Source organism: Micromonospora sp. CPCC 206061 (genome assembly GCF_036906915.1).
Lineage (GTDB): Bacteria > Actinomycetota > Actinomycetes > Mycobacteriales > Micromonosporaceae > Phytohabitans.
The window spans coordinates 1-57,671 of sequence record NZ_JBAKHX010000040.1 but is presented as its reverse complement, the minus strand read 5'-3'; the positions used below and the strand labels follow the sequence as shown (position 1 = coordinate 57,671).

The 57,671-nt window shown below is 69.7% G+C and carries 49 protein-coding genes, 3 tRNA genes and 1 pseudogene (1 of these 53 running past the window's edge); 24 read left to right on the top strand and 29 right to left on the bottom strand.

Annotated features, from left to right (window positions below; genetic code table 11):
* The 3 genes from V6V89_RS24710 to rdgB all read left to right on the top strand — a co-directional run.
* A protein-coding gene (locus V6V89_RS24710) for a glycosyltransferase family 4 protein (RefSeq protein ID WP_334621693.1) crosses the window boundary here: on the top strand, window positions 1-580 show its 3' portion. Its footprint begins 563 nt before the window's first position; 580 of the gene's 1,143 nt are visible here — the last part of the coding sequence; its start codon lies beyond the left edge, outside the window; the stop codon is at window positions 578-580.
* A gap of 141 nt (window positions 581-721) precedes the next feature.
* Window positions 722-1,447: a ribonuclease PH gene (rph, locus tag V6V89_RS24705; RefSeq protein ID WP_334621692.1), complete on the top strand. Its 726-nt coding sequence runs from the start codon at window positions 722-724 to the stop codon at window positions 1,445-1,447.
* A gap of 43 nt (window positions 1,448-1,490) precedes the next feature.
* Window positions 1,491-2,102, top strand: a complete 612-nt coding sequence (gene rdgB / locus V6V89_RS24700) for an RdgB/HAM1 family non-canonical purine NTP pyrophosphatase (protein ID WP_334621691.1) — start codon at window positions 1,491-1,493, stop codon at window positions 2,100-2,102.
* Between the two features lie 163 nt (window positions 2,103-2,265).
* Here the strand turns inward: rdgB and hutH are convergent, their stop codons facing one another.
* From hutH to V6V89_RS24670, 6 genes are all read right to left on the bottom strand, one after another.
* Window positions 2,266-3,801, bottom strand: a complete 1,536-nt coding sequence (hutH, locus tag V6V89_RS24695; protein WP_334621690.1) for a histidine ammonia-lyase — start codon at window positions 3,799-3,801, stop codon at window positions 2,266-2,268.
* Complete coding sequence (gene hutI / locus V6V89_RS24690) at window positions 3,798-4,976, bottom strand: imidazolonepropionase (RefSeq protein ID WP_334621689.1); 1,179 nt, start codon at window positions 4,974-4,976, stop codon at window positions 3,798-3,800. Before hutI ends, hutH begins: the two co-directional genes overlap by 4 nt.
* Window positions 4,973-6,259: a formimidoylglutamate deiminase gene (locus tag V6V89_RS24685; RefSeq protein WP_334621687.1), complete on the bottom strand. Its 1,287-nt coding sequence runs from the start codon at window positions 6,257-6,259 to the stop codon at window positions 4,973-4,975. The genes hutI and V6V89_RS24685 overlap by 4 nt, the downstream gene beginning before the upstream one ends.
* A complete protein-coding gene (locus V6V89_RS24680) occupies window positions 6,256-7,404 on the bottom strand; it encodes an allantoate amidohydrolase (protein WP_334621706.1) in 1,149 nt (382 codons plus the stop codon). Before V6V89_RS24680 ends, V6V89_RS24685 begins: the two co-directional genes overlap by 4 nt.
* 98 nt (window positions 7,405-7,502) lie before the next feature.
* Window positions 7,503-9,146 carry a urocanate hydratase gene (hutU, locus tag V6V89_RS24675; RefSeq protein ID WP_334621685.1) on the bottom strand — a complete coding sequence of 548 codons (1,644 nt, stop codon included), beginning with the start codon at window positions 9,144-9,146 and terminating at the stop codon, window positions 7,503-7,505.
* 12 nt (window positions 9,147-9,158) lie between these two features.
* Window positions 9,159-9,986 carry a MurR/RpiR family transcriptional regulator gene (locus tag V6V89_RS24670; RefSeq protein ID WP_334621684.1) on the bottom strand — a complete coding sequence of 276 codons (828 nt, stop codon included), beginning with the start codon at window positions 9,984-9,986 and terminating at the stop codon, window positions 9,159-9,161.
* A gap of 56 nt (window positions 9,987-10,042) precedes the next feature.
* On the opposite strand from V6V89_RS24670, the gene V6V89_RS24665 reads away from it, so the two are divergent.
* Complete coding sequence (locus V6V89_RS24665) at window positions 10,043-10,876, top strand: class I SAM-dependent methyltransferase (RefSeq protein ID WP_334621683.1); 834 nt, start codon at window positions 10,043-10,045, stop codon at window positions 10,874-10,876.
* A 66-nt stretch (window positions 10,877-10,942) separates the two neighbouring features.
* Window positions 10,943-11,836 carry an expansin EXLX1 family cellulose-binding protein gene (locus V6V89_RS24660; protein WP_334621681.1) on the top strand — a complete coding sequence of 298 codons (894 nt, stop codon included), beginning with the start codon at window positions 10,943-10,945 and terminating at the stop codon, window positions 11,834-11,836.
* Here the strand turns inward: V6V89_RS24660 and V6V89_RS24655 are convergent.
* Entirely contained in the window at window positions 11,833-12,351 is a 519-nt protein-coding gene (locus tag V6V89_RS24655; protein WP_334621680.1) for a GNAT family N-acetyltransferase, read from the bottom strand. The genes V6V89_RS24660 and V6V89_RS24655 overlap by 4 nt on opposite strands.
* Before the next feature lie 63 nt (window positions 12,352-12,414).
* Here V6V89_RS24655 and V6V89_RS24650 point away from each other — a divergent pair, with 63 nt between their 5' ends.
* Window positions 12,415-12,672 (top strand): type II toxin-antitoxin system Phd/YefM family antitoxin, encoded by a 258-nt coding sequence (locus tag V6V89_RS24650; RefSeq protein ID WP_334621679.1) that lies wholly within the window; start codon window positions 12,415-12,417, stop codon window positions 12,670-12,672.
* Window positions 12,669-13,043, top strand: a complete 375-nt coding sequence (locus tag V6V89_RS24645) for a type II toxin-antitoxin system VapC family toxin (protein ID WP_334621678.1) — start codon at window positions 12,669-12,671, stop codon at window positions 13,041-13,043. The genes V6V89_RS24650 and V6V89_RS24645 overlap by 4 nt, the downstream gene beginning before the upstream one ends.
* Window positions 13,044-13,054: 11 nt before the next feature.
* On the opposite strand, the gene V6V89_RS24640 is transcribed toward V6V89_RS24645, so the two are convergent.
* From V6V89_RS24640 to V6V89_RS24615, 6 genes are all read right to left on the bottom strand, one after another.
* Window positions 13,055-13,141 (bottom strand) — tRNA-Leu (locus tag V6V89_RS24640).
* Between the two features lie 22 nt (window positions 13,142-13,163).
* The gene (gene bcp / locus V6V89_RS24635; protein ID WP_334621677.1) at window positions 13,164-13,640 is read right to left on the bottom strand and encodes a thioredoxin-dependent thiol peroxidase; all 477 of its coding nucleotides are present in this window, start codon (window positions 13,638-13,640) and stop codon (window positions 13,164-13,166) included.
* Between the two features lie 10 nt (window positions 13,641-13,650).
* Entirely contained in the window at window positions 13,651-14,679 is a 1,029-nt protein-coding gene (locus V6V89_RS24630; RefSeq protein ID WP_334621676.1) for a hypothetical protein, read from the bottom strand.
* 5 nt (window positions 14,680-14,684) lie between these two features.
* Entirely contained in the window at window positions 14,685-15,383 is a 699-nt protein-coding gene (locus tag V6V89_RS24625; protein ID WP_334621675.1) for a DsbA family protein, read from the bottom strand.
* Window positions 15,380-15,895 carry a MauE/DoxX family redox-associated membrane protein gene (locus tag V6V89_RS24620; RefSeq protein WP_334621674.1) on the bottom strand — a complete coding sequence of 172 codons (516 nt, stop codon included), beginning with the start codon at window positions 15,893-15,895 and terminating at the stop codon, window positions 15,380-15,382. The genes V6V89_RS24625 and V6V89_RS24620 overlap by 4 nt, the downstream gene beginning before the upstream one ends.
* 27 nt (window positions 15,896-15,922) lie before the next feature.
* Complete coding sequence (locus V6V89_RS24615) at window positions 15,923-16,489, bottom strand: sigma-70 family RNA polymerase sigma factor (RefSeq protein ID WP_334621673.1); 567 nt, start codon at window positions 16,487-16,489, stop codon at window positions 15,923-15,925.
* A 114-nt stretch (window positions 16,490-16,603) separates the two neighbouring features.
* On the opposite strand from V6V89_RS24615, the gene V6V89_RS24610 reads away from it, so the two are divergent.
* From V6V89_RS24610 to V6V89_RS24580, 6 genes are all read left to right on the top strand, one after another.
* The gene (locus V6V89_RS24610; RefSeq protein ID WP_334621672.1) at window positions 16,604-18,244 is read left to right on the top strand and encodes a copper resistance CopC/CopD family protein; all 1,641 of its coding nucleotides are present in this window, start codon (window positions 16,604-16,606) and stop codon (window positions 18,242-18,244) included.
* 11 nt (window positions 18,245-18,255) lie between these two features.
* On the top strand, window positions 18,256-18,945 hold the full coding sequence (locus V6V89_RS24605; protein WP_334621671.1) for a YcnI family copper-binding membrane protein: 690 nt from the start codon (window positions 18,256-18,258) through the stop codon (window positions 18,943-18,945).
* A gap of 52 nt (window positions 18,946-18,997) precedes the next feature.
* Window positions 18,998-19,876, top strand: coding sequence for a hypothetical protein (locus tag V6V89_RS24600; RefSeq protein ID WP_334621670.1), 879 nt, complete (start codon window positions 18,998-19,000; stop codon window positions 19,874-19,876).
* A gap of 241 nt (window positions 19,877-20,117) precedes the next feature.
* On the top strand, window positions 20,118-20,651 hold the full coding sequence (locus V6V89_RS24595) for a cyclic nucleotide-binding domain-containing protein (protein WP_334621669.1): 534 nt from the start codon (window positions 20,118-20,120) through the stop codon (window positions 20,649-20,651).
* A gap of 9 nt (window positions 20,652-20,660) precedes the next feature.
* A complete protein-coding gene (locus V6V89_RS41820) occupies window positions 20,661-21,689 on the top strand; it encodes a hypothetical protein (RefSeq protein ID WP_442935209.1) in 1,029 nt (342 codons plus the stop codon).
* Between the two features lie 57 nt (window positions 21,690-21,746).
* A complete protein-coding gene (locus tag V6V89_RS24580; RefSeq protein ID WP_334621667.1) occupies window positions 21,747-22,640 on the top strand; it encodes a polyprenyl synthetase family protein in 894 nt (297 codons plus the stop codon).
* 108 nt (window positions 22,641-22,748) lie between these two features.
* On the opposite strand, the gene V6V89_RS24575 is transcribed toward V6V89_RS24580, so the two are convergent.
* Window positions 22,749-23,993, bottom strand: coding sequence for a glycosyltransferase family 87 protein (locus V6V89_RS24575; protein ID WP_442935208.1), 1,245 nt, complete (start codon window positions 23,991-23,993; stop codon window positions 22,749-22,751).
* Between the two features lie 45 nt (window positions 23,994-24,038).
* Between V6V89_RS24575 and orn the strand changes: the two genes are divergently transcribed.
* On the top strand, window positions 24,039-24,629 hold the full coding sequence (gene orn, locus V6V89_RS24570) for an oligoribonuclease (protein WP_334621666.1): 591 nt from the start codon (window positions 24,039-24,041) through the stop codon (window positions 24,627-24,629).
* Between the two features lie 67 nt (window positions 24,630-24,696).
* Window positions 24,697-24,769: transfer RNA gene (locus V6V89_RS24565), tRNA-His, on the top strand.
* 47 nt (window positions 24,770-24,816) lie between these two features.
* On the opposite strand, the gene V6V89_RS24560 is transcribed toward V6V89_RS24565, so the two are convergent.
* Together V6V89_RS24560 and V6V89_RS24555 are read right to left on the bottom strand one after the other, a co-directional pair.
* A complete protein-coding gene (locus tag V6V89_RS24560; protein WP_442935210.1) occupies window positions 24,817-26,037 on the bottom strand; it encodes an Ig-like domain-containing protein in 1,221 nt (406 codons plus the stop codon).
* A 112-nt stretch (window positions 26,038-26,149) separates the two neighbouring features.
* Window positions 26,150-27,388, bottom strand: a complete 1,239-nt coding sequence (locus tag V6V89_RS24555; RefSeq protein WP_334621664.1) for a L,D-transpeptidase — start codon at window positions 27,386-27,388, stop codon at window positions 26,150-26,152.
* 240 nt (window positions 27,389-27,628) lie between these two features.
* Here V6V89_RS24555 and V6V89_RS24550 point away from each other — a divergent pair.
* A tRNA-Lys gene (locus V6V89_RS24550) sits at window positions 27,629-27,701 on the top strand.
* Window positions 27,702-28,931: 1,230 nt separating this feature from the next.
* Here the strand turns inward: V6V89_RS24550 and V6V89_RS24545 are convergent.
* Window positions 28,932-30,101, bottom strand: coding sequence for a NucA/NucB deoxyribonuclease domain-containing protein (locus tag V6V89_RS24545; RefSeq protein ID WP_334621662.1), 1,170 nt, complete (start codon window positions 30,099-30,101; stop codon window positions 28,932-28,934).
* Window positions 30,102-30,269: 168 nt separating this feature from the next.
* Here V6V89_RS24545 and V6V89_RS24540 point away from each other — a divergent pair, with 168 nt between their 5' ends.
* On the top strand, window positions 30,270-32,585 hold the full coding sequence (locus V6V89_RS24540; RefSeq protein ID WP_334621661.1) for an ATP-binding protein: 2,316 nt from the start codon (window positions 30,270-30,272) through the stop codon (window positions 32,583-32,585).
* Window positions 32,586-33,196: 611 nt separating this feature from the next.
* A complete protein-coding gene (locus V6V89_RS24535) occupies window positions 33,197-34,114 on the top strand; it encodes a Nif3-like dinuclear metal center hexameric protein (protein ID WP_334621660.1) in 918 nt (305 codons plus the stop codon).
* Between the two features lie 206 nt (window positions 34,115-34,320).
* Here V6V89_RS24535 and V6V89_RS24530 read toward each other — a convergent pair whose 3' ends face one another.
* A complete protein-coding gene (locus V6V89_RS24530) occupies window positions 34,321-34,473 on the bottom strand; it encodes a hypothetical protein (protein WP_334621659.1) in 153 nt (50 codons plus the stop codon).
* Between the two features lie 145 nt (window positions 34,474-34,618).
* Between V6V89_RS24530 and V6V89_RS24525 the strand changes: the two genes are divergently transcribed.
* Both V6V89_RS24525 and V6V89_RS24520 read left to right on the top strand, forming a co-directional pair.
* On the top strand, window positions 34,619-35,293 hold the full coding sequence (locus V6V89_RS24525; protein WP_334621658.1) for a response regulator transcription factor: 675 nt from the start codon (window positions 34,619-34,621) through the stop codon (window positions 35,291-35,293).
* Window positions 35,290-36,741, top strand: a complete 1,452-nt coding sequence (locus V6V89_RS24520) for a HAMP domain-containing sensor histidine kinase (RefSeq protein ID WP_334621657.1) — start codon at window positions 35,290-35,292, stop codon at window positions 36,739-36,741. Before V6V89_RS24525 ends, V6V89_RS24520 begins: the two co-directional genes overlap by 4 nt.
* Before the next feature lie 204 nt (window positions 36,742-36,945).
* Here the strand turns inward: V6V89_RS24520 and V6V89_RS24515 are convergent, their stop codons facing one another.
* From V6V89_RS24515 to V6V89_RS24500, 5 genes and pseudogenes are all read right to left on the bottom strand, one after another.
* Entirely contained in the window at window positions 36,946-39,096 is a 2,151-nt protein-coding gene (locus V6V89_RS24515; protein WP_334621656.1) for an MMPL family transporter, read from the bottom strand.
* An 85-nt stretch (window positions 39,097-39,181) separates the two neighbouring features.
* Window positions 39,182-39,391: pseudogene (locus tag V6V89_RS24510) on the bottom strand (aromatic-ring hydroxylase C-terminal domain-containing protein); the annotation flags it as partial.
* A 22-nt stretch (window positions 39,392-39,413) separates the two neighbouring features.
* Window positions 39,414-39,866 (bottom strand): transposase, encoded by a 453-nt coding sequence (locus V6V89_RS41815; RefSeq protein WP_442935207.1) that lies wholly within the window; start codon window positions 39,864-39,866, stop codon window positions 39,414-39,416.
* 4 nt (window positions 39,867-39,870) lie between these two features.
* A complete protein-coding gene (locus V6V89_RS24505) occupies window positions 39,871-41,091 on the bottom strand; it encodes a transposase (RefSeq protein WP_334621655.1) in 1,221 nt (406 codons plus the stop codon).
* Window positions 41,092-41,468: 377 nt separating this feature from the next.
* Window positions 41,469-41,840 carry a hypothetical protein gene (locus V6V89_RS24500; protein ID WP_334621654.1) on the bottom strand — a complete coding sequence of 124 codons (372 nt, stop codon included), beginning with the start codon at window positions 41,838-41,840 and terminating at the stop codon, window positions 41,469-41,471.
* A 179-nt stretch (window positions 41,841-42,019) separates the two neighbouring features.
* Here V6V89_RS24500 and V6V89_RS24495 point away from each other — a divergent pair, with 179 nt between their 5' ends.
* Complete coding sequence (locus V6V89_RS24495) at window positions 42,020-43,180, top strand: monooxygenase (protein WP_334621653.1); 1,161 nt, start codon at window positions 42,020-42,022, stop codon at window positions 43,178-43,180.
* Between the two features lie 235 nt (window positions 43,181-43,415).
* On the opposite strand, the gene V6V89_RS24490 is transcribed toward V6V89_RS24495, so the two are convergent.
* The 6 genes from V6V89_RS24490 to V6V89_RS24465 form a co-directional block, all read right to left on the bottom strand.
* Window positions 43,416-44,081, bottom strand: a complete 666-nt coding sequence (locus V6V89_RS24490) for a response regulator transcription factor (RefSeq protein ID WP_334621652.1) — start codon at window positions 44,079-44,081, stop codon at window positions 43,416-43,418.
* Window positions 44,082-44,901: 820 nt separating this feature from the next.
* Window positions 44,902-45,051, bottom strand: a complete 150-nt coding sequence (locus V6V89_RS24485) for a hypothetical protein (RefSeq protein ID WP_334621651.1) — start codon at window positions 45,049-45,051, stop codon at window positions 44,902-44,904.
* 194 nt (window positions 45,052-45,245) lie between these two features.
* Window positions 45,246-45,809, bottom strand: a complete 564-nt coding sequence (locus V6V89_RS24480) for a hypothetical protein (protein ID WP_334621650.1) — start codon at window positions 45,807-45,809, stop codon at window positions 45,246-45,248.
* Window positions 45,810-46,157: 348 nt separating this feature from the next.
* Complete coding sequence (locus V6V89_RS24475; protein ID WP_334621649.1) at window positions 46,158-47,447, bottom strand: ABC transporter substrate-binding protein; 1,290 nt, start codon at window positions 47,445-47,447, stop codon at window positions 46,158-46,160.
* A 5-nt stretch (window positions 47,448-47,452) separates the two neighbouring features.
* Window positions 47,453-49,363, bottom strand: coding sequence for a vWA domain-containing protein (locus V6V89_RS24470; protein WP_334621648.1), 1,911 nt, complete (start codon window positions 49,361-49,363; stop codon window positions 47,453-47,455).
* Between the two features lie 198 nt (window positions 49,364-49,561).
* Window positions 49,562-52,309 carry an exo-rhamnogalacturonan lyase family protein gene (locus V6V89_RS24465; protein WP_334621647.1) on the bottom strand — a complete coding sequence of 916 codons (2,748 nt, stop codon included), beginning with the start codon at window positions 52,307-52,309 and terminating at the stop codon, window positions 49,562-49,564.
* A gap of 477 nt (window positions 52,310-52,786) precedes the next feature.
* On the opposite strand from V6V89_RS24465, the gene V6V89_RS24460 reads away from it, so the two are divergent.
* The 3 genes from V6V89_RS24460 to V6V89_RS24450 all read left to right on the top strand — a co-directional run bounded on the left by V6V89_RS24460 (window position 52,787) and on the right by V6V89_RS24450 (window position 57,274).
* Window positions 52,787-54,400, top strand: coding sequence for a DUF5722 domain-containing protein (locus V6V89_RS24460; RefSeq protein ID WP_334621646.1), 1,614 nt, complete (start codon window positions 52,787-52,789; stop codon window positions 54,398-54,400).
* Window positions 54,401-54,852: 452 nt separating this feature from the next.
* Window positions 54,853-56,892, top strand: coding sequence for a hypothetical protein (locus V6V89_RS24455; RefSeq protein ID WP_334621645.1), 2,040 nt, complete (start codon window positions 54,853-54,855; stop codon window positions 56,890-56,892).
* A gap of 49 nt (window positions 56,893-56,941) precedes the next feature.
* Window positions 56,942-57,274, top strand: a complete 333-nt coding sequence (locus tag V6V89_RS24450) for a hypothetical protein (RefSeq protein ID WP_334621644.1) — start codon at window positions 56,942-56,944, stop codon at window positions 57,272-57,274.
* The last annotated feature ends 397 nt before the right edge of the window (window positions 57,275-57,671 follow it).

Below are 57,671 nucleotides of genomic sequence, written 5' to 3'. Positions count from 1 at the left end.
CCATGAGCTGGTACGCCGGGCGCTGGCTCCGAACGGCGAGGTGCTGGTCGGGTACGTGGGCCGGCTGGCCGCCGAGAAGCGCGTGGATCTGCTCGCGGAGACCTGCAAGCTGCCCGGGGTACGCGTCGTGGTGATCGGGGACGGGCCGGCCCGCCGCGACGTGGAGAAGGCGCTGCCGGGCGCGCTGTTTCTCGGCGCCCGCCACGGCGCGCAGCTCGCCCGGCTCTACGCGAGCCTGGACGTCTTCGCGCACACGGGACCGTACGAGACGTTCGGGCAGACCGTGCAGGAGGCGCTCGCCAGCGGGCTGCCGGTCGTCGCACCGGCTTCGGGCGGACCGATTGACCTGGTCACCCCAGGTCTGACCGGCTCGCTCGTGCCACCCGGTGACGGTGCCGCGCTCGCCGCCGCCGTAGCCGAGCTGGTCGCGAACCCCGAGCTGCGGCAGCGGTACGGCAGTGCCGCGCGCGCCGAGGTCGCCACGCGCTCCTGGGCGGCCATTGGCGACGAGCTCATCGCCCACTACCGCGCGGTGCTGTCCGGGCCAGGGGTACCGACCCAGGTCCCGGTCGCGGCATGAACGCACCCCGCAAGATCGTGCGGCTCGCCAACCGCCTCCGAACCCGGAGCGGCCGTAACGAGAGGCTCGCCAGCGTGCCGCCATCGTGGCTAACGGCGGGGTAGCAGGCGGGGTGGGTCGAGGGCCGCATAGGGTGGCGGCATGGGACGACCTGATGGGCGGCAGCCCGACCAACTGCGTCCGGTGACGCTGACCCGGCAGTGGAGCGTGCACCCCGAAGGCTCGGTCCTGGTGGAGTTCGGCGCCACCAGAGTGCTGTGTACGGCGAGTGTCACCGAGGGCGTGCCCCGCTGGCGCAAGGGTTCGGGTCTGGGCTGGGTGACCGCGGAATACAGCATGCTGCCGCGCGCCACGACGACCCGCTCCGACAGGGAGAGCATCAAGGGACGCGTGGGTGGCCGCACGCACGAGATCTCCCGTCTGATCGGCCGCAGCCTGCGGGCGTGCATCGACCTGAAGGCGTTCGGCGAAAACTCCGTCGTGCTGGACTGCGACGTGCTCCAGGCGGACGGTGGCACCCGCACCGCCGCGATCACCGGGGCGTACGCCGCGCTGCACGACGCGGTCACCTGGATGGCGAAGCAGGGCCTGCTGGCCGGCAAGCCGGGCGACGCGGTGCACCGGTCGGTGGCAGCGGTGAGCGTCGGGATCATCAAGGGTGAGCCGCGGCTCGACCTCTGCTACGAGGAAGACGTGACCGCCGACGTCGACATGAACATCGTCTGCACCGGCGCGGGTGACTTCGTCGAGGTGCAGGGCACGGGCGAGTCCGGTGTGTTCGATCGGGCACAGCTCGATACGCTGCTCGACCTGGGCGTGGCGGGCTGCCGCGAGCTAGCCGCGATCCAGCAGGCGGCGCTCGCATGAGGCACCCAACTCGGTTCGCTCCACGATTCTGCGGGGGTCGCGCATGACCAAGCTGCTGCTCGCCACGCGCAACGCGAAGAAGCTCGTCGAGTTGCAGCGCATCCTCGACCACGCGCTCGGCCGGCACGCGATCGAGCTCGTCGGGCTCGGCGACGTGCCGGAGTACCCGGAGGCGCCGGAGACCGGCCTGACGTTTGGCGAAAACGCGCTGCTCAAGGCGCGCGAGGGCGTCAAGTACACGGGGCTGCCGACGGTCGCCGACGACTCCGGCTTGGCGGTCGACGCGCTCTGCGGGATGCCAGGGGTCTTCAGCGCCCGCTGGGCCGGGCGCCACGGCGACGACAAAGCCAACCTGGAGCTGGTGCTCGCCCAGATCTCCGACCTGCCCGACGAGCACCGCGGTGCGGCGTTCGTGTGCGCGGCGGCGCTGGTGCTGCCGGGCGGCAAGGAGCATCTGGTCGACGGGCGGCAGGCGGGCCGGCTGATCCGGGGGCCGCGCGGTGAGGGCGGGTTCGGGTACGACCCGATCTTCATGGCGGAGGGCCAGGCCCGGACCAACGCGGAGCTGACGCCCGAGGAGAAAGACGCGATCAGCCATCGGGGCAAGGCGTTCCGCGCGCTCGCCAAGGTGATCGCCAAGACCCTCCCGAGCTAGGCCCTGTCCTGCCGATCATTGCCGGCCCTGCGGCGGGCCCAGACGACGACCGGCGGCACCGGGCGAAAGGCCGCATACAACACCGGTATGCGACCTTCCGCCCGTCACCACCGGATCGCCGCCTGGGCCTCGCCTCGGCTCGACATGATCGACAGGACAGGGCCTAGAGGAGCGGGCCCAGCTCGCGTTCGATCGCTTCGCGTAGATCTCGGCCTGTTACGGTCGCTCGGGCCTGTTCGAGGACCGGGGCCAGGAACACGTCCGGGCCTGGCGCGCCGGCGAAGCGCTCCACGGCGGCGATCGCGAGCCGGCCGGCAGGCGACGGTGTCAGCGGCGCGCGCAGCTGGAGACCGCGTACCCCGGCGAGCAACTCGACGGCGAGCAGGCTGGTCAGGTTGTCGAGCACGCGGCGCAGCTTGACGGCCGCGGCCCAGCCCATCGAGACGTGGTCCTCCTGCATGCCGGACGTGGGCACGGAGTCCACTGAGGCCGGTGACGCCAGCCGCCGGTTCTCGGCGACGATGCCGGCGGCGGTGTACTGGGCGATCATCAGGCCCGAGTTGACTCCCGGGTCAGGGGTGAGGAACGCCGGCAGGTCGCGGGAGCGGCACACGTCGAGAAGGCGGTCGACCCGTCGTTCCGCGATCGCGCCGACCTCGGCCGCGGCGATAGCGAGGAAGTCGGCAGCGAAGCCGAGCGGTGCGCCGTGGAAGTTGCCGGTCGACTCGACGCGGCCGTCCGGCAGTACGACCGGGTTGTCGACGACGCTGGCCAGCTCGCGGTCGGCCACGGAGGTGGCGAAACCGAGCGTGTCGCGGGCGGCGCCGGCCACCTGGGGCGCACAGCGCATCGAGTACGCGTCCTGCACGGCGTGCACCATGTCGTTGCGGTGCGAGTCCATCACTCCTGAGTCCTGCAGCAGCCGATGGATGTTGGCCGCAGAGACGGCCTGCCCCGGGTGCGGCCGGATCGCGTGCAGCTCCGGCAGGAACGGCCGGTCGGTGCCGAGCATCGCCTCGATGGCCAGGGCCGCGGTCACGTCGGCCATCGTGAAGAGGTGACCGGCGTCCTCGATCGCCAGCAGCAGCATGCCGAGCATGCCGTCGGTGCCGTTGATGAGCGCGAGACCCTCCTTTGAGGACAGCTCGATCGGTCGCAGCCCGGCGCGGTGCAGCGCCTCGCCGCCGTCGAGCCGCGAGCCGGACTTGTCGAGTACCCAGCCCTCGCCCAGCAGCACCAGCGCGCAGTGTGCGAGCGGGGCGAGGTCGCCGGACGCGCCGAGCGAGCCGTGCTCGGGCACCCACGGCGTGATGTCGTGGTTGAGCAGGTCGACGAGGGCCTGGGCGACGAGCGGGCGTACCCCCGAGCGGCCCAGTGCCAGCGAGCGCACCCGCAGCAGCATCATCGCCCGGACGACCTCGCGCGGCATGGGCGCGCCGACGCCGGCCGCGTGCGACCGGATCAGCGCGTGCTGGAGCTCGGCCCGGCGCGCCGGCTCGATGAACGTGTTGGCGAGCGCGCCAAAGCCGGTGGAGACGCCGTAGACGGGCCGGCCGTCGCGCTCGATGCGGTCGACGATGTCGCGGCTCGTGGCCATGGCGTCCAGTGTGGACGGCGCCAGCGTGACCCGCTCGGTGGAGCGGGCGACGGCGTGGACGTCGGCGGGGGAGACCCCGGTGGGCAGTACGGTGACGGTCATTCGAGCAGCACCCCGTTGTGCATGACGTGGCGGATGAGTGGAACGCCGGGCCGGTAGGCCAGGTGCAGGTGAGACGGTGCGTCGAGCACGGTCAGGTCGGCTCGGGCGCCGGGCCGCAGGACACCGATGTCCGTGCGGCGCAGCGCCTTCGCGCCGCCCGCGGTGGCGGACCAGACCGCCTCCGCCGGAGTCATACCCATCTCGCGCACCGCGAGCGCGATGCAGAAGGGCATCGAGGACGTGTACGAGGAACCGGGGTTGCAGTCGGTCGCGAGGGCGACTGCCACCCGGGCGTCGAGCAGCCGGCGACCGTCCGGGTACGGCGAACGGGTGGAGAACTCGGCGCCCGGCAGCAGGGTGGCCACAGTGGACGACCCAGCCAGCGCGTCCACGTCGGAGGCGCTCAGGTGCGTGCAGTGGTCGGCGCTGGCGGCACCCAGCTCGACGGCCAGCCGCACACCCGGCCCGGGGCCGAGCTGGTTGGCGTGCACCCGCACACCCAGCCCGGCGGCCTGCCCGACGGTCAGGATCGCCCGCGAGTGGTCGGCGTCGAAGGCGCCCCGCTCGCAGAACACGTCGATCCAGCGGGCGTACGGTGCGGCGGCGTGCAGCATCGGGCCGCAGATGAGGCCGACATAGTCGTCGACGCGACCGGCGTACTCGCTGGGCACGACATGGGCGCCGAGGAACGTCGTCTCGTCGGTGAACTCGCGACCGATCCGCAGCGACCGTTCCTCGTCGGCGACGCTCAGGCCGTACCCACTCTTGATCTCGATCGTGGTGGTGCCCTGCCGCAGCGCTTCGCGGCGCAGGCGCCCGACGGTGTCGCGCAGGTCGTCGTCGCTGGCCGCACGGGTGGCGGCGACGGTGGTGCGGATGCCGCCGCCGTTGTACCGCTCACCGGCCATCCGCGCGGCGAACTCCGCGGCCCGGTCGCCCGCGAACACGAGGTGGGCGTGACTGTCCACAAAGCCCGGGAGGACGGCGGCGCCCTCGACGTCGAGCCGCCGGTCGGCCGGCTGGGCGTACGCCGACCGGCCCACCCAGGCGACCGCGCCGTCCTCGACGAGGATGGCGGCGCGTTGGACGATCCCGAGCGGACCCTTGCCCATGCGCGGCTCGTTCGTGACCAGCTCGCCGATGTTGTCTATCAACAGGTTGCGGGGTGCATTCATGTGACCGCCTTGATGGCGTCGCGGAGTGCTGCTGGTACGTCGATCGTCAGGTGGCGCCCGTCGCGTACGACCTCGCGGCCGTCGACCACGACCCCGGTGACGTCGGCGGCTGTGGCCGCGAAGAGGGCTCCGTCGGGACCGGTGCCGGCCGTGCGGGGACTGTCCAATGTGACCGTCACGAGGTCGGCTCGGCAGCCGGGGGTGAGCGCGCCGGCGTCCCGCCAGCCGAGCACCGCGTGTGCGGTGGCGGCTGTCACCAGCTCGGCGGTGGTGAAGTGACCCCGGCGTTCGGTGCGCAGCCGCTCGTCCAGCTCCATCGCCCGCGCCTCTTCGAGGATGTCGATGACGGCGTGGCTGTCGCTGCCGAGGCCGAGCGGGCTGCCAGCGTCGGCGAGCGCGCGGGCGGGCCCGACACCGTCGGCGAGGTCGCGTTCGGTGGTGGGGCAGAGGCACACGCCGGTCTCGGTGTCGCCCAGCTCGGTGCGGTCACCGTCGGTGAGGTGGGTGGCGTGCACGGCGGTGGTGCGGGGGCCGAGCACGCCCGCGTCAGCGAGCAGCTCGGTGGGGGTGCGGTGGTGGTACGCGTGGCACGCGTCGTTCTCGGCGCGCTGCTCGGAGAGGTGGACGTGCAGCGGTCCGCTCCACTCGGCGACGGTGGGTATCTGCTCGGCCGGCACGGCGCGTACCGAGTGGATGGCCGCACCGACCAGGGCGTGCGTGGGCGGCTTGAAGGCGTCGACGCGCGCGGCCCAGCGCTCCGCGTCGCCGTCGCCGAACCGCTCCTGCACGCCTGACAGTGGCTGGCCGTCGACGGTGGATGTCAGGTAACAGGCGTCCAGCAGCGTGATGCGGATGCCGGCCTCGGCCGCGGCCTCGACGAGCACGGCCGACATCTCGTTCGGGTCGGTGTACCGGGTGCCGCCCGGACCGTGGTGCAAGTAGTGGAACTCGCCCACGCAGGTGATGCCGGCGAGCGCCATCTCGGCGTACGTGGCGCGGGCCAGGTCGCGGTACGTGTCCGGGGTGAGCCGGGCGGCCAGCTCGTACATCCGCTCCCGCCAGTGCCAGAAGGTGCCGCGCACGTTCGCCCGGCCACGCAGCGCCCGGTGGAAGGCGTGCGAATGCGCGTTGGCCAGCCCTGGCAGCGTCAGCCCCGGCAGCCGTGTCCCCTGCGGAGGCGCACCCGCCGTGACTGCGGTGATGCGCCCATCATTCACTTCGATCAGCACGTCGCGGGTGGGTGCTCCGTCCACCCAGGCCCAGTCGGCGTGATACGCGCTCATGCCAGCACCGCCGCCAACGCCTCGACGCCCGCCTCGCAGTCTTCGTCGGTCGCGTACTCCGCGGGGGAGTGCGAGATGCCCGTGGGGTTGCGCACGAACAGCATCACCGTGGGCACGTGGGCCGACAGCACGCCGGCGTCGTGGCCGGCTGCTGTCGGGAGTACGGGCGCGCCCAACAGGTTGGCGCAGCGGTCGACCAGCCCGCCGTCGAACCCGACCACCGGGCTGACCGACTCTTCGGTCAGGGTGACAACGGTGCCGTCCCGCGCCGCCCGGTCGACTGCCCGCTTGTGCACCGCCTCGACGAGCCCGCTCAGCGTCTGCGCGTCGGCGGCGCGGGCGTCCAGCCAGCCCCGCACGAGCGCCGGCACCGCGTTCGTGGCGTTCGGCTCGACGGAAACCCGGCCGACCGTGGCGTGCGCCCCCCGCAGCCGGGCCTCCTTGTTGGCTGCGAGCACCGTGTACGCGTACGTGAGCATCGGGTCGCGGCGGTCGGCCATGCGTGTGGTGCCGGCGTGGTTGGCCTCGCCGGTGAAGTCCAGGCGCCAGCGGCCGTGCGGCCAGATCGCGGTGCCCACACCAACCGGCACGTCGAGCGCCCGTCCCTGCTCGATGTGCAATTCCACGTAGCAGTCGACCCGGTCGAGCAGGCCGGTGGGACCGGTAGGGCGCGCGCCCAGGGCCGCCTCGACGGTGACCCCGTCGCGATCGGTCAGCGCGGCCGCCCGCGCCGGCTCGATGGCGCCGGTGAGCAACCGCGACCCGAGGCACGGTACGCCGAACCGCGCGCCCTCCTCCTCCGCGAAGGCGACGACGCCGATCGGCCGGCGACGTGGCCGCGGCAGTCGGTCGACGGCCAGGAACGCGCTGACGATCCCCAGCGGACCGTCGTACGCCCCGCCGTGCGGCACGGAGTCGAAGTGCGAGCCGGTGAGCACCGCCGGCCCGGGGCCGGTGCCGTACCACGCGATGAGGTTTCCGTTGCCGTCCTCCTCGACCGGCATGTCCCGCGCGTCCGCCTGCGCCCGGAACCACTCGCGGCACGCCATCTCGGCTGGCGTCCACGCGTACCGCAGGTAGCCGCCACTGCCCGGGTCGCGCCCGATCGGGGCGAGCTGGTCCCACAGCTCCCGGAAGCCGGTCACGGTGCTTTGTGGTTCGCTCGGTCGTGCGGCGCCGAGGGCGACGCCTTCCCTCGTCGCGCTGCTCCTCGGTCCGGGCGCCGCCGCGCCAACTCCCTCGCTCACGACTCACCCATCGGGATGCGGACGCCCTTCTCCATGGCGACGGACGCGGCGGAGTCGTATCCGGCGTCCACGTGGCGGATCACGCCCATGCCGGGATCGTTCGTCAGTACCCGCTCGATCTTTTCCCGGGCCAGCGGCGTGCCGTCGGCGACGCAGACCTGCCCGGCGTGGATCGACCGTCCAATGCCGACACCGCCACCGTGGTGGATCGACACCCAGGAGGCACCGGAGGCGGTGTTGACGAGCGCGTTGAGCAGCGGCCAGTCGGCGATCGCGTCGGAGCCGTCGGCCATCGCCTCGGTTTCCCGGTAAGGCGAGGCGACCGAGCCGCAGTCCAGATGGTCGCGGCCGATCACGATGGGCGCCTTCAGCTCGCCGGAGGCCACCATGTCGTTGAAGCGGGTGCCGGCGCGGTCACGTTCGCCGTACCCGAGCCAGCAGATCCGGGCCGGCAGCCCTTGGAATGCCACCTTTTCGCTGGCCAGCTTGATCCAACGGGCCAGCGACTCGTTCTCCGGGAAGAGTTCGAGCACAGCGCGGTCGGTGGCCGCGATGTCGGCCGGGTCGCCGGAGAGCGCCGCCCACCGGAACGGCCCCTTGCCCTCGCAGAAGAGCGGCCGGATGTACGCCGGCACGAAGCCCGGGAACGCGAACGCCCTCGCGTACCCGCCGAGCTGCGCCTCGCCCCGGATCGAGTTGCCGTAGTCGAAAACCTCGGCGCCAGCGTCGAGAAAGCCCACCATCGCCTCGACGTGCCTGGCCATCGAGGCGCGGGCCCGATCGGTGTACTCGTCGGGCTTGGTCGCCGCGTAGTCCGGCGCGTCGGCGGGGTCCACCCCGTCGGGCACGTACGCCAGTGGGTCGTGTGCGCTGGTCTGGTCGGTGACGATGTCGATCTCGACGCCCCGGCGGAGCAGCTCGGGGAAGACGGTGGCGGCGTTTCCCACCACACCGACAGACAGGGCACGCCGTTCCCGGCGAGCGGCCGCGACCGTCGTGAGCGCCTCGTCCAGAGTGGACGCCACGGTGTCGAGGTACCGGGTCTGGACGCGTCGCTGGAGCCGCGCCGGGTCGACGTCGACGACGAGGCAGGCGCCGCCGTTCATGGTGACCGCCAGCGGCTGCGCACCGCCCATCCCGCCGCAGCCCGCGGTGAGCGTGAGCGTGCCGGAAAGCGACCCGCCGAACCGTTTGGCGGCGACCGCCGCGAACGTCTCGTACGTGCCCTGGAGGATTCCCTGGGTGCCGATGTAGATCCAGGAGCCGGCGGTCATCTGGCCGTACATGGTGAGGCCGAGCCGTTCCAGCCGGCGGAACTCCGTCCACGTCGACCAGTCGCCGACCAGGTTCGAGTTGGCGATCAGGACCCGCGGCGCCCACTCGTGCGTGCGGAACACGCCGACGGGACGGCCGGACTGCACCAGCATCGTCTCGTCGCCCGCGAGGGTCTCCAGGGTGCGCACGAGCGCGTGGTAGGACGGCCAGTCCCGGGCGGCCTTGCCGGTGCCGCCGTACACGACGAGGTCGTCGGGGCGCTCGGCCACGTCGGGGTCGAGGTTGTTCATCAGCATCCGCAGCGCGGCCTCTTGAGGCCAGCCGCGGGCGGAGCGTTCGGCGCCTCGCGCGGCACGGACGGACATGAGGACCCCCCTTCAGTTAGTGAACACCTGGCGGCGGCTGACTGACTGCTCGAACTGCTCAAGTCGCCGCTGTACTTCATCCGGCGCCGCATCGCAGATCGCCTGGAGCACCGCCATGCACAGCGCCATCGGGGCGGTGTGCAGGTCGAAGACCAGTTGCGCGCCCACCGCGGCGGGCAGCACCAGGTCGGCGTACTCGACCACCGGGCTGACCGGTGAGTCGGTGACGGCCACGACGGACATCCCGGCGTCGCGGGCCGCACCCAGGGCGTCGAGCGCCTCGCGCGGGTATCGGGGCAGCACGATCGCGAGCAGCGCGGTCGCGCCGGCCGCACGGGCCTGCTCGAGCCGGTCGGTGAGCAGGCTGCCGCCCGCGTCCAGTACCCGGACGTCGGGCAGCACCTTGGCGGCGAAGTACGCGAAGTAGCCGGCCAGCGGTGCCGCGGCGCGCAGCCCCAGTACGGGTAGGGGCCTGCTCCCGGCGAGCAGCGATCCCGCCTCCGCGAGCACCGCGCGGTCGGCGAGCTGGTCGGCGAGCCGGTTGAGGTGGTCTGCCTCGGCCCGGAGCGCCCGTTGGAGCTCGTCGCCCTCGGCCGGCGCGGGTGCGCCGTTGCCCACCAGCTCGCGGAGCCGGCGGCGCAGGCCCGGGTATCCGTCGTAGCCCAGGGCCATCGCGAACCTGGTCACCGATGGCTGGCTGACCCGGGCGAGGTCGGCGACCTCGGCCGCGGACAGGTATGCCGCAGATGCCGCGTGCTGCACCAAGCTGTGCGCGATGCGCCGCTGCGTCGGGGTGAGACGGACGCCCTGGAAGAGCCCCGCGACCCCGTTGTCATTCACGTCTTGACTCTATGCATGAACTCATTCAGGCACAAGCTGTGGTAGAACTCACCGCGATGGATTCGGTCAATCTTCGCCGCAGGATCGCCAGCACCCCGCTCGCGCCGGTCGCCGCCTTTCCCCGCCGGCTGCTGCGAGTGGCGCGTCACGACGCCCGGGTGCTCGGCACGTCCGCCCGCTGGCTCTTCACGTCCCGCGAACACCACAACTACACGTACGACCTGACAAGACTGAGTCGCGAGCACCTGGCGTGGTTCGTCAGCGTCACCTGCGACACGCCGGTCAAGCAGGTCAAGGAGTACCTCTCCGAGTTGGAGGGCGACGACGCGTTGCGCCGGCACATCGAGGAGGCGACCGCGGCGTCCGCGCGGCGCGGCCTCGCGGACCGGCGGGTGCGGTTCGCACGACGCCTCGGCTGGTACGCGATCGTGCGGTCCCGCCGGCCCGCGCACATCGTGGAGACCGGCGTCGACAAGGGGCTCGGCACCTGCGTGCTGGCGGCCGCCCTGCTGCGCAACGCCGACGAGGGCGCCCCGGGCCGGGTCACCTCGCTCGACATCAACCCCGAGGCGGGGTACCTGGCAAAGGCGACGCCCTGGTCAGACGTCGTCGACCTGGTGATCGGCGACTCCATCGCCTCGATCGGGGCGCTCGACCGGCCCGTCGACCTCTTCCTTCACGACAGTGACCACAGCGTCGCCCACGAACGCCGCGAGTTCGAGACCGTCGAGCCCAAGCTGGCGTCCGGCGCGATGCTGCTGACCGACAACGTCATGGTCACCAACGTGCTGGCCGAGCACGCCGCCCGCACCGGCCGCAAGTTCCTGGCGTTCCGCGAGACGCCGCGCGACCACTGGTTTCCTGGCGACGGCATCGGCCTGGCCTGGTGACCCTCTCCTTATATCTGGATTAGAAGCGTTGCCCGGCCGCTGGGCGGTCGGGCAGCATCAGGCCGCGTGATCAGACGCCTTTCGGTCCGTTGGCTCATCGGTGGCGGCTTCGGCCTTGTCGCCGCTGCGGTCGGTGTCGCGCTGGCAGTACAGACCGGTGCCGCGCCCGCCTGCGCCGCCCTGCCCACGGGCAGCACCACCCACAAGGGCAAGGCGACGTTCTACGACTCCCAGGGCGGCGGGGGCAACTGCTCCAACGTCAGCGCGCCGAGCAACCGCCTCTACGTCGCCCTCAGCCCGTCCGAGTACGCGGACGCCGCCGCCTGCGGCGGGTACCTCGACGTGACCGGCCCCAAGGGCAAGGTGCGCGTGCTGATCATGGACCAGTGCCCGGAGTGCGCGGCCGGCCACATCGACCTGAGCAAGGAGGCGTTCGCCAGGATCGCTGACCCGGTGCAGGGCATCGTCCCGGTCACGTACAAGGCGGTCATCAATCCGTCGCTGCCCGGCCCGCTCACCTTCCGGATCAAGGAGGGCGCGTCGCGGTACTGGTTCGCCGTCCTGGTCGGCAACCACGGCAACCCGCTGCGCTCGGTCGAGGTCAAGACCGGCTCGACCTGGCGGAAGACCGAGCGCAAGGACTACAACTACTGGCTGTACGAGAGCGGGCTCGGCGCCGGCCCGTACACGATCCGGGTGACCGACGTGTACGGCCAGCAAGCGACCGCCACGGGTGTGAAGATGGCGCCCGAGCAGACGCAGCGCACCAGTGTCTTCATGTACGGCAAGGGCTCCGCCCCGAAGGCAGCCCCCGCTTCACCGTCTCCAAGGAAGACGTCGCCGACCAAGCCAACCCCGTCGGCAACCCAGTCCTCCGTGTCACCGGCATCGACGGTTACGGCTGAGGCCCCGGAACAGGTCGGGGACGCCGTCCTGGCCGCCGCCGACCAGTCCTGCTAACGCAAGGGGAGCCACATCAGGACCTCGTCGCGGTCGTCGTCCGGTGCGACGCGCAGGGCTCCCGGCAGTCGGCCGACCTCCTTGTATCCGAGCCCGGTGTAGAACCGTTCCAACCCGAGGCCGCCGCGCACGGTCACGTGCAGCGCATCCCACCCGATCTCGCGCGCCACGCGTTCCGCCTCGCGCATGATCGCGACGCCGTACCCGCGTCCCTGGCAGCCGGGATGCACCATGACCCGCTTGAGCGTGCACCAGTGGTCCTTCAGCGCGAACCGGTTGTCCACGAAGATCAGCATCGCCACCAGCTGCCCGTCCTCGTACCCCACCAGCAGCCGGTCTGGCCCGTCGCCAATCGCCGCGAAGGCGGCTCGCGCCATCGGGCGCACCTCGTCTGGTGTGACCGGCGCCACGAAACCCACCGCTCCGCCGGCATTCGTCACGTCGGTCCACAGCGACACGATCCCGTCGCGTAGCTCGTCGGTCAGCTCAGGGTCAAGCACGAATTCAATGCCCACCCCTCCATCCTCCCCGGACCTCGCAGCGGCAGTGGGCTAACCTCTTAGCTAAGGAGGTCGGCCATGTCGAACGAAGCCACCGCACAGTTCAACATCCACGACGCCAAGACCAACCTGTCCAGGATCATCGATCGGGTCGAGCGCGGCGAGGAGATCGTGATCAGCCGGGCCGGCACGCCCGTCGCGAAGGTCGTCCCTTTGCACCGCAAGGTCAACCGGATCGGGCGTGGCTCGCTGCGTGGGCGTCTCGTTCTGGCTGAAGACTGGGACTCCACCGAGGTCAACGAGCAGATTGCGAGCGACTTCGGGGTGAGTTCGTGAGGCTCCTGCTCGACACGCATGTCGTGCTCTGGTGGCTGGCCGACGACCCGACACTCTCCGACACCCTCAAGTCCGTGCTGGACAGCGAACCGGATGTCTACCTCAGCCCGGTCACGGTGTGGGAGATCGCGATCAAGCAGGCCGCTGGCAAGATCAAGGAGCCGGCCGACCTGCCGGAGCGGCTGCGAAACAGCGGGTTCAAGGAGTTGAGCGTCACATCCGAGCATGCCGTGGCCGCCGGGCGGTTGCCGATGCTTCACCGCGATCCGTTCGACCGGATGCTTGTGGCGCAGGCGCGGTGCGCCGACCTGATGCTGGTGACCAGAGACGCTGACATCCGCAGGTACGAGGTCCCGGTGATCGTCGCTTGACGACGGTGGAGTGGTGCGGGAGAGGGGACTCGAACCCCTACGTCCTCTCGGACACCAGGACCTAAACCTGACGCGGCTGCCAATTACGCCACTCCCGCTGGCATTGCAGATTGTAGAGCGTCAGTCGAGGCCCAGGTCTTTGCGGAGCTTCGCGACATGCCCGGTCGCTTTGACGTTGTAGAGCGCCCGCTCGATCCGGCCCTCTTCGTCTATGACGAACGTGGAGCGGATCACCCCGGTGACCGTCTTGCCGTACAGCTGCTTCTCGCCGTACGCCCCGTATGCCGTCAGCACGGCCTTGTCCTGGTCGGAGACGAGCGGGAAGGTCAGCGCGTCGCGCTCGCGGAACTGGGCCAGCTTCGCCGGCTTGTCGGGTGAGACGCCGACCACCTCGTATCCGGCCGCCTGCAGGGAGGCGAGCGAGTCGCGGAAGTCACACGCCTGCTTGGTGCAGCCGGGCGTCATCGCGGCCGGGTACACGTAGAGGACCACCTTGCGTCCGCGTAGCTCCTTGAGCGAGAGCGTCTCGCCCTGGTCGGTGGGGAGCGTGAAGTCGGGCGCCGCGTCACCGGCGGCGAGGCGAGAGGTCTCACTCATGCCCGAAACCTTACTCCGGTGCCGCGGTCGCGCCCTGCCACGAGGTGGCCGCCGCCCGCATGCGGATCACCCCTGCGATCGCCACTCCGGCGCCACCCGCGAGGACGGCGGCCACCACGACGCGCGCCCAGGTCGCGGACCACGGCACGGGAGCGATCGCGCGGGCGAACACGGCCGCGTTGGCCGCACCCGCGAAGACCGCGACGCACGTGCCGCCGAGCGCCAGCACGAAGTCGGCGGCCGCCCGTCGGGCCAGCGCGCAGAGGCCGGCCGCCAGGGCGCCCAGTGCGGTCAGGATCGGCCAGACCTGCCCGACGAGGAGGCCCTGCAACACACCGCCGACGCCATCCGCCCCGGCGTCCAGCTCCCGGGCTACCGCGTACACGATTGCGAGCGGCCCGACCACGATGGCGACGGCGGCGAGGATCGGGAGCGCGCGCCGCCACAGCCCGAGCGCACCCACGCCGACGGCGGCGAGCAGGCACATCGCCCACCACAGCCCGGGGCTGGGCGGGGGTAGCCAGTCGAGCGTGCCGCGTACGTCCATTGTGGCCACACCGTCGCGCAGCGGCACGGTCCAGTCGCGTACCCGGTGCACCCGGCTCGGATCGGCCTGGACGGCGGGCGGTGGCGTGGCGCTCATCCAATGTGTCCGGTGGTCGTGCCAGCGCCACACGGGCTCGTCGGCGGCCTTGCGCCACTCCGGCGGCAGGGTCGGGTTCGCGGTCGCGGGCACCTCGGCGTCGCCGGAGAGGGTGGAGTTGAGGTACGTGGCGGGGGAGTGCGTGTTCTCATACACCCCGCCGGGGCGTACCTCCAGGTATGGCTCGCCGTCGTATCCGAGTACCTCGATCGTGCGGCCGGTGCGGTTTCTCAGTTCCAGCCGCCCGCCCGCCTCGACTGTCCGTACTGTGAGCCCCGCCACGTCCGGCACCGACGTGACGAGAGTGCGGTAGTTGGTGCCATCGGGAGCGTCGGCGCCGTGCGCGTACGCGGGCGCGGGGATCGCCAGCACCGCGAGGGCGCTGGCGATCGCCACGAACGTCAGCCGACGGCCGCGAGAATGGCCTGGGTGGTCAGCTGGACGTCTTTGCCGTTCACCTTGACGGTGGGCGTGCCGTTGACCCCGGCCTCGCTCGCCTCGTCGGTCACGTGTGACGTCCACGACTTGTACTTCCCGTCCCGCACTGCCTGGGCGAACGCGTCGCCGAGCCCGATCGACCTGCCGATCTCGATGAGCTCATTGTCGCTCAGCCCGGCGCTGCCCTCCGCCGGCTGCTTGGCGAATAGTGCCTTGACGTACTCCCGGAACTTGCCACCCTCGGCGGCGGCGCCGGACGCGGCGGACGCCCGGGTGGAGTAGTCCGTTGTGGACGCCCGGTCCAGGTACGCCACCGGGTGGTACACGATCGTCACCTTGCCGTCGGTGACCAACTGGTCGAGCGCGGCGCCGCTCTGCGTCTCGAACTGCCCACAGGCCGGGCAGATGAAGTCCTCGTACACGTCGATCTTGACTGGACCGCTGCCGACCGAGATGCCGGAGCCGTCCGACGTGGCACCCGGCGGCGCCACGTATGTGCCGGAGTCCTGGCTGGCGTAGACGCCCCAGCCGATCATTCCGGCGATGACGATCGCGGCGACCGCGATGATCGTGGTCCACAGCGTGCGTGACCGGCGCTTCTCGCGCGCGATCTGGTCACGCACCATCCGTGCTGCTTGCTTCTGCCCAACCCGAGTGCTCATTCCCTCTCCATCCATGAATCCACTGACCACCGGGTGAGGGGGTATATGAGCAGGAACCCGGCGAGCACCAGAAACCCGAGATCACGGGCGATCTCGGGGCCGTACGTGGGGCTCTGCCCGGCGGCGAGCTGCCCGCCGCTGCCGAAGCACCCACAGTCGATCTGCAGGCCGCGTGCCCATGCCGACGCGATGCCCGCGATGAAGACCACAAGCAGCGCCGCGGAGATGCCGGCGGCCACACGCGTGGCGAGACCCGCGAGCAGGAGCAGGCCGAGGGCGATCTCCACGAACGGCAGCGCGGCGCCCACGACCTTCGCGACGTCGTACGGCATGACGTCGTACGCGTTGACGGCCCGACCGGACGCCGCGAGGTCGCCGACCTTGGTGCCGCCGGCGACCAGCCACACGGCGGCCAACCCGAGCCGGGCGAGGGTGCCGAGCCACGGCTGGACCATCTGCCATTTACCCTCAGATCGGGTCGAAACGGGCGAACCAAGCGCGGTCACATTCATTAGTCGTCCTACGGAGTCGGAAGGTTCCTAACTGGCGAGCGCTTGGCCGACGGCGTCGACCAGCTCGGTGCGGGCACGGGCGACACGGGACCGGATCGTGCCGACCGGCACGCCCTCGACCTCGGCTGCCTCGGCGTACGACAGGCCCAGCACCTGGGTGAGCACGAATGCGCCGCGCCGCTCGTCGGGCAGCCGGCGCAACAGGTCGGCGGCCGTGGCGTGCTGTGCCGGGTCTGGGTGTGGCCCGGCGGTGTGCGCCTGGGTCGTCAGCCGCTCGTCGAGGCGGCGGCGCCTGATCGCGGTGCGGATGTGGTCTGCGCATGCCCGTCGGGCGATGCCCAGCAGCCACGTGCGGACGCTCGACCGGCCCTCGAAGGCCGGTAGTGCGCGGAACGCCCGCAGGTAGGTCTCTTGAGTGAGGTCGTCGGCGTTGCCCGGGTCGACCAGCGCGGCCACGAACCGCCACACCTCGACCTGCGTGGCCCGCACGAACGCCGCCTGCGCGGCAGGGTCGCCGTCCCGGGCGGCAAGAGCCCACGCGTCGGCACCGCCACCTTCGGCGGCGGTGCGGCTGTCACGCTGGGCGGGAATCACGGCAACCCAGGTTACGCGGGCAGGCTGTGCGCGGGTTCAGGAACCCGCCGGGAACTTCTCAGCATCGCGGATCGACTACCCCACCATGGCGGGGCTATCGGTGGCTACACAATCATGGCCGTCATGACCCCTCGCATCGCGGCAGCCCTCGCCGCCGGAGCGCTCGCCATCCTGATCTCGCCGCCCGCGCCCGCCAGCGCCCACGCGGTACTCAGCAGCAGCAACCCGATCCAGGGTGCCGTGGTGGCGAGCGCGCCGACCGAGGTGGTGCTCACGTTCACCGAGTCGGTGCGGCAGGTGCCGGGCAAGATCCTCGTGCTCGGCCCGGACGGGAACCGCGTCGACAAGGGCGAGCCGACGTTTGCCGGCGCGGTGGTCACCATCCCCGTCGACCAGGGCGGCAACGGGACGTACCTGGTCAGCTACCGGGTGATCTCGGCCGACAGCCACCCGGTGGCCGGCGGATACACGTACTCCGTCGGCGCCCCCTCGGCCCCGCCCAGCCTGGAGCGCGGCGAGGACACCAACCAGGTGGTGGCCACCGCGATCAAGGTGGCCAAGTACCTGGGGTACGCCGGCCTGGTGCTCGTGGTCGGCCCGGTGCTGGTGCTCTGCCTGCTATGGCCGGTGCGGCTGTCCCGCCGCAGGGTGGCCGCCGTGGTGTGGACGGGCATGGGGCTGATCGGGTTCGCGACGGTGGCGGCCGTCTGGCTCCAGGGGCCATACACCGCGGGCGGGGGGATCTTCGACGTCTCCGGTGAGCAGATCCGGGATGTGTTGGCCACCACGTTCGGCACGGCACACCTGGTGCGGCTGGGCCTGCTCGTGGCCATCGCGCTGCTGCTCCGCCCGCTGCTGCGCGGCCCCAACGAGTCCGGGAAGGCCGACCAGATCCTGCTGCTCGTACTGGGCGGCGCCGCGCTGCTGACCTGGCCGATCGCTGGGCACCCCGCCGCCTCCCCGGTCGCGGCGGTCTCCGTGGTGGTCGACGCCGTCCACCTGGCGAGCATGTCGGTCTGGCTGGGTGGGCTCGTGATGCTCGTCGGCTTCCTGCTCCGGCAGGCCAACGAGCGGGAACTGGGCGCGGTGCTGCCGGTGTGGTCGCGCTGGGCGGCGCTCGCGGTCAGCGCGCTGGTGCTCGCCGGCACCGTGCAGGCCCTCATCGAGGTGAGCACGCCCGACGCGCTGGTCTCCACGACGTACGGCCGGCTGATCCTCGCCAAGGTCGGGCTGCTCGCGCTCGTCATCGCCGTGGCGGCCTACTCCCGGCGGTTGGTCCGCAGGCGCGTCGCCGTGGACGAGCCACACAAGATCCGCCGGGCGGTCTGGGTCGAGCTCGGGATCACGGCGGTCGTGCTGGCCATGTCGGCGGTGCTCGTGCAGACGACGCCTGCCCGCACCGCAGCCGCCAACGAGGCGCTGGGTGGGACCGCCGACTACTACTCCAAGAACCTCACCAGCAACCTCTTCAACCTCCAGGTGGACATCGACCCGGCGACGGTCGGCAACAACTCCATCCACCTGTACGCGTACGACCTCAACCGCAATCGGCTGAAGGTCGTGGAGTGGAAGGCCACCGCCGCGCTGCCGGCCAATGACGTGGCCCCCATCGAGATCCCGCTGCTGCCGCTCACCGACAACCACGCGACCGGGGAGCTGACATTTTCGCTGGCTGGCGACTGGCAGCTCCGCTTCACGGTCCGCATCTCCGATATCGACCAGGCCACGGTGACCGCCACCGTGCCCGTCACCTAGAAGGGTCTTCGATGAAACGGCTCGCTCTCGTCACCGGCGCCGTCCTGGTCGCCGTCCTCGGCCTCGCGGCTCCCGCCGCGGCGCACGTCACGGTGAACCCGCAGGAGGCCACCCAGGGCGGGTACGCCCGCCTCGCCTTCCGGGTGCCGAACGAGAGCGACACCGCCTCGACCACCAAGCTCGAGGTGGTGCTGCCGGAGGACGCCCCGGTCGCGTCGGTGTCGACGATGCCGGTGGCCGGCTGGACGGTGGCGGTCGAGAAGCGCACCGTCAACCCGCCCGTCGAGGTGCACGGCAGCCAGGTGAGCGAGGTCGTCGCCAAGATCACGTGGACCGCGGCGGCGGGCGGCGGCGTCAAGCCCGGCGAGTTCCAGGAGTTCCCGGTGTCGATGGGGCCGCTGCCCGACGTGCCGAAGATGGTGTTCAAGTCGCTCCAGACGTACTCGGACGGCAACATCTCCCGCTGGATCGAGGAGCCGACGGAGGGCGGGGCCGAACCCGAGCAGCCCGCTCCCGTCCTGGCCCTGAACGCCGCCTCCACCGCGTCACCGTCGGCCGCCGCAGACGCGGGCTCGTCCGACCCGGAATCCGACTCCGGCGCGGTGCCGATCACGCTGGCGATCGTTGGCCTTGTCGCCGGTCTGGGCGGGTTGGTCCTGGGCGGCCTGGCCTTCGCACGGACCCGCCGCACGGAAACCTGAGTCGCGGCGCACTCGTTTTCCCCCTGTAAGGGTGCTTTTGAGGGGGAAAGCAATGCGGATCGTGCGCACGGCCGTCGGGATGCTGCTGCTGACCCTGGGGCTCCCTGTCCTGCTCGTGGGCGGTGCACTGTGGACCGCGATGCAGCATCGCGACGGCAGCGGCGCCTTCAGCGGCGCGATCGAGCGGATCACCACCCCCGGTCACGCCGTCGTCGTAGCCGACCTCGACGCGCTCCTGCGAAACACCGCCCCGTTCACCCGGGCGAGGGACACCAAGCTACGGATCACCGCGCGCACCGAGACCGGGCCGGCGCTGATCGGCATCACGCCCGCCGGCGAGGCCGCCCGGTACCTGGCCGGCGTCCCTTACGCGCAGGTCGACCGGGTCAGCCTCACGAACGGCACGCTGCCGGTGCGGGTCACCCCGGTGGCGGGCGTGCTGGCGCCAGCGGTGCCACCACAGTGGACACAGCAGGGCGCCGGGGCCGTCGAGTGGGAGCCTCATCTGGTACGCGGACAGCGTCTCAGCCTGATCGTCATGCGCCCCGACGCGCGGGCGGCGTTGACCGTCGACCTGCGCGTGGAGGTGCGACCCGGCTGGCTCGCCTCGACGACGTGGGGGCTGCTCGTGGCGGGCGGTGCGCTGATCGTGCTCGGCATGGCGGCACTGGCGTGGCCGGTACGCGGATTCACACCGCCGCCCGTTCAGGTCGCCCGTCCGGCTACGCTCGCGGACACCCCGCCCGTATCCGCGTCGACGCCGCCGCGCCCCGCGGAGCCTTTGCTCCCCGCTGCCCCGCCTCCGGCCCGCCCTGTGCTTGCCTGGCCCCCGACGACCCGCGCGGCGGCGACCCCACACCCGCTGCCTCCGCCGGCTTCCATCGACGATCAGGGCAGCCGGACGCGGATGACGTCCGCGTCCGGCAGGTGATCTCGACTGCGCCTTGAGCGGCCGCGCGTCCACCCTGGAGAGGACGGCGCCCGCCTTGTCGTGGCCCTCGCGTGCTTGGCCTTCGCGGTGGCCATGCGGGTCGACGTTTGGGGACATGGGCGGCTTGTACCAGGGCAAATTCCTCTGTTCGGATAATTGCCTATCGGGTGACTGTACGAGCCATGGAAATGGTTGCGATTCTCGTACCAACTTCCAGCCCGACGATTAGGTGGTGTTGGTGATGACCGTCGTTGATTCGGTGGACGCGGGTTTCGACAGCGAAGGTGAGCAGCGGCTCAGCCTGGCTACGGCAGCCGCGCGCAACCTGGCCACGACCGCGAAGTCCGTACCCCAGATGCAGGCCATCTCCTCGCGCTGGCTGCTGCGGATGCTGCCCTGGGTGCAGGCGGCCGGTGGCGCGTACCGGGTGAACCGCCGGCTCAGTTACGCCATCGGCGACGGCCGGCTGACCTTCAGCAACACCGGCGCCGACGTCCGGGTGGTCCCGCAGGAACTGGGCGAGCTGCCAGTGCTGCGCGGCTTCGCCGACAACGAGGTGCTCGCCGCGCTCGCGGATCGCTTCACGCAGCAGGAGTATGCCCCCGGCGACACGATCGTCGAGTTTGGACATCAGGTCGACGCTGTCTTCCTCATCGCGCACGGCAAGGTGAACACGGTCGGCGCGGGCAAGTACGGCGACCAGACGGTGCTGGGCGTTCTGGCCGACGGCGAGTACTTCGGCGAGCAGTCACTCCTGGACGGGCAGGGCATCTGAGAGTACGCCGTGAAGGCGGTCACGCCGTGCACCGTGCTGTCGCTGTCGCGGCCAGCTTTCGCCGAGCTGGCCGAGCGCTCCGAGGCGCTGCGCGCGCATCTCGCGATGGCGGCCGCAGGCCCGCCTCGGCCGCAGAACGTGCACGGGGAAGCCGAGATCGAGTTGGCGTCTGGTCATGCGGGTGAGGTGCGGTTGCCGGGGACGTTTGTCGATTATGAGTTGGCGCCTCGGGAGTATGAGTTGTCGGTGGCGCAGACGGTGTTGCGGGTGCATTCGCGGGTGGCTGATTTGTTCAACCATCCGATGAATCAGGTGGAGCAGCAGTTGCGGTTGACGATTGAGGCGTTGCGGGAGCGTCAGGAGCACGAGATGGTCAACAACCGGGAGTTTGGGTTGTTGCACAATGCGGATCTGAAGCAGCGCATCCATACGCGCGACCCCCGACGACCTCGACGAGCTGCTCTGCCGGCGCCGCAAGACCCGCTTCATGCTCGCTCACCCGCGGGCGATCGTCGCCTTTGGACGGGAGTGCACGCGCCGCGGCATCTATCCGGGCACCGCACCGTCGAGGGCTTACCGAAAGTCGAGGGCTTACCGAAACCGGAATTCGGGTCGAGCTCCGTCGTACGCGGCGACGGCTCCCAGCAGAACCCGAAGGTCGCCACCGCCACCGCCTGGCGGGGCGTGCCGCTCCTGCCGTGCGACAAGATCCCGATCAGCCCGCACGGCACCACGTCGATCCTCGCCATGCGCATCGGCGAGCAGAGCGAGGGCGTGATCGGCCTGCACCAGACGGGCATCCCGGACGAGTACCGGCCGGGTCTGTCGGTGCGGTTCATGGGCGTTGACGAGCAGGCGATCATTTCGTACCTGGTCAGCGCCTACTACTCGTGGCCGTGCTGGTGCCCGACGCGCTCGGCGTACTGGACAACGTCGAGATCGGCCGGGGGTGGTGATGGGCACCGTGGCGACCGCCGGACGTCCGGTCCCCGAGACCCTGGCCTGGAGCCGCGATCTGGTCGAGCCGGCGTTGCGTGACGCGGTCGAGACGCTGCCCGGCGCGATGCGGCACATCGTCGGCTACCACCTCGGCTGGTGGGACGCGGACGGCGGGGCCACGCCGGCGGGCGGGGCAAGGCGCTCCGCCCGGCGCTGACGCTGCTCGCGGCGGGAGCTGTCGGCGGTACGCCGTCCGTGGCGGTGCCGGCGGCGGTGGCGGTGGAACTGGTGCACAACTTCTCGCTGGTGCACGACGACGTGATGGACGGCGACCAGATGCGCCGGCACCGGCCGACCGTGTGGCAGTGCTTCGGCACGTCCGCCGCGATCCTGGCAGGCGACGCTCTGCTGGCGCTGGCTTTCGAGGTGCTGGCCGACGCCGACCACCCGGCCACAGCACCGGCGGCCCGAACCCTCAGCCGCGCGGTCCAGGAGCTGATCGAGGGGCAGAGCGCCGACCTGGCGTTCGAAGAGCGGATGGACGTCGACCTGCCCGAGTGTGTCGACATGGCGGAGCGCAAGACTGGGGCGCTGCTGGGCTGCGCCTGTGCCCTGGGAGCCGTGTTCGGGCACGGCACCCGGGGGCAGGTCGACCACCTGCGCGGCTTCGGCGAGCGGCTTGGGCTGGCGTTCCAGCTGGTCGACGACCTGCTCGGCATTTGGGGTGACCCGGCGACCACGGGCAAACCCGTGTACGCCGATCTCCAGCACCGCAAGAAGTCGCTGCCCGTGGTGGCGGCGCTCGTCTCCGGTACACCTGCTGCCGCCGAATTGGCCGCGCTCTACCGCGGCGACCAGCCCCTCTCGGACGCCGAGTTGCACCGGGCGGCCGAGTTGGTCGACGCCGCGGGCGGGCGGGCCTGGGCCGCGCGCCGCGCCGAGGACCTGCTCGGGGAGGCGCTCGGCCATCTGCGCTCGGCCGGCTCCGCACCGGGCCCCGCCGCGGAGCTGGACGGCCTGGCGCAGATGGCCACCCGCCGCACCCACTAGATCGTCGCTCGTACGAACGGCCCCTCTGCCGCCGTGGCAGAGGGGCCGTTCTCACCGGGGGGCCGGTCTCACCAGGAGGGTCTGTCCAGTTCGTCCGTTAAGTACAGATTACTGAGGTGGACCGGCGTTTGCTAGATCTGTCCTTTTGAGGGTACTTCTGGGATAATCAGGGGCTCCGGCGCGGGTCGGCAACACGGCGATCAACACCACCGTGAGCAGCACATACGCATTGCGCCGGACGAACTCGTCGACCGAGTCGGTGGGCTCCGGTGCCGCCCCCCAGTCGAAGAACGACACCACGCCGTACACGATCGTGGCGTACCCGATCACCGCCAACGCGAGCAGCGCGGGACGCACGCGGCGGCCATCCGCCCGCAGCCCGGCGTCGACCAGCACGACCAGGGCCGGCACGAACCAGTACACGTGATGGGGCCACGTGATCGGACTGATCAGCGCCGCGACCAGGCCCGTCAGCGCCAGCCCCGCCACCTCGTCCCCGGCACGCACCGCGCGGGCGGCGCGCCACAACCCGAACCCCATGGCGAGCGCCACGAGCGCGAGCCACAGCAACCGGCTCGGCTCGTCCGGAGCGGTGAGCCGGCTGAGCAAGCCGAGCAGCGACTGGTTGCCCGTGTAGTCCGTGCGACCGACCCGGTCGGTCGCCCAGAGCTCGTGGGTCCAGAACCGCCACGAGTCGCGCGGCGCCACCGTCGCCGCGAGCAGCGTCGCTACGGCCGCCGCCGCGCTCGCGGTGATCGCCGCGCGCCAGCGCCGCGTCACCAGCAGGTAGACGATGAAGATCCCAGGGAAGAGCTTGAGCGCCGTCGCCAGGCCGATCCCGACGCCGGCCCAGCGCGAGTTTCTTGGTACCGCGATGAGCAGATCGGCCAGGATGAGCACTATCAGCAGCATGTTTATCTGGCCGAACGTGATCGTCTCGCGGGTCGGCTCGATCGCGAACACGAGAGGGATGGCCAGGCCGGCGGCGTACCAGCGGGGGAGCCCTCGCCGCTCGGCAACCGGCGCGACCAGCCACCACGTGGTGACCGCCACCGCGATCGCCGACCCGACCGTGAAGATCGCGAACGTCGCTCCGAGCGGGAGCTCCGCGAACGGCCGCAACAGCAGCGCCGCGAACGGGGGATAGGTGAAGTACAGCTCGCCCTGCACCCGGTCTGGCTGGGCGTAGTCGTAGAGCGGGTTGCCGTCCGCCCACCAGCGCATGGCGCTCATGTATATGCGCAGGTCGAAGAAGTCGTGCCGGTTGCCGTACCAGTGGAGGAACCAGCCGACGGCCGCGGCGAGCCCCACCACGGCGGTGATGCGGACTGTCTTCCGAGGTGGGTTCGACACGTCGGCCAGGGTATCTGTGCGGGTTCAGCGCGTAGGCTGACCCTCGTGGCTGATCTTCTGGTCTGGATCGACTGTGAAATGACCGGGCTTGATCTCGGAAAAGACGCGTTGATCGAGGTGGCGGCGCTGGTGACCGACCCCGATCTGAACGTGCTCGGTGACGGCGTCGATGTGGTCATACACGCCGACGACGCCGCGCTCGACGGCATGCCCGACGTGGTGCGCGAGATGCACGAGAAGTCGGGGCTCACCGAAGAGGTCCGCCGCTCGACGGTCACCCTTGCGGAGGCCGAAGACCTGGTCATGGAGTACGTCACGGCCTGGGTGCCGGACCCCCGCAGCGCCCCGCTGTGCGGCAACTCGATCGCCACCGACCGCGGGTTCGTCTCGCGCGACATGCCACGCCTAGACGCCCACCTGCACTACCGCATGATCGACGTCTCGTCGATCAAGGAGCTGTGCCGGCGCTGGTACCCACGGGTGTACTTCGGGCAGCCAACCAAGGGGCTGGCGCACCGGGCGCTCGCGGACATCCGGGAGAGCGTGCGGGAGCTCGAGTACTACCGGCGCACGATCTTCGTACCCCTGCCGGGCCCGGACGTGGAGGCGGCGAAGGCGATCGCCGCCACGCTGTAGGCGGGCCCTTACCCTGTCGACGTAGGCGGCTGTCGTATGGCTATCATTGGTCGGCGCACTTGCCGTGGTGGCTGTAGCTCAGTTGGCAGAGCACCGGGTTGTGGTCCCGGGTGTCGGGGGTTCAAATCCCCTCAGTCACCCTCTTTTGGGTACGAGCCCCGTCCGTGATTGGACGGGGCTCGTTCGTCTAACCGGCGGCGCTCGGGCTCGGCGTCGGCGTTGCCTGCGCGGTCTCCTCGAAGGGGATCGCGCTGCCCTTCACGTACTCGTCCCAGCTCATGTTCCAGTCGGTCCAGCCGTTGCCGTTCTGGAGCTTGCGCTCGGTGCCCTTGACCGTGATCGGATCGCCGATGCGGGTCTGGCCAAAGAGCCAGGCGCCCATCGCCATCGACACGTTGACGCAGCCGTGCGACACGTTGGTGCGGCCCTGCACACCCTCTGACCAGGGCGCGGCGTGGATGAACTCGCCGCCCCAGGTGAGCCGCTGGGCATACTCGATGTCGGTGCGGTAGCCCTCTTCAGGACCCAGCTCTTCCAGGGTGTCGAAGACGGTCTTGCGCTTCTTTTCGATCACGACCATCGTGCCGCTGGACGACGGGGTGGTCTTCTTACCGAGGCTCACCGGGATGGTCTTGATGACCTTGCCGTCCTTGGTGACGGTCATCTGCTTCGTCTTGTTGTCGACCGTCATGATGAACGACGGGCCGATCTTGATGTCGACCGTCAAGTCGGTGCGCCCGTACCAGCCGTCGCCCATCGGCAGCCCGCCGGTCTGGAGCTTGTACTTCACCGTCGAGTTGGCCTGCCAGAACTCCTTGGGCCGGTAGCGCACCTCGGTGGCGCTGGTCCAGTGCCAGATGCCCTCCTGGCCCGCGGACGACTGCACGGTCATGCGCCGCTGCACGTCGTCGCGGTAGCTCTCGGGGATCGCGCGGCCGAACCGGACAATCAATGGCATACCCACTCCGACCATCTGGTCGTCTGCGAGGAAGCTGCTCACCCGGACCTGCTGGGAAGGCTTGGCCATGGTGGTAAAACTGTTGGTCGCCGTCGCCTTCTTGCCGTCGGCGCCCGTAGCGGTCAGGGTGGCCGTGTACGTCGTGCCGTAGTCGAGCGCGCCGCTGGGCAGCCACGACTTGCCGTCGGGCTGAAGCGCGCCCTCGACCACCTTGCCGTCGGCGTCCTTCAGCTCGACCGTCGCGTCGTTGGCGTTTTCCGTGGTGAACGTGATGTCGGTGGAGGCGGGCACGTCCTTGGCGTCAGCCGACGGGCTCGCGATCGTCGCTGTGATCTTGGGCCCATCGTCGCCTTTGCCGCCGTTCCACGAGCCGCTGTCGTCGTCGCCGCTACACGCTGTGGTGAACGCGAGGGCTCCGGCGAGCGCGGCCGCGACCCAAGCTCGTTTCATTCGCATGATCGCCTCTCACCTCCACGGGCCCGACAATCAATCGTGCCCTAGAGACGCGCGACCACACCTCACGGCTTCGTGCCGAGCCTGTGATCCTGCTTGCTCTACCCTTTTATTGCAGATTGTCCGGAATTGGCAGGGCGCTGCCCTTGATGAACTGCTTCCAGGACAGGTTCCAGGCGGTCCAACCGTCACCGTTGGCCAGCTTCTCCTCGGTGCCGACCACGGTGACCGGGTCACCGATCTTGGTCTGGCCGAACAGCCACTGAGCGCTACTTGTGGAGAGGTTCAGACACCCGTGTGACACATTTCGCCGACCCTGGTCTGCCGTCGACCACGGCGCCGCGTGGATGTACTGGCCGCTCCAGGTCAACCGCTGCGCGAACTCGATGTCCACCCGGTACCGGTTTTCCGGGTCCGGGTCGTCCCTGGTGTCGAAGACGGTCTTGTCCTTCTTCTCCATCACCACCATCGTGCCGCTCGCCGACGGAGTGCTCTTCTTGCCGAGGCTCACCAGCAGCGTCTTGATGACCTTGCCGTCCTTCAGCACCGTCATATTCTTCGTCTTGTTGTCGACCTTCATCTCGACGCGGTCGCCGATCTTGGCAGTCGCCTTCCGGTCCTGGTCGCCGTACCGGCCCTGGCCCGTCGGGAGCCCGCCCAGCGCGATCCGCACCGTCAGCGTCGTACCCGGCTGCCAGTACTCCTTCGACCGGTAGAACGCCTGCGTGCCGCTCGACACCCAGTGCCACACGCCCGGCTGCGACGGGCTGGTGCTCACGAACATCCGCTTCTCGACGGCCGCCCGGTCCTTCGCCGCGATGCCCGGGTGGAACTCCACCACCACCGGCATGGCCACGCCATACGTCCGGTCGTCGAAAAGGTACAGGCCGGTGCCGGTCTTCTTCGACGGCTTCGCCATCGTGGTGAACGTCGTCGTCTGCGTCGTGTCGCCGCCGCCACCGGTGGCCGTCACGGTCGCGGTGTAGGTCTTGCCCCACTTGAGCGGGCTGCTCGGCACCCACGAGGTGCCGTCCTCCCGCATCTTCCCGCTGACCGCCTTGCCACCCTGCTCAACCAATGTGACCGAACCCACCTGACCGCCCGTCAGCTTGACGCCGATCTCGGCGCTGACCGGCACGTTCTTGGTGTTCGTCGCCGGCGTGATGCTCAACGCAGCAGAACCGGTGTCGGCAGGCGCGGCGCTCCCGGACGCCGTAGGCGTGGCACCGGGCGTCGCCGAGCCACTGACAAACTGCGGCGTACCGCCATCGCCACAGGCGGCGAGCGCCAGCGACGCCACCACGACGGCGGCGACAGCCGCTGCTCTCCGACGCACGCGCCCGCTCATCCCATCCCCGTTCACTCTGCCACTGCCGTATATAAGACGCGGCTGCCCTGCCGCAGGTTGCGTTACGTGGCACGGCGTCCTGCGCTTTATGGTGCACCATGCCGGGAAGCGCTCGTGGCCAGTCGTGCAGCCTGCCAGATCAACCCGTGTGTCGCGTCGGCCGCTCGGCTCGGCGTGGCTGATCGAACCGGTTGGAAGGTGGCGGCGGGGGCGTGTTAAGGTTGCTGCCGTTGTCAGCGAGCGCCGCTAGCTCAACTGGCAGAGCAGCGGACTCTTAATCCGCGGGTTCGGGGTTCGAGTCCCTGGCGGCGCACATTTGATCAAGACTCCGACCTGGCGTTTCTTGCCAGATCGGAGTCTCTTTCATGTCCGCTGTGAACGCTTGGGTGATCGATGGGTGATCTGTAGCTTCCGGTAGCGCCTGACACCGGCCGGCACTGCCTGTTGCCCGGCGGCGCGGCCCTGCACGGAAGTCTTCTGGAGTCCGTTGGCTGGGTATCACTGGCAAACTGGCTGGGTTCTGACAGTTCGCCTCCGAACGTTGCGGCCCGCCCCCAAATGATCCGTACCGTCCGTTACCGTGCTCGCCGTGCCCCCTCGACTCGGGCGCCCGTCCCCTGTTCGATCACGCGGGGCGGCTAGCGTCAAGATTGGAACAGTAGGTGACTCCTGCGCAGACCGAAGCCGCATTGATCCGCCTCATCCGCATGATACCGAGTGATGAGGAAAGTCCGGTTTCGGTGTCTCGGTTGTGCGAGGCTGCGGGGTTCGGCCGAGACGCCGTGGATGAACTTTCAGTCGTCATGGTGCGCCTACTTGCCGTTTTCGGTGTGTTGCGGACGACACCCGGTACGTCCGGCGCGGATTCTTTTGTCAAGGCTGACACCCAGGCATGTGCCTTGTTCTTGCACAGTCTTGCCGAATATCTGGCGAGCGGCCGAAGCATGCTGGACAACTGGGCACGGGCGCGCACCGTAGATCCGCCGTACGGCAACCAGGATTTCCTGGTTGGAGCTCAGTTCCTTACCTTGTTGAACAACGGCGGCTTGCGCTCGACCAGCACGCGCCCTCAATCCGTCGCACGCAGGTGGCCAAGGTACTTATCAAGACACGCCGGCGTGGCGTCGGGGCTTGCTACCTCGTGCTACACGACCAGGCCGCACGGCAGTATCAGTTTCCTGGTGGCCACCGTCCGTACTCGAACGTGACCACCTTGACGCCGTTCCGATCAACTCCGGGTGGTCGATCACCCACTGCTGCAGATGCTTGCGTTCCAGCAACCCGGCCTCGGCCAGCGTGACCGGCTCCGCGCGGACCGGCGGTCGTGCCGTCGACTGTGAACAGCAACTCGTCGGGCATTGCGCACCTCCGGACGCGGACCGTACAACGCGGCGCCGCGTACGCGCGACGGCAGATGGATGATGCCTGCCTGCAGCAGGGCGGCAGTGGCAACGCGGCGATTGCCGCAGGGTCGCGACGGTAGGTCAACTAAGTCGTGGCGGTTGGTATCCGCGCGGATACCAACCGCCACGACAATGGCCGATTAGGCGCGCACGTTGAAGTTATCCCGGTCGATGACTCGGTTGTCGAGGAAGAACGACTGTAGGTCGGAGCCGCCCAGGCTGTTCTGCGCCGAGGGGATCATGCACGTGCTGTAGCCGCGGTTGGTGGTGCTGCGGTGTTCGGTCAGCCAGGACACCTGGCAGACGAGCTTTCCCAATCGTTTGGTGTTGAAGTTGAAGGTGAAGCCGGCGGGATTGGCGGCGGCGCCCTGCGTGGTGGAGGCGAAGGGGTACTCGTCGCAGGTGTAGCCGGTCGGGCGCGGGTAGTTCGTACCTGTGGGGCAGGAGATATTCCGGTTGGCGTCGATCGTGGCGCTATTGGTCGTTCGGGTCAGCTGCGACGGCAGGTTGGTGGTGTTGATGGCATTTCTGATGTGGAAGGCGTACAGGGGATAGCGGCTTTCGGGGACCTCGAGGGTCGGGATGAAGTCCTGGTTGACGCAGCCAGCGGTGCCGCCCGGAAGTACGTCGTCGCAGCGGTGACCCGGGTAGTTGGTCCACAACGTGTTGGACACCTGGTTGACCGTCGCCGGGTTGACGAACCAGAATCCCCAGTCCGACCTCGAACCCCAGTACTGGCCGGGCAACCGCGGCGAGGTGAATGTCGCCGTACCGGAGTGGTTGCTTAGCGCCCAGCCGGTCGGCGGGTTGCCACCCACGATGCTGCAGTAGAACATGCAATCGGGTGCCGACCAGAGCGTCGGCGAGCCCAGCACACCCCAGGCACGGACCGGGGCGTACTCGAAGGACTGCGTCCACCGCAGGTCTCTGGCTTGCATCGTCACCATGCTGGAGTAGTTGAAGGCGATCTCGCCCACGACTTCGCCGCCCTGCGCCACGATCACCTGGTACAGGCCACCGCTCGACTTGCACATCACGAAGCGCGACATGTTGGCCCAGGTGCCATTGCCGCATCCCTCCGGAATCGCCGCGGTCGCGGCCGTCGTACGCACGGAGGCGGGCGCGCTCAGCCCCAGGCGGACGCAGGCCACCAACCCCTCCGGCACGCCCGACGTGGTGCAACCAGGCGCCGGCGCCACGTTTGCGGGCGCCGCCGCGGCGGTCGCCGGGCTCACGGCGAAGGCCGTGCCTGCGGCCATCAGCAGCCCGATGCCCACGCGTGCGAGCCATCTTGCCGGCAACACATCCATAGATACCTCCAAACAAAGGGATCCCCGCTGGCATGGTGGCCCGGATGACCATCCGTAGGCGCGGTACTCCGTTGATCGGCGAACATCCGCGAACACTGGCGAACGCCTTTCACCGCCACCGGCCGTCCGGGTAGGCTGCCGGCACTGGCGTCTGTGGCGAGAGCGGCGATGGGACAAGGCCCCGAGGAGCAGCTTCTGGACAGGGCGGCGGTAGCCGTCACGATCGGCCAGATGGCGGCGCTTCTGCGCGCCCTGCGCCGCAGGCACGCCCGGCACCGCCGGGATCGCGAACTGACCTACCGGCAGATCGCTTCGCGTACCGGATGGTCCACCACGGCCGTCGCCGAATACTTCACCGGGCACACGCTTGCCCCCACCGACCGCCTCGACGCGTTGGTACGCCTGCTCGGCGCCACCTCAGCGGAGCAGGGCGCGCTGGCCACCGCCCGGGACCGGATCGACGAGCACCGGCGCAACAGCCGCCCGGCAGCACCCGTCACCGCCCGGCCGGTGCTCCGCCAGCTCCCGCCCCCGCCCCGGCACTTCAGCGACCGCGCCGAGGAGCTGGCGCGCCTTGACAGGCTGGTCGACGACGCCAAGGCGGCGGGCGTCGTGGCGATCGCCGCGATCGACGGTGCCGCAGGCGTCGGCAAGACCACGCTGGCTGCGCATTGGGCGCACCGGACCGCTGACCTGTACCCGGACGGGCAGCTCTATGTGGACCTTCGAGGATTCGACCCGAGCGGCCGCACCGTCACGGCCACGCATGCCCTGCGGTCATTCCTGTCCGCGCTCGGTGTGCCGGACTCGCAGGTACCCGCGAGTGAGGACGCCGCTGCGGCCTTGTACCGCGGCGTGCTGACCGGACGGCGGGTGTCGATCCTGCTCGACAACGCCTACGACAGTGCCCACGTGCGCCCGCTGCTTCCCGCGACGGCCACGTGCACGGTGGTAGTCACCAGCCGCAACCGGCTCACCGGCTTGGTGGCCCTCGACGGCGCGCACCCGATCACGCTCGGCCCGCTGCCGCACGCAGCCGCCCACATCGTGTTCGCCACGCGCATCGGCGACGGCCGCGCCGAAGCCGAGCCCGCCGCGACCGCCACAATCGTCGGACTCTGCGCCGGCCTGCCACTGGCACTCGGCGTGGCCGCGGCGCGGGCCGCAACCAACCCGCACACCCCGCTGCAAGCCCTCGCCGCGGAACTGAGCGCAGCCCGCCTCGACGCGCTGACCGGCGACGACACGCGAAGCGACACCCGGGCCGTGTTCTCCTGGTCCTATCACGCCCTCACGGCGGCGGCGGCGCGCCTGTTCCGGCTGCTCGGCCTGCATCCCGGAACGCCGATCTCGGTCGCGGCCGCCGCGAGCCTCGCCACGGTGAGCGTCACCGAAGCCGGTGCGGCGCTCGCCGAACTGGTGCAAGGCAACCTGCTCAGCCGTAACGGCGCCGACCGCTACGTCATACACGACCTTTTCCACTGGTACGCCGCCGAGCTGGTACGCGACACGGAGCCGGACGACGCGCGGGAGGCGGCAACATGCCGCCTGCTCCACCACTACCTGCATACCGCCCACGCCGCGGCATACCCGGCCGAGCCCGCGCTCCAGGTGCTGCCGCAAGGCGTCGTGGCCGGGGATCCCGGTGACGACGCCTCAGCCTGGTTCGCCGCCGAGCACACGGCCTTGCTGCGCGCCGTCGACCTCGCCGTTGCCCACGGCCAGGACGCGATCACCTTGCATCTCGCCGAGAAGCTCGGCAACTACCTCGACCGGCGTGGCCACTGGAATGACCTGGCCTCCATCCAGCAAGCAGCACTCACGGCCGCCCGGCGGCTGGGCGAACCCCTCAAAGAGGCCGGCGCACACCGGCATCTCGCCCGCGCGTACCTGAGGCTCGGAGACAACGGCCAGGCACGTACGCATTTAGGTGCGGCGCTCGAACTCGCTCAGCGCCACGGCGACCGGCACGCCGAGGGACGTACCTGGCTGAGCCTTGCCCTGCTCAGCGAGCGAGAAGGCCGGCTGGATGCGGCGCGCGACCACGCGGGACACGCGCTCGGCATCTGCGTCGAGATGGAAGACCGGCCGGGACAGGCCCGCGCGCTCAACGCGGTCGGCTGGTATCAGGCGCTGCTGGGGGAGTACGCCGACGCGCTCGCACACTGCGAGCGGGCGGTGACCCTCGCCGCCGAAGTCGATGACCCCATCTGTCAGGCGAGCGCGTGGCACAGCCTCGGCTACTCGCATCACCGGCTCGGAGACTACCACCAGGCGCTGACCTGCTATCACCAAGCGCTGGGCCGCTTCCGCCAGGCCGGCGACGACCACCTCGCCGGCCTCATCCTCACCGACCTCGGTGACGCCCATTCGTGCCTGGGCGATACCGCGGCGGCGGACGGGGCTTGGCGCGAGGCGCTCGCCCTGCTCGACAACGTGCGCCATCCAGACGCCGAAAAGGTACGAGCGCGGCTGGCGCATTGACGGTTTGTGCTCGCAGGCACGGCGCAGGACCGTCGGTGGCGGGCGCGCGTATGCCTTTGGTTGCTTTGTTGGACGCGCGTGGTGCCAAGGGTGGCCCCTACAGCGTCGGCGTCCCTATGCCTGGCAATGGTACGACCGCCGGCAACAAACGCCCGATCGCATCAGACCCGGACGCAAAGTTCACACACTCGGTCATCATCAGCACGTCACCCAAACGCGCGCGCGATCGCGCAAATGAGGACGCCGCTGAGCCGTGCATGGCACTAGGCCGGAGCGCAGCCGAGTTCATCGGAAGCGCATTTCAGCCCAGAAAGCCGTCAAATTTGCATCGTAGGGACTCTGCATGAATTCGGCAAGTTGAATCTTTACCCTTATGCGACTCTGATTTCTAAGGTCTGTGTCGACCTTCGCGGACCTGCCATAAGCGACCGTCTCGTCAAACAAGCCTTCCTGTCCAGGGAAGTTATCACCAGAGCCGAATTTTTAGAGTCCCGCTATCGGCGGCATGTGAGGATGGCGAGCACGCCGGCCGGGAAAACTGTGTGGCCGCCAGTGTGGGGACGTTTGCATTACGGATGACTTGCCGATCGACGACCCCTTATAGTGCATCGATGCTGACTCTTGATGACATAACCACGGCCCTGGACAGGCTCTTCGAACTCGAAGAGGCGGCCCCGGATATTGCGATGAGCCGGCATGTCCCGCGGGTGTACGACGAGGTCGGCGTTGATTGGCGGGCGTTCGTGGAGCCACAGTTCGCGCAACGGTTCAACGGCCTGATGCACCGTGGTCGTGCCTCGGTTGGCGCCGTCTACGGCGCGAGCCTGCCATCGGTGGAGGTGTTGGAACAGTGGCTGGCCGTCGCTCAGCCCGGTGATCTGTTGGTCACTCACCATCCCATCGACATACGTAACGGCTCGCCCGAGCACGACACCTGGGCAGAGGGTTTCGTGCCGATCGCCGGAACACATCTGCAGGCGATCATCACGCGGCAGCTGTCGATGTATTCCTGCCACGCACCGATGGACATCTCGTTGCAGGTCGGGACCGCCGCAGCCATCGTCGAGGCGTTAGGTGGCACCGTCATAGCTCACTTCTGGCCCTACGGCGATGGCTTCGCCGGGCACATCGCCGATGTCGCGCCGACGACGAGTGACATGCTCGTGCACCGGGCACGCGACCTCTTCGGCGTGGACACCGTAGAGGTGAAGGGTGCACTGCGAGAAGACGTAGCCCGCATCGCAGTCGTCGGTGGCATCGGTGACCACGTGGATCAGATGGCCGCTGCGGAAAAGCTCGGTGCGCAGGCCTATTTGACCGGCGAACTGCATGTACGAATTGAAGGCGACTATGGCCGCCGAAAGTTCGCGGAGGTAGAAAGGTTCGCGGCTTCCACGAACATGACGCTCGTCGGGGTCTCGCACGCGGCCAGCGAACACCTCGTCATAGAGACACAACTTGCCCGATGGTTCACGGAGACGCTCGGCATCACGCTGCGTCCGATTCGCGAAACCAGGTGGTGGCGGTAGACGAACACCATTCGCGCATTATCATCCGCAGATCCGTGCGTTGATGAGGGCGACTTGGCGGGCCCGCGAACGCAGGATCCGTCCGGGGCCGCGTAGGTGGGTCTTGAGTTGGTCGTTGGCCGTTTCCTCTTCCCAACAATCATGGTAGGCGGCGGAGTCATCTGCCCTGGCCTGGGCGGGGTCGACGATCGTGGTCAGTAGCACGATCAGTTCCCGGTGCCGTTGCCTTCCCGGTCGGGCACGTCGTACTCGATCACCCGGGCCAGGTGTGCCTGGTCAGGGTCCAGATCAGCGCCGGCCCGGGCGACGGCGATGAACCGTTCCCGGCGGGTGCCACGGATCGTGGGGTTGATGAGCACCGAAGGTAGGTTCCGTTTCTTAGGTATCCGTAGGAGCACGGCCCGCGGGCACCACAGCGGCGGCGGTTCTAATCCTGGCTTCAGGTTGATCGGGGAGGATGAGCGGAAAAGCTTCGACTGGAGGGGGCGGGCCGGCGTGCGGATCATGATCGCGGATGACGAGGCGGCCATCCGTGAGTCGCTGGAGCGGGTGCTCCAGGTCGAGGGTTACGACACCAGCACCGTCGCCAGCGGTCTCGCCGTGCTCGACGGGGTCGGTGGCGACGCGCCGGATCTGCTGATCCTCGACGTGATGATGCCCCGCCTCGGCGGGTTGGAGACCTGCCGGCGGTTGCGGGCGGCGGGTCGGGATCTGCCGGTGCTCATGCTGACCGCCCGGGATCAGGTCTCCGACCGGGTCGCCGGGCTGGACGCGGGCGCCGACGACTATCTGCCCAAGCCGTTCGCCACCGAGGAGTTGCTGGCCCGGGTCCGGGCCCTGCTGCGCCGGCGCGCGCCGGGCGACGACGAGTCGCAGCTCCTGACGTTCGCCGACGTCCGGCTCGATCCCGACAGGTTCGAGGCGTGGCGTGGCGGGCGGCCGCTGCACTTGACCCGGACCGAGTTCTCCCTGCTGCAGGTCCTCGTGCGCAACGCGACCCGGGTGTTGACCCGCGACGCGCTGTTCGAGGCGATCTGGGGCTTCGACATGAGCGCCACCGCCAACAACCTCCAGGTATACGTGAGCTACCTGCGCCGCAAGATGGAGGCCGAGGGTGAGCCGCGATTGATCTACACGCTGCGCGGCCTGGGATACACGTTGCGGGAGACTCCTCCGTGAGCGGGCCCGCCGGCCGGGAATCGCGCCGGCTGATCCGATGGTGGCGCCGGCGGTCCCTGCGGACCAGGCTGACGGTGATCGCGGCGACGGCCATCGCGGTCAGCGTGTTCGTGGCCTTCCAGGTGGCCATTGAGCTGCTGGACGGGGAGCTGCAGGACACCGCCGAGGATCAGCTGCGCGCCGACTCCCGCGTCCTGGCGACGAACGCGAAGCGCGCCGGTCTGGCGCAGGTCCAGCTACCGCCGTATCCCGGATCCGGTCGGCTGGTGCGGGTCATCCTGCCCGACGGCTCGACCCGGACGCCGGCCGGCCAACCCGCGCTGCCCCCGGTCAGCGAGCACGCCGGGCGCGTGGCGCGTGGCGCGTCGACCGACCTGATGGAGTCGAACGACAGCGACGGCGACGGCTACCTCATCTACACGCTGCGGGCGGGCGACGGCGCGGTCCAGGTGGCCCGCGTCGCCGACGACAGCCCGATCACCCGGTTCGGGTTGGGCATGCTGCTGATCGGGCTGCTCTGCGTGGTCGGCGGCGCCCTTGTCGGGCGGACCGTGGCGCGGACCGGGCTGGCACCGATCGACCGGCTGACCGCCGCCGCGGTACGTGTCGCGCACACCCAGGATCTCGACGCCGACATCCCGGACGAGGGCGGTGGGGAGATCCGGCGGCTGATCCAGTCGATCAACGACATGCTCGCCGCGCTCCGGGACTCCCGGCGGGCCCAGCGGCTGCTCGCCGAGGACGCCGCCCACGAGCTCAAGACCCCGCTCACCAGCCTGCGCCTCAACGTCGAGCTGCTGATCCGGCTCGATCGGCGCGGCACCCTGAACAGCGCACTGCCGGCGGAGAGCCGGACCCGGCTGCTCAACGATCTCGGCGCCCAGCTGGCCGAGTTGAGCACCCTTGCCGCCGAGCTGACCGACCTGGCGCGCGGTGACGTCAGCGACGAGAGCACCGAGCTGCTCGACCTCGCCGATGTGGTGGTGGCCGCCGCGACCCGGGCGCGTTCCCGCGTGCCCGACATCGAGGTCACGCTCGACGTGACCTCCGTGTGGGTGAGCGGGCGTCCCGCTGCGCTCCAGCGGGCGGTGCTCAACCTCATCGACAACGCCGGCAAGTGGTCGCCCGCGGACCAGCCGGTCCAGGTCCGGCTCCGTGCCGAGGGCGCGTCGGCGGTGCTCGAGGTCGACGACGCCGGGCCGGGCATCGACGCCGCCGACGTACCGCGGGTGTTCGACCGGTTCTACCGTGCCGACAGCGCCCGGGCGTTGCCGGGATCCGGTCTGGGGCTGTCGATCGTGCAGCGGGTCGTCGACGCCCACGGCGGCCGGGCCACCGTCGCCCGCTCCGCACGCGGTGGCGCGCTGCTTCGGGTCGACCTTCCGGCCGCGGCCCCGCCCGCCCCGATCGCGCGGCGCACCGCCGGGGAGGACACCGCGGTGCGCTGACCCGCCCCGACGGCGCGGCGCAGGACAAGGGGCGGCGGCCCTCGGGCATGGCCCCGCACGGCTCAACGTCGGGGCAGGACACCGCGGTGCGCCGACCCAGCCCCGGCCGCACGGCGCAGGACCAAAGGGCGGCGACCGTCGGGCCCATGAAAGATTCGGGACGGGCCTGGGTCCCCGTCCCGGATCTCGTCCATACCGCCGCGCTCACCGTTGCAGCGCGGGCTCCTCGTCGTCGGCGAGCGACTGTTGCCCATTCGGCGGCTCCGCCGTCGGACGGGACAGCCGACTCGGCCACCAGATCCGCCGGCCGATCAGCAGGGTGAGGGCGGGCACCAGGACCGACCGCACCAGCAGGGCGTCGAGCAGCACGCCGAAGGCGACCAGGAACCCGACCTCGATCAGCATCACCAGCGGAAGTGTTGCGAGGACCGCGAACGTGGCCGCCAGGACCAGGCCTGCCGAGGTGATGACGCCACCGGTGGCGGAGAGGGCTTTGAGCATGCCCTCTCTGGCGCCGAGACGCACGGTCTCCTCCCGGGCCCGGCTGGCCAGGAAGATGTTGTAGTCGACGCCGAGCGCCACCAGGAACAGGAACGCCAGCAGCGGCACCGAATAGTCGACCCCCTTGAACCCGAGGATCGTGTCGAAGACGAACACGCTGCCGCCGAAGGCTGCGGCGAATGAGACGATCACAGTCGCCATCAGGACCAGCGGGGCCACGATCGCGCGCAGCAGCAGCCCGAGGACGATCAGGACGACGGCGAGCACCAGCGGGATCACCAGCTTCTCGTCGCGACTGGTGGTCACCTCGGTGTCGAGGTTCTCCGCACTCGGCCCGCCGACGATCGCGTCCGCCCCGCTCACCGCGTGCACGGCGGTGCGCACACGCTTGATCGTGTCGTACTCCGCGACGGTGTCCGGCGCGTCGGTCGGGAACACGGAGATGTCGGCCCAGCCACCGCTGGTCTGACCCGGGATGGCCAGGGCCACACCGCGAGTGCCCTTGACGATGTCGAGCACCCGCTCCTGGTACGCCGGCCGCGTGAAGATCGTCATCGGCTGGCCGCCGAGCTCCGGGAAGTGCTGGCGGAGAATGGTGAAGCCGGTGACCGACTCCGGCGCGGACAGGAACTGGTCCTGCTCCCGCAGGGCGCCGGTGTTGCCCGCCAGCCCGATGGCGAGCACGCCGAGGACTCCGAGCGAGCTGAGCGTCGCCACCCACCGACGGCGGCTGATGGCGGTGCCAAGCCGTCCCCACAGCCCCGGCTTCTCCTCCACGGCCGTGCTGAACCGCGGGATGGCCGGCCAGAAGATCCGCCTGCCGAGCACCACGAGCACCGCTGGGAACAGCGTCAGCATGGCCACCAGCGCGCACAGGATGCCGGCCGCACCGATCGGGCCCAACCCGCTGGTGCTGTTCAGGTCCGCGACGAGCAGGCAGAGCAGGCCGGCGACCACGGTGGCCGCGGACGCGACGATGGCCGGCGCCGCGCCGCGTAGCGCGTGGACCATCGCGACCCGGACGTTCTCGTGGTGGTGCAGTGTCTCCCGGTACCGGGCGATGAGCAACAGCGCGTAGTCCGTGCCGACGCCGAATACCAGGATCGTCAGCAGCGCCGAGTTCTGGTCGTTGACTACGATGCCGAAGCCCTTGACGAGCAGGTAGACGGTTGCCATCGCGGTCAGTGCGGCCGTGCCCACGGCCACGAGCGGGATGAACCACAACACCGGGCTGCGGTAGGTGAGGATGAGCAGCAGCGTGACGACGACGACGGTGGTGAGGAAGACCTGCAGGTCGATGCCGTCGAAGACGGCGTCCATGTCGCCGTCGACCGCGGCCGGGCCGGTCACGTCGAGTTCCAGGCCGGCGGGGCGGTCCTTCGCGGCGTCACGCAACGGGCCGACGATGGCCTCGGGTCCGCCGTAGGTCGTGCTTACCTCGAGGGTGAACATCATCGCCTTGCCGTCGGTGGAGGGTCTCGTCGGTGGGCCCTCGTCGTCCTCGCCGGCCAGCGCCGCCACCTTCGGCGGGTACCGCTTGGCAAGGGCGCTATAGTGGCGCTCGACCGTCGCGCGGTCGGCGTCGGTCATGCCGCCGTCACGGCGGTACACGAAGACGAACGTGTTGTCGTCACCGCCGGAGAGACTGTCCTCCAGCACCGCCACCTTGGTGGACTCGGCGCTGGCCGGCAGGGTGTCCACGGCTCTGTCGGTGGTGACCGAGCTCAACCTCCCACTCAGCGGCACCATCACCGCCGCCAGCGCCACCCACAACCCAATCACCAACCACGGCACCCACCGGCCCGCCAACCGACCGGCCGGCGCTTCCCCGGACGGCGCTGCGTTGACTGCCATCACTAGCCTCCCACATACGGGTTACATCGCTTATCTGACGCCAACTTCGTACCGAGCGAACCTGAGACGACCGTTAATACGGCGCTTAGGCCGGTTGGCCGAACCAGGTGCCCAGCGCACGCACCAGCGTGGTGGCGTCGAGGTCCTGCCCGATAGGCAAGGCCCAGGCGACACGGCCGTCGGGCCGGATGAGCAACGTGTCGACGTCCACCCGGTCCGTGCGGGCGGTGACGGTGTTGACCCGTCCGGTCCACGCGGCCGCGGCGTCGCGGACCTCCGCGCGGCCGACAATGTGATGCTGTTGGCGATCTTGAAGGTCAGCCGTGAGCCGTTGTGCGGAAGAGTTCTTGCAGTCGGCTTCGTGGCCGTCGACCCGGGTCGGGCCGGTGTTGAGCGAGTCGGATTATGTTGGTGCCGGCAGCGGTGAGGACGTGTTGGACGTGGGTCTTCGCGAGCCCGCGGTACCGGCAGTGGCGTAGGCCGTGCGCGTGGACGATTTCTGAGACAGTGGCCTCGCATCCGGCGCGCAGGGCGTAGCGCTGTTTCCACTCCGGAGTCTGCTGCTGCGCCCGGTTCCGGGTTTGGATCTCCTGCAGCGGCTCGGGCAGCAGGAGTAGGTGTCGGCCTTTGCCATCAACGTTTCCCGTGCATTGCCGCCGGACCGTGCAGGCCCGGCAGTCCGCCCGCCGGAACAACACCGACAGACGCGGCTTGCCGTCCGCCATCGTAGGCTTCCACTGTGGACTTGTGGTCCCTTGCGGACAGGTCACGGTCTCAGCTCGCCAATCGACGTGGAAGTCTTCCTTGGCGAAGCCGGGCCGCTCGACGGCACGCGGATCCTGGCGGACCGGCCCGACAATGGTTATCCCGTGAGCGGTCGACGCCCGGTGCACCGTATTCGGGTGTGACGTAGCCACTGTCAAGCAGGTGCTCCGCCGGCGTCATGCGCTGCCGGACCAGTGCGGCATGGATCGTTTCGACGACGCCGACATCCTGTTCCGGGGCCGGGGTTGTCGCGACGTGGACGATGACGTTCGGTCGCTGCTCGCCGCAGGTCTCCCTCTGATGGTCCTTGTACCCGACCCATTCGACCTTGCCAGGCTTGTGACTGAACCGGGCCTGCGGATCGTGCGGTGACACAACCTCGACACTGGACCACGGCACTTGAGCAGGCTCCGCATCGTCATCGGCCACCGTGGTGCTGGTGCGCCGCCGCGTCGTTGCTTCCCGGCTCTTGCGAGCTCGGGACACCTTCGCCTCCCGCCACCGCAGCTGCCCGGACTCGTCATACCAGTACTGCTGGACCCAGACGCGACGCAACATCTCGACCGCGGCCACACCCGGCCCGCCTACGGACGTGGTCGGGCCATAGACGGCCTGCAGCAAGGCAACGCCGTCAACACCCACCTGTTCCACGTACTGCCGCACCGCGGCCGCACCAGTCGGCTGCCGTTCATGCCGCGCCGATCGGCCGTAACGCTCAGCCCACTGCGGCCCTATGACGCCGGCCAGCCACACCTCGTCCAGCTTCGCCAGGGCCTCCAACACGGCCCGCATCGTCTCCGCGACCAGCTCCACCCGGCTGAGCCGGCGAACCGCCGCAAGCACATGCGTAGAGTCCGTACGCTGCCGACCCCGAGCCCGCGCCAACCCCGCCTCCGCAAACCGATCGACCATCAACGCGAGCAGCCGATCAGCACGATCACCCTCAGCCAAACGGTCCCGGAACTCGCTGAGCACCGAATGATCGAATCCAGGCTCGGTCAGCTCCATTCCCAACGCGTACTTCCAGTCGATGCCACACGCCACCGCGCGAGCCGCCTGCCGATCAGTGAGGTTCTCCGCGTACTGCAGCACCGACACCAACGCCAACCGGGCCGGCGACACCCCACGACGACCGTCCACGGGAAACCAGTCGGTGAACTCTTCGTCAACGAACAAATCCCGCAACCGATCCCGCATCAACATCGCCGGCGTGCCCTTCGGGCTCGCCACCCACGCCACCCGAGCCGTCTCCACCGGAACAACCGAACCCGAACCACGACCCATCGACATCACGCAACCCCAGCACCGAGGCGCCTCCAACTCCTGCAGCGACTCGCCCCAACCCGATCAAGCAACCAAGATCGCCAACAGCATCACAATGTCGAGCCAGAGCCCACGACCCTCACGCGGCAGGTCCACCGACCGGGTCACCGCAGTGACGACGTCCGGGTCGGGCCGCTCGAGCGTTACTTCATGTCCGGGCACAGGGTGCCGACGAGCCGGTGGTCGTCGCCGAGGTCCATCAGGTCGGAAACATCTCCCACAGCGCCCTCGTCTGCGGGCCGGTCTGCCGCGGCGGCCGCCAAACTCCACTGTGGACATCCGACTCATTCCGAGCCCGTGCAGGTACACGCCGTGCGGCTTGTGGTGGAATCCTGGCCGCAGCTTCTCCTGGTCCACCATGTCGACCACCACGCGCTGAGTTCCCGCACGCCGCCGGTCGTCCGGACCTCGACGGTGACCGCGTGGTCGTCCTGCCGGATCCCGACCGCCTCCTGCTCGCGGCGCACCTCGACGCCGAGCCCGGTGGCGTGCCGGTGCGGGATCGCCTCCAGGTCGGGCTGCTTGATCCGGACCCGTCGCCGGTCGGATCGGTGCGCCGGCTTCTCCAGCCCGGCGAAGTGCTCTTTCGGCGCCTTAGCTTGTCGTTTAACGGTTCCGAAACCCGCGACGGACCTGAGCCGGCGTGACTTCGGCACAGTTGCGACGGGCCTTGATTCTCGTGCGGGTGTCGAACGGCGCTCCGCAGAGTAGTACCGTGGTGCCACCTCCCTGCCGAGGATGATGCCGCAGTACGACGAAACAGGACGGAATCGGGCCTAGCGTTCAGGCTATGAGGAAACCTGGAAGGCCACTGTGGAGGTTGGGGGTGGCCACCATGGCGCTGGCGACGGCGTTCGCTGTCGTCGCCTGCGGGTCGGACGCCGACAACAGTGCGGCGCCCGCCGCGGCCGGATCGCACAGCGCGCACGCGGGCGGGTCGTCGGCTCCACCGCAGCCGCTGCGGGCCGGCGAGCGGTTCGTCGACCTGAGGATGGCCGAGGCGTACACGCCCGCGCCGCCGGAGGGCGGCGGCACGGACGAGTACCGGTGCCAGGTGATCGACCCGGGTCTGACCAAGGCGGCGTTCCTGACCGGGACCCAGGTCATGCCGGAGAACGTCGCCATCGCGCACCACGCCATCGTGTACGCGGTGCCGCCGGGCGGCGCTGCCGCGGTGCGCGAGCAGGACGCGAAGACTCCCGGCCTCGGCTGGCAGTGTTTCGGCGGGACCGGCGTGAACGGCGCCGAGGTGGAAGAGGGGGACGCGGCGTGGGTGGACACCTGGGCGCCGGGCGCCACGGAGGCGCTGCTCACCCAGGACGCCGGCTTCAAGCTGGAGCCGGGCAGCCTGCTCGTCCTCCAGATGCACTACAACCTGCTCGCGACCGACGGCAAGCCGGGCGGGTCGGACCGCTCGGCGGTGCGGCTGCGGCTGACGGACGGCACGCCGCAGACCCGGGAACTTGTCACGTGGTCGCTCGACGCGCCGATCGACCTGCCCTGCGCCGCCGACGAGTCGGGTCCGCTCTGTGACCGGGCGGCCTCGATCGCGGACGTGACGAAGCGGTTCGGGCCGGAGGTCGGCGACATGGCGGACCGTCAGGTGGAGGAGTGCGGCCAGAGCGCGCCGAAGCCCGGTGACACCCAGACCTGCGACCACAAGGTGGAGGCGCCGATGACGCTGTTCGCCGGTTTCGGTCACATGCACCTGCTCGGGCGGGCCATGAAGGTAGAACTCAACCCGGGCACGCCGAACGCCAAGGTCGTGCTGGACGTGCCGCGGTTCGACTTCGACAACCAGCGGCTGGTGAAGCTGCCGTCGCCGGTGGAGATCGGTCCGGGGGACACGCTGCGGGTGACGTGTACGCACGACGTGGGGCTGCGCAAACGGCTGCCGCAGCTGAGCAAGCTGCCGCCGCGCTACGTGGTGTGGGGCGACGGCACCAGCGACGAGATGTGCATTGGCATCATGACGGTCTCCCCCCGCAAGTCCTGACGAAGCGTCGAACGTGTGTGAGCTCACTAAGGTCAACAAGCCGAAACAGCTCTGAGCTCACACACGTCCGCACTGAACTCACACCCGTGCGGCGTCGTGGCGGTCGGACAGGCGGTGACATGGGCGGCTACACGCGGACCCGGCAGCGCAGCGGTCGATCACGCGAAGCGGATCGCCCCAGAGCGGTGCGGCCGGGAACTACGGTCGCGCCCCCACGGATGCGCCAGATGAAGCGCTAAATCGGCCGGGTGAGTCTCAGGTCGTAGGCGAGGATGACGGCCTGGATCCGGTCCCGCGCACCGATCTTGGCGAGGACCCGCCCGACGTGGGTCTTCACCGTCGACTCCGACAGCGTGAACCGTTGCGCGATCTCGCCGTTGGTCAGGCCGTGGCCGATGGCGACGAGGATCTCACGCTCGCGGTCGGTCAGGGAGTCCAGCCGAGAATCCTCCCGCACGGGCCCGCAGAGGTCATCGTCGAGCCGGTCGGCGAACGCGTCGAGCAGCCGCCGAGTCAGCGCCGGTGCGATCACCGCGTCCCCGGCGGCGACAGCCCGGATGCCGGCCAGCAGCTCCTCCGGGCGGGTGTCCTTGAGCAGGAAACCGCTCGCCCCGGCCCGCAGCGCGGCGAGCGCGTACCGGTCCACGTCGAACGTCGTCAGCACCAGGATCCGCGAACGCCCACCGGCGGCGACGATGCGCCGGGTAGCCTCGATCCCGTTGACGCCCGGCATGCGGATGCCCATCAGCACCACGTCGGGATGCAGGTCGGTGATCCGCCGAACGGCCTCGGCGCCATTCTCGGCCTCGCCGACGATGTCGGTGTCGGGGGCGCTCTCCAGCAGCATGCGTAACCCGAAGCGCTGCAGCGGCTGGGCGTCCACCACGAGCACAGTGATCATGAATGGCTGCCTTTCACGGTCGCGTGGACGGCCCAGCCGCCGTCCGGTGCGGGGCCGGCACTGACCGTGCCGCCGTAGAGCGCGGCACGGTCAGCCATGCGGGCGAGGCCGAGACCCGCGTCGCCCGGCGATGCCTACTTCATACCGAGCGAACCTGAGTCAACTGTTAGAACGGCGCTCAGGCCGGTTGGCCGCCGGCGCGCATCGCGAAGGCGTTCGTCAGGCTGGGACCGTGATCGGACTGAGCCGCGAGGTGCGGTGGAAGTTCCGGGAGCAACACGAGTCCGATGCCGGGATTATGCCCAGATCGAGAATCGTGGACCAAGGCAGGATGGCGTCCTAGGGAAACGACGAGCGACGACTGGAGCAATTAGGCGCCCTTCCACTGCTCGATCACTGTGCGACGCAGCCACTGGAAATCGACGCCGGGCTTACCGCTTCTCTCACCAATGCCGTTGCTGGTTTCGACGGTGAAGCCGTAGGCCCCAGCCCGTCGACGCTCCGCGCTCTCGGGGACCCTTCGGTCGAACGTCGTGGCGGGAAACACCTCCGCCAGGGCAGTGGAGGTCAACCGGCTGCGGTCGCGGCACCCGCTGGGCGGCTCTCACAATATCGGCATCCGGCTGGCGCCTCTAAGGCCACCTGCCGAGCCACTTCCTCACCGAGCCTGCCGGCGCATCGGTGCTGTAGGAGCGAGATGAATCAAGGCGGCGAATGAGCGAATCTGCGCCGCCAACCACCTAATCTCAAGGGCACACGAACGGTAGACGTCCGCATAATCGAGTGCACTGATCTCGGCACGAGCGTGCATCCCGGCGATCTATGGGCCCGGGCAGTCGTCCGGTGCCTGTCCCGCGACGCGCAGCACCGTGCGGTCGTCCAGGACCTGGCCGTCGTCGGCGAGCTTGTGGGTGGCGCTCGGGGCAGCCGCGTCGCGCGCCGCGCGGGCTGCGGTGAGGTCGACGGCCATGAGCTCACAGGGTGGATGTGCAGGGCGGTGCGATGCTCAGCGACTGCCACGATGCGGTGCGCGTATGGGCCGGTTTCGGCTGCCGCCAGTAGGAAGATGTACGGCTGCTGGTACTCGGCAGGGTCGGTGCGAGCGTTCAGGTCGGCGACGGTGCTGGCGTCCAGGTCGTGAAGGAGGCGACGTCGGTGGATCATCTACTCTTCCAGGTGTGTGACGGCGGCGTGAACGTCGGCAAGGATGACGAACCGGTCGTCGGGGGCGAATCCTTCATGGTGCGGGTCGAGTCCCGCCCGTCGCACGTCGGGCGGCAGTAGCCGCGCGAGGGTGTCCATGGTGGTCACGACGCCGCATTTGGCAGCTAGCTCTGGCATCAGCCCGGTCGACAGGGCGGCGACGACGACCGCTCGCGCTGCAGCTTGTGCGCCGTCGCCGTGCAGGGCAACGCCGGGGCCTGGCAGGTGGAACAGGCTGATCTGTTCGCCGTCGGCGGTGACGGCGATGGGTGCTGGCACCTTCGGTGGCGCGGCCATGACGCCGGTGAGGTAGCTGTCCTTGGGATGCAGGTCCAGCTGGCGGGCTCCAGCTGCATCGGCAGGGCGGAGCGAGGCGGGGACGGGTGTCGGTACTGGGTCGGTGCGGATCGGGATGGGTGTGGTCAGGTGGGCGCGGCGGCGTTGTCTGAGCCGTACCAGCAGAGCGGCAGCGGCGATCATGGTGGCCAGGCCGAGGCTGACCCAGGCCCTTGAGGGCAGACTCACGCCGGTCTGCGTGTCGGAGTGCGCTGGTGCCTGTTCGCTTGCTGGTGCGGTGGTCTCGACGCCGTGGTTGGAGTCAACTGCTGAAGTCTCCACAGAACCCGGGGCGTTCACATGCGGATCGTGCTCTGATGAGGCCGACCACGCGGAGGTGGTGCCGTAGGCGTGGCGGCGGCACACTGATCGGGGTGAGGTTCGCTGGCGCGGCCGGCGAGCAAGAGCCGGATCCGCGCATACGCACGCACGGGTACGCACGGCGTATGCCGGTGTGTACGTGGATGTCGCGTTCGCCGTGCGACCGACCTGAGTCCAATGTGTCCTGTCAAGGATCTGCACGGCCGGCGTCGCTGCTCAGCGCAGCCGGCCGTTGAGGGCGTCGGTCAGGCGGCTCACCGCGTCGGCGGGGAGTCGTCCACGGGCGCTTGGCGTCAGCGCCTCCCGCACCACCTCCTGGAATACGGCGGTGAACAGCGCGTAGTGCGGCGTACGCGGGCGTGGCCGGGCGTCCTCCACCGCCGCCAGCAGGATGTCCGCGTACGGGCGGGCCTCGCGGACCGAAGCGTCGGCGTACGTGGTGTGGCGGGTGGCCGGCAGGCCGCCGTCCCGGAACAGGCGCCGTTGGCTGCTGTCGCTGGTGAGGAACTCGATGAGGGCCCGCGCGGCCCGTGGCTTCGTCGTGTCCCTCGCGATGGCGAGGTTCTGCCCACCCAGCACGCTGGGGCCGGGCAGCTGCGTCACTGCGAAGTTCTTCGCGATGTCGAACCCGCCCGCGCCGGCCCGCTCCTGGTCGTCCATGAGCTGGCCGTACGCCACCGGCCAGTTGCGCATCAGCGCGACCGCTCCGGACCGGAAGGCCTCGGTGCTGTCCCTCTCCGTGTACGTCCGCGACTCCGGCAGCACCGCGGGTGGCAGCCCTCCACTGGCCACCATCGCACCGGCCAGCCGTTCCAGGCCCGCCCGTGCCTCCGGCGAGTCGATCACAACGCGGCCGTCCGGGTCGACCACGTCGCCCTGGGCGGCCCAGATCAGCTCGAGCGCGTTCACCGTGAGGCCTTCGTAGTCGCCGAGCTGGCCGGCGTACCCGGCCTTCATCTGGCGCCCCGTGGCCAGTCGCCGCATGTCGGCCTCGGTCGGTGGGATTTGAGCGGGGGGCGCGCCGCCCGGGACCAGGTCGGTGCGGTAGTAGAGCAGCCCGGCGTCGGTGTTGAACGGCAGGGCCCACAGCTTGCCGTCGTACCCGCAGGTCTCAAGCGGTTTGGCCAGGAAGCCCGCGGTGTTGACGGAGCCGTCCAGCGGCTGGATGAAGCCCGCGGCGGCGAACTCGGTGACCCACGTGACGTCCAAGTTGTACACGTCGACGCCGGAGGCTCCGGACTGGGCCCGGGCCACCATCTCGCTGTGCTGCCGGTCGGCCTCGCTGGACAGGCTCTCCAGGCGGGCGGGGTTATCGGGGTGATCGTCGTTCCACTGGTCGATCAGCCGCTGCCGCTGTCCGCCGACGCTGTCGTCCGCACCGGTCAGCACGACGATCTCGCCGGGCTCCAGGGGCGTTTGCGGGGAGGCGAGGGCGCGGAGGCTGACGACGATAAGCACGGCCACCACGCCGAGCGCGAACCCCACCAGGATCCGAGGAACAGCCATCCCGGTCACTCCCCCCTCCACAGCCGTTTGAAGAGTTCGGCGACGGTGGCGGTCAGCTGGTCCGGCCTGGCGTCGAAGCACTCACCGCCCAGGTCGGCCGCTACGAGATCTCGTAGGGACAGTCGCGCGCCACCGGGCGGCGCATCCAGCGGATCCCGGCAGCTGGCCTCGCCGGTCGCCACCACGAACAGCACCGCGCCGGCACGGCCGGCCATGTCGCGTACGGTCCGCCGGGCGACCTCAGCGGAGGTGCCGCTGCCGGTGTCCTTGCCGTCGGTCATCACCAGGAGGGCACGGCGGTCGACGCCCGGAGCCGGCGCGGCGACCGCCCTCATGCCGGTGACGATCGTGTCGTACAGCGGTGTGCCACCCGCCGGGCGCGCGCCGTGCAGCGCCTCGCCGATCTGTCGCCGATGCCCTTCGCTCCCCGCCGCGATGCGGGCCAGCTGCCGCTGGCCTTTGCCCCCCGCGCCCGGGAAGGTCCACAGCCCGAACTCGTCCCGCGGGCCCATCTGTCCCAACGCCTGGACGACTGCCCGCGCGGCGACGTCGAACCGGGTCAGTCCGGCCGGACCAGCCACGTTCGCCATCGACCCGGAGGTGTCCAGCGCGAGCAGCACACGGCCGGGGCGCTGCGCCTCGACGTACCGGTCCAGCGTCACGTCGAGATCGGCCGGCACGCAGGGATTGAGCTCCAGCGCGGAGCAGTCCGGCCGGGCGTCTCGAAGGTGGACGGCTTCCCGCGCATCCCGTCCGTTGCCGCCGAACAGCCATCGGCGGAAACCGTCGATCACTGATTGCTGGGCCGCGGTGCTCCAGGTGAACTCGACCAGCGGATGGTCGAGGACCGGCGTGCCGGCGGGTGCGACCGAGATGCCGCCGGACGGCACCGGCCCACCGGGACACTCGGCGCCCGGCGGGTTCATGCCCATGAACCGCAGCCAGGCCTGCTCGCTGACGATCGCCGACGCTAGCGCGCTGGTGTCTGGCGGGGCGCCGGCCCACCGGCAGAGCACTGCCCCAGCGCCCGCACCGGCATCGGGGCCGGCGACAACCGTCGCCCGTACTCGCTGGCGGGCTTCCGCCAGTGACGTGGGCTTCCCGTCGGGACCGCTAAGGTATGCGGCGGCCGCGAGCAGCCCGACGGTGGACGTCTCCGGGTCTGGCGCGAGCAGCGCCGGCCCGGACCCACGCAGCAGCGCCGGGACCAGCCGTGACCACGCCGGCGCCGGATTCGGCACTTGGGCGCGGGTGACCAACACGACCGGCGAGGAGCCGATCGAGTTGATCGCCCTGATCGGCTCCGGCAGCTGCGCGCGCCGCGCGAGCGCACGCACCTCCCGCACGTCCACTGTGGAATCGGGCAGCCAGACGTCCGGACGAGGGCCGATGCTGACCAGGGGCCGCTGCGCCCCATCGGGACGCCAGGCCCGCGCCAACGCGGACGTCGCCGCCGCGGTGGTGGCCGCGTACACGAACGCGTGCACCGTGGGGCACCCCGGCGCGTCCTGATTGTGATCGGCGGTCCACCGCTCGTAGCGGCGGACCAGCGTCCTGGTCGCCGCCAGCTCGTCGACCGACGTGAGGACGCGTACCTCCGCCGGGTGTGCGCAGCCGACGGCTGCGACCGGCCCGGGCCGGAGGGGGAGGACGGCGAGCAGCGCCACAAGCGTCAGCAGGATCCCGGCCGGAACAATCCGTTTCCAGTTTTCGATGACCCATTTCATGATCTCGACCATCTGGCGGCGTGGCACCACAGTCACGAAGGCGATCACCAACGCCGCGGCCAGCGCGCGCCACGGATGCTCCGCAGCCTGCTCCACGATCCAGGTGGCCACTCCTAGCAGAGCCACGAGAATGACCGCAGAGACGATCGTGGTGCGAGCTGGTGGTTGGCCGGAGCTGTCCGACATCATCGGGAGTCACCTCCGGAGTGACCAGACTGCCGGTCAGCATACTCACCTACGTCAACGTCTCCGACCCCACCAACCTATGATCAAGGCTCCCAGCCCGTCGGATCCGCAGGCCGTTGTCTGTTTCCGAGGGGCGCATGTGTCGGCTGGCGAGGGCCGGTAACGTCAGGGCTCAGGGGCGGGTTCCCTCGCGCGACGCCGCTACGGCGCCTGCTCGCGGGCGAGGCCCATGAGCTGGATGACGGTCAGGCCGCGCTGTCCGACGTCGTTGGTGAAGATGCCGGGGACGTACTCGACCGGCGTGAGCACGGTGGTGCCGGAGACGGTCTGCACCGGCGGCATGTTGCCGCTGTTCGGGTTCATGCCGGTCCACGCCCGCTGCTTCAGGGTGTTGTCGCCCCGCTCCTCGCCGACCCACGCGAGCATGCGGGAGTAGAACTGGTTGAACGTGCCCGGGCTGAAGTTGCGCCCGTACAGCGCGACCCGCTCGGTGGCGGTGCCGTTGACGTACAGCGCGTACTTGACCAGGTGCTCCTTGAACGCTGGTACGTCCAGCAGCTCGACCAGCTCGTAGAGGAACTGGTCACCGCCGAACAGGAGCATCAGGTTGTACCCGTCGCGGAACTCGTTGCCCTCGGAGGTCAGCGCTCCCGTCGCCGGGTCGAAGCCGACCGCCGAGGCGGGGCCGCTGAAGAACCCGTACTGCATCGCACCGATGTCCTGCATGCCGCGCAGCAGCAGGTCGCGGTAGCGGGTGTCGCCGGTCCGCTCCCACTCGACCAGCCAGTTGCTCGCCACGGCCGTCCAGTCCGGACCGATCCGCACCCGGGTCGGCGCGGTGGGCGGCGGCAGGATCTGGCGCAGCGGCTCGACGCTGAGCAGCGTCTGGCCGACCTGGAGCATGTTCCGCATGTAGTCGCCGACGCGCTCGTCGGCGGAGAGGTAGTAGTAGACGCGCTTGAGCACCGAGGCGCTGACCCGCGCCTCCTTGGCGCCGTCGCCCCAGTGCACCACGTTGTGGCGGGAGCCGAGGCCGGCGAACGGGCCGGCGTGGTAGGAGTCCGCCTCCGCCATGTGCAGCGTCATCGCCTCCGCCATCGCGAAGACGTCCGCGCGCCCCGACCGCAGGAACTGGTACCAGAGGAACATGTCGATGTTCAGTTCGCCGTTCTGCCAGGCAAAGCCGCCCTGGTCGTACTTCCACGTGTGGCGGGAGCCGTCGTAGCTGTGCATCACGTCACCGAAGTGCCAGAAGCCGTACCAGTGGCGTTGGTCGACCTGGCGCTGGTAGAAGGCGATGCTCGCGTCGAGGCTGTTCTCCAGCGTGGTGCGCACGGCGGTGGACCGGTCGATCCGGCCCCACTTGCCGAAGACCCGCCGCTCGTAGAGGTAGTCCGGGGTGGCGACCAGCCGCGCGGGCTCCCGGACCTCCTTGGCCAGCTCGACCAGGCGGGCCCGGGTGGGCGTCGCGGCGAGCGCCCACAGGGTCACCTCGTGCGAGCGGGCCACCCCCTCCGGCGTGGCGCAGATGTCGTCGATGCCGCGGCCCGGCTCCTCGTACATCAGGTTCAGTCCGTGCCGCTTGTTGTCGTAGTGCCGTAGGTCCATGGCCGGCGCGTCCGGCGACCAGAACCAGATCGTGGCATTCGCCGTGTCGGTGCTGGCGTCGCGGATGTCCAGCTGGGTCGGGAACCGCTGCCAGAAGTCCTTGAGACCGAAGGCGACGCCGCCGCTGACGCCGCCGACGTAGCCGAGGCCCGCGGCCCGTTTGCCGTGCCCGGCATGCAGCAGCCAGGTGCTGTGCGCCCCGGTCCGCTTGGCCACGTGGAACGCGTCCGGGCTGGCCTGTACCAGCTTGTAGTCGTTCCAGATCGGCACGTCGTCGAGCTCGGCGCGCACGTTGGCGGGCCAGGCGCTGACCGGCGGCGTGGCGACGCCGTTGAATTGCGCGCTCGTCACCGCCGAGCCGGCGTCGCGGCGCAGGCCGGACATCACCCGGACCGCCTCGCCCCAGATCCCGCCCTCGGTGCCGACGAATCGCACGTGCCGGTTGTGCACCTCGTCCACCATCGGCACCTGCCAGGTGAGGCCGAGCCCTTTGATGAAGTCGGTCTGGTGGTCGCCGTCGAAGATGAAGTAGTGCACGAGGCGCAGCGACTCGGCGCCGGTGTAGAAGTAGAGCCGCACCGTGAACGGCAGGACCTTGCGACTGCCCTTGTTGTAGGTGCCCTTCACCAGGATGACAGCCCGGGAGTCGCCAAGGTGCTCGACGCTCGCCTGGGTGATCGTGCCGGCGTACTCCACTGTCTTGATCGTGCCGTTGTCCGCGTTGCTCCGGTCCTCCATCTGGAGCACGAGCCGGCCCTGCTTGGCCAACTGCTTGTCGCCCCGGCTGAGCGCCTGAATCAGGTTCGGTCCGGTTTTCATGATCCGGGCACGGATCACGCCAGTGTTGACCTCCAGCCAGGCGGTGCTCTCGTTGACGGTGACCCGGCGGCTGGGCGCGACCGGCCGCCCCGCCGTGATGATGAGCTGTTCGGTGAGGCCGGAGTTGGCGCCCACGGCGTGGCCGGTCCACTTGAGCGAGCCGTCCGGCCAGTGTGCGAGGGGCCAGGTGTCCAGCGGCACGGCGGCGCCGGCCGGATCGGCGGCGGTGAACTGGGTGCCGGCGGTGAATGCGCCCTTGGGCCACGGCACGCCGAAGGAGGTGCCGATGCTGCTGCCTGGTGTCCCGCCGAGCCAGCGCACGGTGGCCGGCCCGGCCTCCGCCGGAGCCGGCGGCTGCGGCTCCTCGGCGGCCGCTCCGGGCGCGGCGAGCATGTTCGCGAACGGTACGGCGGCCGCGGTGGCGGCTGTCGTACGCAGGACGAGGCGGCGGGACACGCGGGACCCGCGCTGGTCGGTGGCTTCGTGGCTCGGCTCGGCTGCCGGCTCTGCGCTGTCTTCCATGGAACGGTGCCCTTCTGGCAGATGGTTCGCTGGCCCGGCGAGGGCAGCGCGGATCGCGCCTGCCTGACGTGGATCGCCTCGGCGGCGTCGTGAGGTGGGAAGCGGAGTCTGGGCCGCACCGGGCCCGGCGACTCGGTACGGCGGGGCTGCCGGACGGTCGGGAACGCCGTCCGGCGACGGTGGGGCGGTCAGTTGAGGAGGTTGTCAACCCCGGTGCCGGGTGGCATCTACTGGAGGACGATGAAACGATACAAGTGAAACGCTAAGTCCGTGCCGGGACGGCTGTCAATACCGACACCGAGGTGAGGTCCGTCCACGCGGTGCCGTAGACGTCGGCGATCGCTCGCTGGGGTAGGTCGACCAGTAGACGGCCCACACGCTGCCGGTGGTGAAGACGATGTGAAGCGGATCTGAAAGCGCCGCCTGTCAGCCTGAGCGCGCAGGACCTGGTTCGGGCTGCGGATGAGCGGGGATCTGATGAGTGTCACGCGGCGCCTATTGGCGTTTGTTGTCGCGGGTGTGATCGGTGTGGTGGTGGCTGCGAGCGGCTCGGGTGGGGCGGTGTCGGCGGTCCCGCCGGAGGTGCCGCCGTTGGTCGAGGTGAAATCCTTGCCGTACCCGACGAGGGACGCCTACCGGATCAAGTCGATCCAGCCGGACTTCTGGCCGGACGTGGATGAGATCGCTGGAAACAACACCGGTGGTGTCGCCATCAACCTGGTCTGGGCGCAGTGGGAGCCGCAACGGCGGCCGGCACCGTGCCAGGCGGGTGAGCAGGAGTACGACGGTTGGTGTTTTACCGTCCCGGCGGCGGTCGACGCGGAGATCCGGCGGTGGAGCGACCGCGGCCTGGTCGTGACGGCGGTGGCGTACGGCACCCCGGCCTGGGCCCGGGCTGGCAAGGTCTGTTCGCCCGCCGCCGCGGGCTTCGAAATCTTCTGTACGCCGCTCGTGGCGGCCGACTATGGCCGGTTCGTGGGCATGCTTGCCCGACGATACAACGGGTTGGGAGGCCACGGCCGGATCGCGGACGTCGTGGTGCACAACGAGGTCAACAGCAACGTGTGGTTCGACATCGGATGCGGTGCCGGTGTCGCCTGCGACACGACCCGTTGGCTGGACGAGATCGCGGCCAACTACGCCTCCGCCTACGACGCGGTCCAGAAGGAACAGCCGACCGCCAAGGTGCTGGTCTCCCTGGACCACCAGTTCGGCACCGAGCTGGATCGCCCAGCGGCAGGCGAGCCGGCCCTGTCCGGCGTGACGGTGCTGCGCGGGCTCGCCGAGCGCGTTGGAAGCCGGCGGTGGCGGGTCGCGGTCCACCCGTACGCGCGGGATCTGCGCAGCGACGTGTTCGGCCCGGACGACTACCCGTACCTCACCTACGGCAACGTCGGCTCGCTCGCGGGGTGGCTGCGCGCCACGTTCCCCGACCGGGTTGAGGCGTGGTCGGAAATCCAGCTCACCGAGAGTGGCGTCAACTCGCTGGCACCCTCGTCCCCGGCTCGGCAGGCGGCGGCTGTCTGCGACAGCTTCCGCAACGTGCTGGGTACGCCTGGCATCACCAACTACGTGTACCACCGCATGCGCGACCACCCCGACGAGGTGGCCGGCCGCCTCGCGCTTGGCCTGCGCAACGCCGACGGTACCGCCAAGCCCGCGTGGGCGACTTGGGCGCTGGCGAACCGTGCGGACCTGTCCCCACCGCGGCTGTCGTGCGGTTTCGAGGATGTGCCGTTCACCCGGTTGACGCGTGGATACCACCCGAGCCGCGGTCACTGGGCGTCGTCGCGGCGTCTGCCCGCGGGGTTCGGCGTCGAGGGCAGTTGGCGGCTGCATCGCGAGCCCGTCCGTGGCGCGGTGCCGCTGTTCGAGTGCCGGGTCGGACAGCACAACATGCTCAGCCGCGATCCGGGCTGCGAGGGGCAACACCCACTTGGCCCGGTCGGCTACGCGTACACGGTCGCGGTGGCCGGCGGTCCGCCGATCTACCGGTGCCGGGTCGGCGCCAATGGCGACCATTTCATCTCCGCCCTGGATACCTGTGAAGGCCAAATCCAGGAAGGACTTCTGGGCTACGGCCTGCCATGACGGGTCTGCTGTGCGCTACGGATCCGGAGTTGAGTCGAACGAGCGTAGGGAGAGATTGAATGCGTCTATTACGGGGGGTTCTTGCCGCCGCGTTCGTGGCGGGGGCGACGCTGGTCGGGGTGCTTGCCCAGGCGCCCGCGGCGAGCGCGGCGTGGCCACTACAACCGACGTGTGACCCGACCCCGTGGGAGATGGTGCCGAGCCCACACAGCTATCCGGTTTTCATCGCAAGGGGGCCGAAACATACCACCGTGGCTCTGGACAATCCCGTTACCTTCACGGTCCAGGATACCTTCAGCAAGGCACAGACCTTCGAAGCGAGCGTTAGCGCGGGGATCAGTCTGAGCTTTGCCATCGCTTCTTTGAACGCTGACACGGGCGTAACACATTCGCGATCGAGCTCGTTCCAGCAGGTGACGGAGCGCACGTACACCGTCCCAGCGTGGAAGACCATGGACGTCCAATATGGATTCTTCGCTTTCCGGGCCACGTATGTTCGAGACTTCCAGCCTGCCGGGTGCGACCGAGGGCTGGAGCACCTGCTCCATATGAAGAAGAGGTTCGTGGTCACCGCCCCGAGGAGCCACGGGTATAACGCCTCGTACCACGCCGGCCCGCATGGGCAGGGCCGGCCGGCGCCTCCGGAACCCGGAGCGCAGAACCCCCCCTCACCGGGTCCGCAGCCGGTGACCTCGGTGCACGGCCTGGCCGACGGCACGCTGTTGCACACGACCGATACCCGCCGGATCTACAAGATGGTCGGCGGCGCACCGGTCTGGCAGGCGACCTGCACGGACGGGATCTGCGACACGCAATCCCGGCCCACGACACAGGCCGTCATCAACGCAGGTCCGGCCGTGCCGCGCAACGGGTCCTCCGCGGTCGACCAGCGCGGCCGGGTCTACACCTTCGTCGGCGGAGCGCCGCTGCACCAGTCACACTGCTCCGGCGCCGTCCATTGTGGAACACCGCCCCGCATCTCGAACTGGTCGATCGACGCACGTGACCACATGAACGAGGTACCAGCCGACGGCAACCTCATCCAGGGCTGGGAGGCCGCCACCGGCGCCACCCCGGTGGCGGTGACGGTAGGCGGGGCACGGATCAACTTCGCCAACCCACAAGAGGTCATCGACATCGGACAAGGGGCCGACTGGGCATCGAGGGTGACCGTCGTGTCCGGGTACGCCTTCAACGGACTGGGGGAGATCCCCATCGACGGCACGCTGATTCAAGGCGCGGGTGCCGGCGGACCAACTCCGGTGGCAATGTTCGTCGCTGGCGCGCGGATCAACTTCGCAAACCCGCAGGAGGTCATCGACACCGGATACGGCACCAACTGGCAGTCCAAGGTACGGGCGATTCCCGCACGTGCCTTCAGCCAGATGCGGGCCAACGTCCCACCGGACGGCTCACTGATACAGGGCGCCGGCGCTGGCGGGCCCACCCCCGTCGCGATGATGGTTGGCGGTTCGCGGATCAACTTCGCCAACCCGCAAGAAGTGATCGACGTGGGCTACGGGGCCGACTGGGCGAAGAAGGTCCGTGCCCTGCCAACGCGGGCGTTCAACCTGATCCCGGCCGACCTTCCCGTCAACGGGACGCTGATCCAGGGCGCGGGCGCCGGCGGACCCACGCCGGTCGCGGCGATGATCGGCGGCGGCCGGGTCAACTTCGCCAATCCTCAGGAGGTCATCGACACCGGACACGGGACCGACTGGGGCTCGAAGGTCCGCGCCATCCCGGCGCGCGCGTTCAACCTGATCGGCACCCGGATAGGAGACGGGATGGTCCTACGCGCGCCGGACGCAGCGGCCGGGTCCGGGATCAACCCGAACACGGTGTTCCTCGTCGCCGGCGGGGCACGCGTGCCGATCGCCAGCGAGCAGGAGTTCCTCGCGCTCGGATACACGTGGGCGGAGGTCGCTCTCGCGCCCGCCCGGGCGGTGCTAGACCTGCCCACCAAGATCGGCGATCATGCCGTCCTGCGGGCGCCCGACGCGGCGGCCGGGTCCGGGATCAATCCGGGCACGGTGTTCCTCGTCGCCGGCGGGGCACGCGTGCCGATCGCCAGTGAGCAGGAGTTCTTCGCGATCGGGCAGGGCTGGAGCCATGTGGTGCTCACGCCCGCCCGAGTGGTGGTGGCCATGCCGACAACGATCGCCAACAACACGGTGGTGCGCTCGCCCGACGCCACCACCGCCTCAGGCATCGATCCCAGAACCGTGTTCCTCATCGTCGGCGGGGCACGCCTACCGATCGGAAGTGAGCAGGAGTTTGCGGAAATCGGGCGGCGATGGGAACAAGTCGTGTCCACGCCAGTGCGCGTAGTCGCCGCACTGCCAACCCGGATCGCCGACGGAACTCTCGTCAAGTCACCGAACAACGCCACCGTCTGGGTGATCAACGGCGGTGCCCGTTCTCCCGCGACATCGACCGGAACCGTCCAGGTCATCCCGACCCGGATGCTCAACGACATCCCCATCGCATAGGAACAGCATCGTCGAACCTCCACGTCAGGGTGTCTGCGTCCTGCCTGAGTTGGCAGCCGGAGCGAGTCATGTTTACCGGCCGGGGCTGCTGCCCGGTGATCTGAGCGCGCCGGAACCCTTGGGGGAGATCAAGGTAACCACCGGCGCGCAGAACATGCCCGGTCAGTCGTCTGTTACCGGGCTTGTGCAGCTGGCCTGGCCGGGCGTCGACTTGGTGATCGACCAGATCGAGGACGTGACGCTCGCGCCCGGCAAGAGCATGGACGTTGCTAGCAGTAGGCGCTACAGCGGTTCTGCTCTTCCGGCGGCGTCGCGTCGTAACGATCAGCGACTGACCGGAGTCGACGCCCCGTCTTCTCTCGGGTGCTCGAGGCTGTTGTAGTTGGAGTTCTGGGACGTTCTCAGCGTGCTGAAGCAAGTAGTTGTTCCCTTGGTCGAAGCTGGAATGGAGAAGGCCCCGGCGTAAGCCGGGGCCTTCCTTTGCTGGGTGGTTTATTCGGTTATGGGGGATGCCGGAACGCAGATTGGATGAGGATGAGGGTCTTGTCGCGTCCGGCTTTAGGTCGTGGGCACGACGGCGCCGATCAGCGGCTTGCAGAGTGGGTCTGGACGTTCTGTGCCCGGGTTGTCCGGACCTAGTTTGTGGGTTCGGGTGCGGTGTCGCGATGTTGTTTACTGAGTCGATGTATGCGAAGCGCTCAGTCCAGGCGCCGACCGACCCGGTTCTGACGCAGCGGCTCGTCCTGACGCCGGTCGGTCTCGATGATGTCGATGACCTG

Excerpts from the sequence above, each read along its gene's own strand:
- rph (WP_334621692.1), top strand. The coding sequence starts at position 722 with ATGGGACGACCTGATGGGCGGCAGCCCGACCAACTGCGTCCGGTGACG.
- rdgB (WP_334621691.1), top strand. The coding sequence starts at position 1,491 with ATGACCAAGCTGCTGCTCGCCACGCGCAACGCGAAGAAGCTCGTCGAG.
- hutH (WP_334621690.1), bottom strand. The coding sequence starts at position 3,801 with ATGACCGTCACCGTACTGCCCACCGGGGTCTCCCCCGCCGACGTCCAC.
- hutI (WP_334621689.1), bottom strand. The coding sequence starts at position 4,976 with ATGAATGCACCCCGCAACCTGTTGATAGACAACATCGGCGAGCTGGTC.
- V6V89_RS24685 (WP_334621687.1), bottom strand. The coding sequence starts at position 6,259 with ATGAGCGCGTATCACGCCGACTGGGCCTGGGTGGACGGAGCACCCACC.
- hutU (WP_334621685.1), bottom strand. The coding sequence starts at position 9,146 with ATGTCCGTCCGTGCCGCGCGAGGCGCCGAACGCTCCGCCCGCGGCTGG.
- V6V89_RS24665 (WP_334621683.1), top strand. The coding sequence starts at position 10,043 with ATGGATTCGGTCAATCTTCGCCGCAGGATCGCCAGCACCCCGCTCGCG.
- V6V89_RS24650 (WP_334621679.1), top strand. The coding sequence starts at position 12,415 with ATGTCGAACGAAGCCACCGCACAGTTCAACATCCACGACGCCAAGACC.
- bcp (WP_334621677.1), bottom strand. The coding sequence starts at position 13,640 with ATGAGTGAGACCTCTCGCCTCGCCGCCGGTGACGCGGCGCCCGACTTC.
- V6V89_RS24625 (WP_334621675.1), bottom strand. The coding sequence starts at position 15,383 with ATGAGCACTCGGGTTGGGCAGAAGCAAGCAGCACGGATGGTGCGTGAC.
- V6V89_RS24620 (WP_334621674.1), bottom strand. The coding sequence starts at position 15,895 with ATGAATGTGACCGCGCTTGGTTCGCCCGTTTCGACCCGATCTGAGGGT.
- V6V89_RS24610 (WP_334621672.1), top strand. The coding sequence starts at position 16,604 with ATGGCCGTCATGACCCCTCGCATCGCGGCAGCCCTCGCCGCCGGAGCG.
- V6V89_RS24605 (WP_334621671.1), top strand. The coding sequence starts at position 18,256 with ATGAAACGGCTCGCTCTCGTCACCGGCGCCGTCCTGGTCGCCGTCCTC.
- V6V89_RS24600 (WP_334621670.1), top strand. The coding sequence starts at position 18,998 with ATGCGGATCGTGCGCACGGCCGTCGGGATGCTGCTGCTGACCCTGGGG.
- V6V89_RS24595 (WP_334621669.1), top strand. The coding sequence starts at position 20,118 with ATGACCGTCGTTGATTCGGTGGACGCGGGTTTCGACAGCGAAGGTGAG.
- V6V89_RS24560 (WP_442935210.1), bottom strand. The coding sequence starts at position 26,037 with ATGAAACGAGCTTGGGTCGCGGCCGCGCTCGCCGGAGCCCTCGCGTTC.
- V6V89_RS24555 (WP_334621664.1), bottom strand. The coding sequence starts at position 27,388 with ATGAGCGGGCGCGTGCGTCGGAGAGCAGCGGCTGTCGCCGCCGTCGTG.
- V6V89_RS24545 (WP_334621662.1), bottom strand. The coding sequence starts at position 30,101 with ATGGATGTGTTGCCGGCAAGATGGCTCGCACGCGTGGGCATCGGGCTG.
- V6V89_RS24540 (WP_334621661.1), top strand. The coding sequence starts at position 30,270 with ATGGGACAAGGCCCCGAGGAGCAGCTTCTGGACAGGGCGGCGGTAGCC.
- V6V89_RS24535 (WP_334621660.1), top strand. The coding sequence starts at position 33,197 with ATGCTGACTCTTGATGACATAACCACGGCCCTGGACAGGCTCTTCGAA.
- V6V89_RS24525 (WP_334621658.1), top strand. The coding sequence starts at position 34,619 with ATGATCGCGGATGACGAGGCGGCCATCCGTGAGTCGCTGGAGCGGGTG.
- V6V89_RS24515 (WP_334621656.1), bottom strand. The coding sequence starts at position 39,096 with ATGGCAGTCAACGCAGCGCCGTCCGGGGAAGCGCCGGCCGGTCGGTTG.
- V6V89_RS24495 (WP_334621653.1), top strand. The coding sequence starts at position 42,020 with ATGGCGCTGGCGACGGCGTTCGCTGTCGTCGCCTGCGGGTCGGACGCC.
- V6V89_RS24490 (WP_334621652.1), bottom strand. The coding sequence starts at position 44,081 with ATGATCACTGTGCTCGTGGTGGACGCCCAGCCGCTGCAGCGCTTCGGG.
- V6V89_RS24485 (WP_334621651.1), bottom strand. The coding sequence starts at position 45,051 with ATGGCCGTCGACCTCACCGCAGCCCGCGCGGCGCGCGACGCGGCTGCC.
- V6V89_RS24475 (WP_334621649.1), bottom strand. The coding sequence starts at position 47,447 with ATGGCTGTTCCTCGGATCCTGGTGGGGTTCGCGCTCGGCGTGGTGGCC.
- V6V89_RS24470 (WP_334621648.1), bottom strand. The coding sequence starts at position 49,363 with ATGATGTCGGACAGCTCCGGCCAACCACCAGCTCGCACCACGATCGTC.
- V6V89_RS24465 (WP_334621647.1), bottom strand. The coding sequence starts at position 52,309 with ATGGAAGACAGCGCAGAGCCGGCAGCCGAGCCGAGCCACGAAGCCACC.
- V6V89_RS24460 (WP_334621646.1), top strand. The coding sequence starts at position 52,787 with ATGAGTGTCACGCGGCGCCTATTGGCGTTTGTTGTCGCGGGTGTGATC.
- V6V89_RS24455 (WP_334621645.1), top strand. The coding sequence starts at position 54,853 with ATGGACGTCCAATATGGATTCTTCGCTTTCCGGGCCACGTATGTTCGA.